The organism is Burkholderia sp. Bp9099, assembly GCF_003857805.1.
GTDB lineage: Bacteria > Pseudomonadota > Gammaproteobacteria > Burkholderiales > Burkholderiaceae > Burkholderia.
The window spans coordinates 1-56158 of sequence record NZ_QTPU01000032.1; the positions used below are offsets into that span (position 1 = coordinate 1).

The following is a 56158-nucleotide window of genomic DNA, read 5'->3' on the forward strand; positions in this document are numbered from 1 at the left end:
AACAGTCAGATTGCAACACTCGTCGAACGCCAGACCCGGTTCGTGATGTTGGTGAAGATTGCCAGCAAGGACTCTGAGGCTGTCGTCAATGCTCTGATAAGACACGCCGGCAAGCTTCCACAGGAATTGTATAAATCGCTGACATGGGATCGGGGCACGGAGATGGCTGGCCACAAGCGCTTCACTGTTGCGACGGACATCAAGGTCTACTTCTGCGATCCCCAGCATCCCTGGCAACGCGGCACGAACGAAAACTCGAATGGGTTTCTGAGACAGTACCTCCCAAAAGGAACGGACCTCTCTACCTACTCGCAGGCCAAGCTTAACGCCATTGCCCGACGGCTCAACGAACGTCCCCGCAAGACACTAAACTTCGATACACCGGCTGAACGATTCCATCAAGCTGTTGCATCGACCGGTTGAATCCACCGCGGCAATTCGTCGTTCATCTCTCTGCCCGACGAACGCTTCGATTGCCAGCGCTCCAGTGCGGAAGTTACTTGCCGTGCTCCTCCCATACCTTCGACCATGAACGAATCGCCTCGAGATTCGTACGGATATCACACAGTACGCCGTCGGCACCCTGGGGATGAAATTGATGTCTGCGAACGCTGTAGAAGTCCTGGGCGAGGATCCTGATGTTACCTACCCTGTCGGCGCAGTAACCGCAGCGAGCGCGAATGCGACCATGCAGAAGCTCAAGTTGTTCCAGGGCCGAAGGGTTTGGAGCAGCGAGATCGTTTTCGCGAAAAATTTCTTCTATCTCGGCTGCGACGTCGCGAATGATTTCAGATGTCTTCATGGAAAACTTTATCCATAACACCGTGGGCGTTAGCTAGGTAAGATTGGTGCAAATGGGATTTAACAAAGTATAACGTTTCGATCGCGCCATTTTCTTTTTTTCAAAAAATAAGTCGCTGGTAGCCCGGATTTTCGTGGGCACCCCTATTGGCGTCTAATGCGAGTTATTTGGCGCATTTCGATAATGATTAAATGCAATGCAAATCCCATAATGAAGTAACGCGAATTTATGAAAACCGCGCCATGGGGAATTTCGTCGGCAAGCGAGTCGTCATTGCCGGTGGTCCCGGTGGCTTCAGCGTCGGCGCGGCCAGGTGTCGTAATGAACCTGACGATGGGAGAGAAGGGTGATGGACCCGATAACCGCATTGCGCTTTTCGCGACGCAGCACCGCGGAGCAGGTCACCGAGGGCCTGGATCTTTCCGGCCGGACGATCCTGATCACGGGCTGTAATTCTGGTATCGGTCTTGAAACGACGCGGGTTTTGGCAATGCGCGGCGCCCGCATCATTGCCGTCGCGAGGGATGAAGACAAGGCGCGTGCCGCCCTGGCGATCGCCGACGCCGCAGATGGCATGGCCGTTGGAGCCGAACTGACCGATCTCGCTTCCGTTGCCCGCGCCGCCGACCGCATTCTCGCGTGCGGCATCACCCTCGATGCCGTCGTCACCAATGCCGCGATAATGGCGCTGCCAAAGCTGGAGACGGTGAACGGCGTGGAAAAGCAGTTCTTCGTCAACCATGTCGCCCATCATCTGCTGGTGACGCGGTTGCTGCCTTCAATCAACCGCTCGCGCCCGGGCCGGATCGTCATTGTGGGCAGTCATTCCCATCGCTTTGCTCCAGGCGGGAAAGGCATTGATTTCGACAATCTCGACGGTAGCAACGGCTATCGCGGTTTTCCGTTCTATGGCCAGGCGAAGCTCGCCAACATCCTGTTCGCGAACGAGCTTTCACGCAGAGTGGGTCATGTCGGAATCACTGCAAACGCACTCCATCCGGGACTGATTGGCGCCACGGGCCTGCATCGGCATATGCGCGGGCCGTTCAACTGGATCGTCTCGGCTGCGATGCTGTTCGGCAAAACGGTGCCGCAGGGCGCCGCGACAACGTGCCTGCTGGCCGCGCATCCTGCGCTGAACGGCGTCACCGGCCGTTATTTCGCGGATTGCCGCCCTGCCGAATCCTCGGCCTTCGCCCGGGACGCCGATCTCGCCCGGCGCCTCTGGGACCGCACCGAGGAAATCATCGCATCCCACGGGATGACCTGATCCCGAACGCTTCGGTTGCCTGCAGGTGTGTGCAAGGGGCAATCGCATCCGCTAGCCGCGTACGCGCGCCTTCTCCGGATCGTAAAAGATCGGGGCGGTCACCCGCGCGTCGATGCGCTTCTGCTGGCCGTCGAGCTTGCCGACGTGGAGCACGTTGCCCGGCTCCGTGTGGTGAACGTCGATTCGCGCAAGCGCGATGCTCCTGCCGAGGATCGGCGAGCGCATGCCGCTCGTGACGACGCCGACCTGTGCCCGCCCGTTGTGCACGCAATCGCCGTGACGGGCCGGTTCGTTGCCGGCGAGTTCGAGCCCGACGAGCCGGCGGTGCGGATGCGCGCTGCGGCGAAGCAGCGCGTCGCGCCCGACGAAGTCGTCGGTCTTCGTCGCGAGCGGAACGCTGAAGCCGATGCCGGCCTCGAACGGATCGGTTTCGTCGGAGAATTCGTAGCCGGCAAACACGAGCCCGGCTTCGATCCGCAACAGGTCGAGCGCGTCGAGACCGAGCGGCACGAGTCCGTGCGGCTGGCCCGCCGCCCAGATCGCGTCCCATACGGCGTGCGCGTCGCGCGGATGGCACCAGACCTCATAGCCGAGCTCGCCGGTGTAGCCGGTCCGGCTGACGATGACGGGGCAGCCGTCGTCGCCGCCGAGGCGGCCGATCAGGAAGCGGAACCAGCCGAGGCTGTCGAGCGACGGCTGGGTCGCGGGCGTGCGGATCAGCGCGCGCAGGATCTCGCGGCTGCGCGGCCCTTGCAGCGCGACATTGTGGATCTGGTCGGACGACGACTTGACCCACGCCTTCATGCCGAGCCTGTTCGCCTGCTCCCGCAGCCAGATACCCGCGAAATCGTCGCCGCAGATCCAGCGGAACGTATCGGGGCCGAGCCGCATCAGCGTGCCGTCGTCGAGCATTCCGCCGTGCGGATGGCACATCGCCGAGTAGACGACCTGTCCGACCGCGAGCCTGCGCACGTCGCGCGTCAGGCAGTATTGCAACAGGGCCTCGGCGTCGGGGCCGGTGACGTCGAACTTGCGCAACGCGGACAGATCGACGATCGCCGCGCGCTCGCGGCAGCCGTAGTATTCGTCGATCGCGCCGTAGCCGTCGAACCGCGCCGGCAGGTGCCAGCCGCGGTAGTCGGCAAAGTGGCGCGTGAGCGCCGACGTGCGGGCGTGGAAGCCCGACTGGCGCGTCAGCACGGGCGGGGCGTCGGGGGTGGGTCTGATGGCGGTGGACATGGTGAAGCGCGCCTCGCTCGAATAGGTTCGGATCCGGATGTCGGTCGGTTGCCACGCGTTCGCGGGGTCGATGTCGTCGGGGCACGACGTGCTGACGCACAGCAGCGGCTTCAGCGCGCGCAGCAGCACGTAGTCGCCCGGGCGCGACCACGGCTCGTCGATCGTCATCTGGCCGTGCGCGTCGATCGAGGTGTTGAAGAAGAAATTGATCGCCGGCCAGCCGGGACGCGCGGCGATGCCGTATTCGGCGAGCACCGCACTGATGTTGTCGCTGCAGTTCGCATGGCCCGGGTAACCCTGCGTGTCGTAATAGCGCGCGGTGCACGCGAGCGCGAACGTGTCGTGCCGGCCGACGGTATCGTGCACGACTTCGAGCATCGGCTGCATGAGCTGATCGAAGAACCGCGAGTACAGACCGGGCATGGGATACGCATGACCGTTCAGCGTGCGGGTGACGGTCGGATCGAGACCGACTTCCCGGTGCCCACCGAGCGCGTCGAGATCGAATGCGACGAAATCGGAGCATTGCCTGCCGTCGACGTCGACGATCTGCAGGTACTCGCCGGCCGCGACCGTGTACGCGACGGCCGTTCCCGGACGGATGACGAAATCCGCGAGCGGATCGGCGAGCGGCACGCTCGTCTGCGTGGCAGCGGGCGCGCCCGCGCGCACGACGGACAGCTGAAGCTCCGTCGCCGGCTGGCCGGCCCGGTCCACGGGCACGGGGCCGCCGGGCGCCGCGACGATCGCGACGATCGGCTCCGTCGCGACGAACGTGCGCATGGTGCCGGCGCGGGTGTCGCCGGACCAGAGGACGGCGCCGTCGGGCAACGGCTTGCCCGTCAGCCCGTGCCGTTCGAGCAGGATGGCGAGATCCGCTTGTGCTGCGGAAGCGCCGTTCAGGCATTCGGCGATGAAGCGTGCGCTGTCGTCGGGCGTCAGGGCGAGCGCGGCCAGCGCACTGCCGCCGTCGCGCACGCGCAATGCGAGCAGCTCCGCGCGCTGCCGGCCTTCGACGTCGATCACCTGCAGCGTATCGCCGGCATCGAGCTTGACGGCGGCGAGCCCCGCACCGGCGACACGATGGCGTTCGCGGCCGGCCGCATGCGCGGACAACGCAGGTTCGTGCGGCCGCGACACGGTCGGTGGTCGAATGAGCATGGACGTTCCTTGAATGAGTGGACGGGCGCGGCCCGCGATGCGCGCGGCCGCGAACGGCACGTCGGGCGTCGCGGCACCCGGGGCCCGGTCGGGTGACGCGACAGCGCAGTGCCGCGACAGTCAGCCGGCGCGAACGCGCGGCTCGGGCGCACGCTCGCCGAGGTACGCGTCCATCGAATCGTCGAGCGCGTCGAGCCACGGCGTGTGATGCGGCGGCGACTGGGTGCCGGTCATCAGCGAGCGATACGATTTGTCGCGATAGCCCATGATGTTCTCGTGCTTGTCGTGTTTCCACGCGAGGAACGTGCGATTGACGCCGGCGATGTCGAAGCTCGGATAGTCGGTCGCATCGATCAGGTCCTGGATATAGCTGCCCTGATACTCGAACATCTGCTGGTTGGTGACCAGCGTTTCCTCGCGCGCGCGCCACGCGAGACTGTCGGCGTGCATCGCGTCGAAACCGGGCAGCGCGATGCGGCCGAGGATGACGTCGCGTGCGTACCAGGCTTGCGCGTCGAACATGTTGAACGAGTACCAGAGGTCCTGCATGCCGAGATAGATCAGTTTCGGGTTGCGTTCCCAGAAGATGCCTTTGTACAGGTCGAGCGGCCAAAGCCGGTTGTTCGTCTTCAGGCGCAGGCTGTCGGGCAGAAACGGGAAATGGTGCTGGTATCCGGTGCAGAGGATGATCGCGTCGATCTTCTTGCTGCTGCCGTCGGCGAAAAACGCGACGTTGCCGCGCACGCGCTCGAGCAACGGCTTTTCCTCCCAGTTCGCCGGCCAGTGATAACCCATCGGCGCCGTGCGATAGCAGCTCGTGATGCTGCGCGCGCCATACTTGTAGCATTGCGACCCGATGTCCTCGGCCGAATAGCTGCTGCCGACGAGCAGGATGTCCTTGTCCTTGAATTCGAGCGCGTCGCGAAAGTCGTGCGCATGCAGGATGCGTCCGCCGAAGCTGTCGAAGCCGGGAAAGCTCGGCATGTTCGGGGTCGAGAAATGGCCGCACGCATTCACGACGTAGTCGAAGTCTTCCGCGTACACGACGTCCTTGTCGAGATCGTGCGCGGTCACCGTGAAGCGGCCGCTCGCGTCGTCGAACGCAACCTGGCGCACGACGGTGCTGAAGCGGATGTCCTTGCGCACGCCGGCCTTCTCGACGCGTCCCTTGATGTAGTCCCACAGCACTTCGCGCGGCGGATACGACGCGATCGGCTTGCCGAAGTGTTCCTCGAACGTGTAGTCGGCGAACTCCAGGCATTCCTTCGGGCCGTTCGACCACAGATAGCGGTACATGCTGCCGTGGACCGGCTCGCCATGTTCGTCGGTGCCGGTGCGCCACGTGTAGTTCCACATGCCGCCCCAGTCGCGCTGCTTCTCGAAGCAGACGAGCTGGGGGATGTCCGCGCCCTTCGCCTGGGCCGACTGGAAGGCGCGAAGCTGGGCCATGCCGGATGGGCCCGCACCGATGATTGCAACACGTTGTGTCATCGCGTTCTACCTCGTTGGAAGTGGTTAGCCGTGGTTCGGCGAACGGCGCGTGCCGTTCGTGCGCGGACGCGGGTCACGTCGCGCGCTGCCGCCGCGCCGCGAGCGCGGTGTTCTTCATCAGGAAGGCGATCGTCAGCGGACCGACGCCGCCCGGAACCGGCGTCAACGCGGCGGCGACGCGCGCCACGCTGTCGTGGTCGACATCGCCGACGAGCCGCGTCGCGCCGCCGGATTCGATGCGGTTGATGCCGACATCCACGACGACCGCGCCCGGCTTGATCCAGTCCGCATCGACGAGCCCCGGCTTGCCGGCTGCCGCGACGACGATGTCCGCCTGGCGGCACAGTTCGGCGGCGTTCGCGCTGCGCGAGTGGACGGTCGTCACCGAGCAGTCGGACTGGAGCAGCAGCGCGGCCATCGGCTTGCCGACGATGTTCGAGCGCCCGACGACGACTGCATGCTTGCCGCGCAAGTCGCCGACGATCTCCCGCAGCAGATGCATGCAGCCCGACGGCGTGCACGGCACGAGCGCGTCCTGGCCGAGCGCGAGCCCGCCGACGTTGTCGCGATGGAAGCCGTCGACGTCCTTGCGCGGATCGATCGCGTCGATCACGGCCGCGGCGTCGAGTGGCGCGGGCAACGGCATCTGCACGAGAATCCCGTGGACGTCGGGGTCGGCGTTGAGTTCGGCGACGAGCGCGAGCAAGTCGGACGCGACGGTGTCGGCGGGCAGCCGATGCTCGATCGAACGGATGCCGACCTGCTGCGCGCGCAGCATCTTGTTGCGCACATAGACGTGGCTCGCCGGGTCGTCGCCGACGAGTACGACCGCGAGGCCGGGCAGCACGCCGTCGCCGCGCAGCCGCGCGACGTCGTGCCGGACGGATTCCAGCAGCGCGTCGGCGATCGCCTTGCCGTCGATGATCGTCGCGCCGCTCATCGGAAGATCACCGTGCGGTTCTGGTTCAGAAACACGCGGTGCTCGGTGTGATACTTGACCGCACGCGACAGTGCGACCGTCTCGGTGTCGCGTCCGATCGCGACGAGATCGGACGGCTGCAGCACGTGGTCGACGCGCTGCACCTCCTGCTCGATGATCGGCCCTTCGTCGAGGTCGGACGTCACGTAGTGGGCGGTCGCGCCGATCAGCTTCACGCCGCGCTCGAACGCCTGGTGGTACGGCTTCGCGCCCTTGAACCCCGGCAGGAACGAGTGGTGGATATTGATCGCGCGGCCGGCGAGCCGCTCGCACAGGTCGTTCGACAGGATCTGCATGTAGCGGGCCAGCACGACGAGTTCGGTGCCGGTTTCGTCGACGATGCGCATCAGCTCCGCCTCCTGCCGCGTTCGGGTGTCCGGCGTGATCGGCAGGTAGATGAAGCGGATGCCCTCGCGCTCGGCCATCGGCCGCAGATCCAGATGGTTCGACACGACCGCGGTGATCTGCATGCGCAGCTCGCCCTTGCGGAAGCGGTACAGCAGGTCGGACAGGCAGTGGTCGAACTTGCTGACCATCAGCAGCACCTTCATCGGTTCGCCGGCGCTTTTCAGTTGCCACTGCATCGAGAAATCCCGGGCGACGCCCGCGAAATCGCGCTGCAGCTGCTCGACGTTGCCGTTCGCACCGGTGTTGAAGCGGAACACGGCGCGCATGAAGAACGTGCCGCTGACCTCGTCGTCGTATTGCGCCAGCTCGCCGATGTAGCAGTTCGACGCGGCGAGATGGGCGGAGACGGCAGCCACGATGCCGGACGTGGCCGGGCAGCTGATCGTCAGGATGTAGTTCGGATTCACGTCGTGTGTCCTCGAAACGGATCGGAATGCGGGAAAGGCCGGCCGTCGCCGGTCATGCATGGTCGTCAACGCGTCAGCCGACGGCGGTGCGCTTTTTCTTGTCGGGATCGTCGAACGGCAACAGCGCGGTGGTCGCGCGCGTCTCGACGCTGCCCTTCACCACGAGCGGCACGCCCGCACGGGCATGCCGGACGTCGAGGCGGGCGAGCGCGAGCGAGCGCCCCGTCAGCCGCGAATACATCGCGCACGTGATCACGCCGGCCGCCTTGCCGTCGTGCCAGAGCGTGTCGCCGGCCTGCGCGGCCTTCGCGGCCTCGAGCTCGACGCCGAAGATCCGGAACCGCTCCTTGCCGGCGAGCCGGAAGTGCTCGGCCGCGCCGCAGAATTCGGTCTTGCCGGGCGACACTGTGAAATCGAGGCCGAGTTCCCACAGCGTGTCGCCGGCGCGCTCGTCGGCAAACGGGTACATCTCGGAGTTGTCGTACGGATAGAACAGCAGGTAGCTCTCGACGCGCAGCCAGTCGAGCGCGGTGAATGCGCAGGGGACGATGCCCATCGCCCGGCCCTTGTCGAGGATCGTGTCCCAGATGAACGGCGCGTCGGCGGCCTTGCAGAAGATCTCGTAGCCGCGCTCGCCGGTGTAGCCGGTGCGCGAGATCATCGCCGGCCGGCCGAACAGGCGCGTCTGCACATGGTGGAAGTACGGCAGGTTGCGGATGTCCGGCACGTATTCGGCAAGGAAGTCGACCGCGACCGGCCCTTGCAGCGACAGGTCGTGCAGGTCGTCGTCGAACAGCACGGCGACCTGCCGGCCATACGCGGAGCGCACGAGGCGCTCGTACCCCGCGCCCGCGCCATGGACGACCATGAACGCATTGGGGCCGGTGCGGTAGACGATGCAGTCGTCGATGAACTTGCCGCTCTCGTCGAGCAGCGTCGCGTACACCGACTTGCCGGGATACAGCTTGCCGATGTCGCGCGTCGTCGCCCAGTTCAGCAGGCTTTCGGCGTGCGGGCCGACATAGTGCACCTTCTTCAGCCCCGATACGTCCATCAGGCCTGCGCGGGTGCGAATGGCCTCGTGGTGGTCGGCGAGATCGGTCGCATAGGTCCATGCGGTGCCCATGCCGTTCCAGTCCTCGAGATTCGAGCCGAGTGCGCGATGCCGGTCCGCGAGGGCGGAGATGCGCCAGGAGTTCGCCATCTTGAATTCTCCAAACGAAAGTGAAGGTCGATTACGGAAAACGCCGGGTCAGGCGTCGACGTCGAACCGGCTGAGCCATTCGACGAGCGTGTGCCGGTAGCGGGTCATGCCCTTGTATTCGGCGATCGGGTCGGGCAGGTCGCGCAGCACGCGGTGCAGCCGGCGCGCCCACACCGGGTTGCCGACGAGGTCGGCCATGCTGCACAGGTAGGTGCGGATGCCGAACATCAGCGCATTGCTGCGCGCAAGCCGCGCCATCAATTGCAGCTCGACGCGCAGGTGCACGGCTTCGCCGACGTTGTCGGGCGTCACGCGCCCGCGGTCCGCGCCCCACTGGTGATAGGTCTCGGGCGACGTGTCGAGGCGCGGATGAATGGTCAGCGTCCAGTTCAGGCGGCGCACGGGGTGGCCTGCCTGCACGCCGAGCAGGTATTTCAGCGCGCGGTCGAATACGCCCGCCTGGTGCGCGAGCGGCACCGGCGCGTGCCATTGTTTGAAGCTCATGCCCGCATCGAACGCGAGCGACCAGTCGGCCGGGCCGGTGACGACGCCGGCGTCCATGTACAGGTCGCCGTCGCGCTGGTCGAGCAGCGCGATGTCGCCTTGCGTCTGCCGCATGACGTATTCGAGCGGGCCGTACGGCAGCGTGCGCGCGTCGCCGAACACGAAGGCCTGGTCGAGGTCGAGCGCGTGGTTCCGCCAGTGCCAGCGATCGCCGTCGCGCTCGAGCGCGAACCACGCCGGATAGTCGTGCGCGAGATGCGTCATGATCATCTCCAGCGTGTCCCAGCACGCGGTCTCCATGTGCGGCATCACGATCGCGCGGCGCGGATCGGCGTCGAGCACGCGTGCGCGTTCGGCGATCTCGGAACGGTAGTGCTCGTCGATGTCGAAGTGGTGCGCGAAGACCGAGCCGGGATCGCGCGGCGTCGCGGGCTCGAGGTTGACCGAATACATGTACCGGTCCTCGGGGAACGGAAACGGAAAGCGCGCGATCGCCGCCGGGCTGTTGCGGAACGAGAAGTCGTCGCGATAGGTTTGCGCGGGCTTGATGAATACGCTCATGGCTCGGATCTCACAGGTCGAGGGTCAATGCGGCGCCGCACGCGCGCGATACGCAGGGCATCAGATGGGTGGCGCGCGCGTCGGCGTCCAGGAACGCATCGCGATGCTCGACCGTGCCGTCGAGATAGCGCGTCGCGCACTGGCCGCATGCGCCGCCGCGGCACAGGTTCGGCACGTCGATGCCCGCCGATTCGAGCGCCTCGAGCAGGCTCTGCTCGGCGCCGACCGCGATGCGACGGCCGCTGCGGCGCAGGTCGACCGCGAACGGCTGGCCCGGCGCCGGCGCCACGAAGGCTTCCCAGTGCACGCGGCCGGCCGGCCAGCCGAGCGCGGCGGCCGCGGCGCGCACCGCGTCCAGCAGGCTTGCGGGGCCGCACACGTAGACGTGCGTGCCGAGCGGCTGCCTTTGTAGCATCGCGATCGCGTCGAAGCGTGCGTGCACGCCGTCATAGCCGTGAAAGCGCGCGCCGAGCCGCGCATCGAGCGATGCGCGATAGGCATCCGTCAGGCCCGCGCGGTACGCATGGTGCAACTCGTGGCTCGCTTGCCGGCGCTCGAGTTCCGCGAGATGCGCGATGAACGGCGTGATGCCGATGCCGCCCGCGACGAGAACGTGATGGCGCGCGGTGGTGTTCAACGCGAACAGGTTCGCCGGTGCGGTGATGCGCAGGCGCGCGCCGGGTTCCAGACGGTCGTGCACGAACGCGGAGCCGCCGCGTGACGACGCGTGACGGCGCACGGCGATCCGGTAGAGGTTTCGTTCGGCCGGATCGCCCGCCAGCGAATAGGCATTGCGATAGGTGCGGCCGCCGTCGTTCAGCACGACTTGCACATGGCTGCCCGACGAGAACGCCGGAAGGGGGCCGTCGAGCGCCGTCAGCACCAGTTCGCGCACGACGGGTGTGAGCATGCGGGCTTCGGCCACGCGAACGTCGAGCAGGTTCATGCGCGGTCTCCCGCGCAGGGCCGGTCGGCGTCCGCGCAGACGCCGAGATAGGCGCCGAGCCGCGCGGAGAAATGCTGGCGGACACTCAGGCGGACGTCGCATGACGGGCAGGTGACCTCATCGGGCTCGTCATGCCCGTCGTGCGCATGCGCGGTCCCGCAATGCACGCAGTACACGGTGCGCCGCGTGCCGGACACGGCCGCGGCCACCTCCTCCGGCAGCAGGCCGGCCGCCTGCGCGATACGCCGAATGTGCCAGACGAACGTCTCGTCGCCGCACACGTAAAGACGCACGCCGACCGTGCTTTCATCCAGCCGGTGCCGCACCTCGTCTTCTAGCGTGTCGAGCGACGCGTGAAACACGGTCGGCAGGCCGATTGCCTGCAGCTTGCCGAGCGTGACGAGCAGCGCGCTGCCCGGCAGCCCGGCGAGCGCGTTGATGAACGCCGGCAGCGCGTGGAGCGCGTCGCCTTGCGCGACCACGAGATGCGAGCGGGCCTCGGCGCAGGGCTGCAGCGGCGCATAGTGCGGCAAACTCGGCGGCACGAACGGCGTGTGCGCCGGTTGCGGTTGCCGGTTGCGGGCTGCGAACGGTTCAATTGAGTGCATCGATCGGCTCCCAAAATGGGGCGTTTGCATCATGAATGGGCGTACGCTCGGCGACGGTCGTGGCGTCACGTTTGCGTTCCTGTTGTTCAACATAGTTTCTTGCCAGTAATTGCCGTTCAATCCTGAAGAGGAGGTACGCCCTAAGAGGTAGCGCGCCGGAACGGCGCCAAAAGGCATGGAACTTGCGTCGTGATTCGATCCTGGTTTGTCCGTGCCGAACGACCGTGACTCCTGACGACAGCCTGACCGACCGATGCATGCGGCCCGCCGGCGGCGCGTCGTTGCCGACGCGCATGCGTGACGCGCTGCTCGCGTTTCTGGCCGGATACGTCAATGGCGCGCCGCGCCACGTGGCGTTTCACGCGTTCTTCACGGGACTCGCGCGCGAATTGCCGGACGCGCGGATCGTGCTCGCGCTCGATGGCGGCGCGGGCTACGAATCCGCGCCGGACACGCTGGTGCGATGCACGCAGGGGCATCGCTGCAAGTTGCGGCATGGGGCAAGCGACGGCGCATGCGAACTGTGTCCGGACTGCGTCGGGCAGGGGCACGGGCGCGCGGTGCGCGCGCTCGGCGACGCGGTGCTGGTGCTGGACGTCGCGCTGCCGGCGGCGCCGACGCTGCTGATGGACCTCGAGATCGTCGCGGCCACGATCCGCGCGGCGCTGATGCGTCGGGCGCCCGCCGACGCGCACGGGCGCGACGCGACGAACCCGTCGGAGGCGCTGACACGCGAGTTGCACGACTCGGTCGCGCAGCAACTGGGCTTCATGTCGTTCCTGGTCGCTCGCCTGCAGCAACAGGACACGACCGGCAACCCGCTGTTGGCCGAACTGCGCACGATGACGACGCGCCTGCAGCGCCAGGTGCGCGAGCTCATCACCAGCGCGCGGCTGACGCTCGACGGGCGCTCGCTGCAGCAGGCGCTGGCCGAGTCGGTCGCGGAATTCTCGCGCCGCTGCGATGTGGTGTTCGAACTCGACAATCGCGTGCCCGACCTGCGGATCGATCCGCGCATCGCGCTGCATATCCTGCAGATCGTCCGTGAAGCGCTGTCGAACGTCGTGCGTCATGCGCAGGCCGGGCATGCGTGGATCACGCTGCGGACCGACGGCGATGGTTTGCAGGTATCCGTCGTCGACGACGGAATCGGGCTCAGCGAGGGATCGGCCGACCTGAACCACTACGGCCTCGACATCTTGCGCGAACGCGCGGCGGCGATCGGCGGACGCATCGCGATCGATGGCGGCGCCTGCCGCGGGACGCGCGTGATACTTGTCGTGCCGGACGGCGCGACATTCGGAGAGACATCCTGATGGAACCGACGACGCTGCTGTTGATCGACGATCACCCGCTGTTTCGCCGCGGCGTGGCCGAATTTTTTGGTGCGACCGGAGAATTTCGCGTGGTCGGCGAATCGTCGAACGGCGCGCAGGGGATTTCGCTCGCGGGCATGCTGCGCCCGGAGCTGGTGCTGATCGATCTGCACATGCCGGGGCTCGGCGGGCTGCAGGTGCTCGACGGGCTCAGGCGCAAGGAAGTCGATTGCGTGAAGGTGCTGCTGACGGCGTCGCTGGAGCGCGACGAGCTGCGCGCGGCCGTGCGGCTCGGCGCCGACGGCTACGTGCTGAAGGAGTCGGAGCCGCAAGCGCTGCTCGCCTACGTGCGTAGTTGCATGCGGGGGCTCGTGGTGCTCGACGACGAACTCGCCGACGAAGACGGCGTCGCCGGCGCGCATGCCGACGCGCGGCCGGCCGACCTGACCGCGCGCGAAACGCAGACGCTGACGCTGATCGCCGACGGCATGAGCAACAAGCAGATCGCGCGCGTGCTCGGCATCAGCGAGGGCACGGTGAAGGTCTACGTGAAGAACCTGCTGCGGAAACTGGACGCGCGAACGCGGCTCGAGCTGGCGGCATCGGTGCACCGGCGCGCGATCGGCGCATCGACGCGGGAACGGGGGGCGTGATGAAGGACGGCGCGCGCGTGACTCAGCCTGTTCAGCCGACGCAGCCGTCGAGCGGCGCGTTCGACGTGGACGATTGCCCGCTCGCGCTGCTGAAGCTGGACGGCGCGGGACGGATCGCCGGCTTCAACGTCGCGTGGAGCGACGCGATGGAACGGCCCGCGGCCGGTCGGCGCTTCGTCGATTACGTGCATCCGGAGGACCGGCGCATCTGGAGCGGCATGCTGCAGCGTGCGCGGGCGATCTCGCGCGGCGGGGTCCGCGAGCGTCTGCGCTGCGTGCGTCCGGACGGCGAACTGCGCTGGTTCGAGGTGTCGTTGAAGAGAAATGCCGGCGGCTCGTCCGTTGCGCTGTCCGACGTGACGCTCGACCGCCGTCGCGAGACTTCGACGCAGGCACACCTGAGAAGCGTCGCGGGGCTGCTCGACAGCATTCCGGGCCTCGTCTACCGCGGCCGCAACAACAGGCTGTGGACGATGGAGTACGTGAGCGCCGGATGCGAGGGCTTGACCGGCTATCCGCGGCAGTGGTTTCTCGACGGGCATGCGCATGCATTCGGGCAACTGATCGTGCCCGAGGATGCCGATTACGTGTGGACGGGTGTACAGCAGGCGCTGGCGGTGCGCGGCGTCTTCGATCTGCGGTATCGGATCAGGTGCGCCGACGGACGGATCAAGCCGGTGTGGGAGAACGGCGTCGGGATTTATTCGGCAAGCGGCGAGGTGTTGGGCGTCGAGGGCGCGATCTTCGAAGTGCGGCCGGGCGACCGGTCGGACGCCTGAGCGGCCGACGCATTCGCGCGGCCAGCCGCGCCCGCGCCGGATTGCCGGCGCTAAAGCGCGACGCCCGGTCGTGAACCGGGCGTCGTTTCGATTCGCGCGTAACCGCGACGGCGCGCTTATGGCGCGAACCAGTGCGTCGCAACGACGACCGCCACGCCGAGCAGCAGCGTCAGGTACGGCAGATAGCCGGCCTTGCGCGGCTGCATGCTGCCGGACAACGCCATGTCTTCCCGCATCTGGTCCGGGAAGCGGCCCTTGTCGGTCACGTAATGCCGCCAGGCGAACACCGGCAGGATCAGCGCGGCGAACATGAGGCCCGAGACCAGCGTGCCCTTGCCCCACACGTCGGCGCCGAACCCCATCAGCGCGAGGTTGATGAACGACAGCAGCGTGCCGAGCGCGAGCAGCCAGCGCGGCGCCCTGAAGGGGCGCGGCCAGTTCGCGCGGTCGAGGCGGTGGATCCATGCCGCGTTCAGGTTGAGGAAGTTGAAGATGATGTACCCGACGTTCGACATCGCGAGCACGACGGTGTAGTCGGACATCAGCAGCAGAAACAGGTTGAAGCCGAGATCGGTCCACATCGCGCGGGTCGGCGCGCCATTCTCGTTCACGTGCGACAGGTACTTCGGCAGCCAGCCGTCGACCGATGCCTGATACAGCGTGCGCGACGATCCGGCCATCGACGTCATGATCGCGAGCACCAGCGCGAATACCAGCATCGGTTTCAGGATGTACTCGCCCCGGTTGCCGACGTGCACGATCTGCGTCATGGCTTCGGCGACGCCCATGCCGCTGAAGATGCCCGGCGACAGCACGCCGTCGTAGACGGCCGCCTGCGTGACGTTGCCCGCCGCATCCTTCACTTCGGGCGTGACGAGCTGGCCGAGGCCCAGAGCGCCCTGGAACGCGAGCGGGACCATCGTGAAGAACACGATGCACAGCAGGCCGGAATAGACGATGGCCTTGACCGTGTCGCGGCGCGGATCGCGAAACTCGCGCGTGTAGCAGACCGCCGTCTCGAAGCCGTAGGTCGACCACGCGGCGATGAACAGGCCGCCCGCCATCAGCTGCAGGCCCGCCAGATTCCATGTTCCGTCGATGACGCGGCCGGCCGCATCCTTAGCGAGCGGGTAGAGCGGCAGCAGGTGCGACTTGGGCAGGTCGCCGCTCAGGATCGGATAGACGCCGACGAGCAGCAGCGGCAGCAGCGCGGCGATCGCGAGAATCATCTGGAGTTTTGCGGCCTGCAGGATGCCGCGATGCTGGACCGCGAAGGTCGTGAGCAGGATGATCGCGCCGATCACGAAGGTCGCGTTGATGCGCAGCGACAGGCCGCTCGCGAGCCAGCCGAGATCGAGCAGCGTGATTTGCCAGGTGTTGATCGCAGCCGTGGCCGGGAACAGCATGTTCAGCACATAGCCCGCGCCCATGCCCGAGCCGATCGCCAGCACCGGCGACCACGCGAACCAGTTGCACCACACGGACAGCGGCGCGAGCAGCTTGCTGTAGCGCACCCACGCGATCGCACCGTACACCGACGCGCCGCCCGACTTGTGCGGAAAGAGTCCTGCAATCTCCGCGTAAGAAAACGCCTGGATGAAGCCGAACAGGATCGAGATCATCCATACGATCCACGACGGCTTGCCGACGGTGGCCGCGATGGAGCCGATCGAGAAGAGCACGAGCGCGGGCACGCCGCTCGCGACCCAGAATGCGCCGGTCCAGCTTATCTTGCGCTGAAGTCCGGCCGTCTCGCCATGCGCGGCGGGGAAATCCGCCGGTGCGCTGTCAGGGAGGGAACTCATGGGGGTCTCCGTCAAGTCGGGTTGGGTACGATGCGATCAACGATCGTTGGCCAATAACGCGCAAACAACTCTCTTGAAGAGGTACTCCTTCCGAGAGAGAACCGGCGTCGCACGGCGACGGAGGGGCGATGCCGGCACGCGCTCGGGCGCGCATGTGCGCAAATCGCGCAGGCGAAGCGGGGCGCGCTTCGTTAGGTTGACGAAGAAAATGGAACGAAGGGGTGGTGTCCGGTGAGTGGTGCGCCGCGACCCGAGCATGGGCGGATCATTCGAAACGTTCGTTGCCCACGCGTCGTCGCCTGTCCGGGTAGTTCCGCCCGCCGCCGCGCTCCGGCGTGACCCGCACGCTGTTGCGCGTTGTAAGCAATCGCGGCGGCACGGCGCCACGCGAGCCGGCACCCGGGACCCGCCGGGCCTTTCATCGCGCCCCACAAAAAAGTCTTGACTATCTATCTACGAGTAGATAAAGTTCGATCCATGGAAACGAAGACGACCGTCCGCGAACAGATTCTCGACCACGCGATCACGCTGATGATGCTGCGCGGTTACAACGGCTTCAGCTATCGAGACCTGTCCGATCTGGTTGGCGTGAAGACGTCGAGCATCCACTACTACTTCCCGTCGAAAGACGATCTCGTGCTGGAAGCGGTGGCGGCGTACAGCGACGAAGTGCTTGCGGCGATGCGTGCGATCGATCCGGCGTTGCCGGCCGACGTCAAGCTGAGCCTCTACACGAAGCTGTTCGGCAGAACGCTCGGCGACGGCAATCAGATCTGTCTGTGCGGCATGCTCGCGGCGGACATCGAATCGTTGCCGGAGCGCGTGCGGCAGGCGGTTCAGGCCTTTTTCAAGGCCAACGAGAACTGGCTCGCCGAGTTGCTGGCGCAGGGCGCGAAGGAGCGCACGCTGCAGTTCAGCGGCACGCCGGAAACGGCGGCGCGCACGTTGTACGCGGCGTTCCAGGGCAGCGTGCTGGCCAGTCGGCTGTTTCATACGCGGGCGCGTCTCGAGGATGTCGAGGCGGTCTGGAAAACCCGGTCCTGACGGACGGGGCAGGCAGTCAGGCGGTTCGCCGCCTTTTGTTGGGGTTAGTTATCTATCTTGTAGTAGATAGATAATCGGGCGGATGGATTCGATCATCCGCATTTTTTGGGGATACGTGTCTATCTATGAGTAGATAAACAAGCGTGATGCCGGCGGCCAGGCCGTCGGCGCGCGATCCCGGGTTGGAAGGCTGTTTCACTCACTCATCATTGAAAAGGAGTCTGTCATGTCGATCGAAAAAGTGCTGTACCGCGCTCATGCAAAAGCCACCGGCGGCCGTGACGGCCGTGCCACGGTGCCCGAAAGCGGTCTCGACCTGAAGCTGACCACGCCGCGCGAACTCGGCGGTGCGGGCGGCGCCGGCGCGAACCCCGAGCAACTTTTCGCGGCCGGCTACAGCGCGTGCTTCATCGGTGCGATGAAGTTCGTCGCGGCCCGCGACAAGATCGCGATCCCCGCGGACGCCGCGATCGAAGGCAGCGTCGGCATCGGCGCGATCCCGAACGGCTTCGGCATCGAAGTCGAACTGAAGATCTCGCTGCCGGGCCTCGACCGTGAAACCGCGCAAACGCTGATCGACCGTGCGCACATCGTCTGCCCGTACTCGAACGCGACGCGCGGCAACATCGACGTCACGCTGACGCTCGTCTGATCGCACGTACTACGAAGTAATCCGTCGTCATTCATTGCATACACCGGTTGAGCCAAGGAGTCTCATCATGAAGATCGTCAAGCCGCTGCTTGTCGCCGCTGCCGTTGCGGCCGCGTTGTTCAGCGCCCCCACCGCCTTTGCCGCCGGCACCGACGGCGTCCGTCCCGATACGGCGACCAGCGGGTTGCTCGCCGTGCTGAACGGCCAGAAGGGGCCGGGCCTCGAAACGCTGAGCCCCGCGAAGGCGCGTCAGGTGCTGGTCGACGCCCAGCGCGGCGCGAAGGTCGACCTGTCCGGCATCGACGTATCGAACCGCACGATCGAGCAGGACGGCCTGTCGGTGCCGATCACGATCGTGCGTCCGCAAGGAGTGGCGGGCACGCCGCCGGTGTTTATGTTCTTCCATGGAGGCGGCTGGATTCTCGGCGACTTCCCGACGCATGAGCGCCTGGTGCGCGATCTGGTGGTGCAATCGGGCGCCGTCGCGGTGTTCGTGAACTACACGCCGTCGCCGGAAGCGCATTACCCGGTCGCGATCAACCAGGCGTATGCGGCGACGAAGTGGGTCGCCGCGCATGGCGCGGAAATCGGCGTCGACGGCAGCCGCCTCGCGGTGGTCGGCAACAGCGTCGGCGGGAACATGGCGGCCGTCGTCGCGCTGATGGCGAAGGACAAGGGCGGCCCGGCGATCCGCTTCCAGGGCCTGTTGTGGCCCGTGACGGACCACGACTTCAATACCGGTTCGTACAACGCGTATCAGCAGGGGCACTTCCTGACCCGGCCGATGATGAAGTGGTTCTGGGATGCCTATACGAAGAACGAAGCGCAACGCAACGAGATCTACGCGTCGCCGCTGCGTGCGAGCACCGCGCAGTTGAAGGGATTGCCGCCCGCGCTGATCCAGGTCGCGCAGTTCGACGTGCTGCGCGACGAAGGCGAAGCGTACGGCCGCAAGCTCGATGCAGCTGGCGTCGATGCGACGACGACGCGCTACGACGGCACGATTCACGACTTCGGTTTGCTGAACGCGCTGGCCGAGGATGCGCCGACCAAGGCGGCGATGAAGGCGATGGCCAACGAAATCGCCACGCGCCTGAAGTAGGGCTGCGGGCGGCATTCGAACGGGTTCGAATGCGAACGGCGGAGCGGCGGGCTCGGGTCCGCCGCTTTCGCATGGGGAGCGGGGCGACAGGGCCGTCGAAACGCGACCCCGGCGGCCGGATCGAAGCAGCCCGATGCCGATCCCGATCGCGTGATGGCCCGCGGTGCCCGCCGCGCGCATTGTTGGTACGATCGCGCGTATCGTCCACGCCGGCGTCGCATGCCGCCGGCCCATCGGCTGCACGGTCACGCGGCCACGTTCGGGAGAAGCGGCTCATGCTGCAGGCGTTCGCGGTCTTGCTGACCTTCCAGTGTCTCGGGGAAGGGGTGTCCTACCTGTTCGGCGTGCCGGTGCCGGGCCCCGTGATCGGCATGCTGCTGCTGTTCGGTTTCGTGATGCTGCGCCCGCGGGTGGCCGACGCGATCGAGCCGACCGCGCTCGAGCTGCTGCGCCATCTGTCGCTGCTGTTCGTGCCGGCCGGCGTCGGCATCATGGTGTCGGCCGACCGCGTGCGCGGCGATGCGCTGGCGGTCGTCGTCGCGCTGGCGGCGAGCACGTCGCTTGCGATCGCCGTGACGGCGCTCGTCACGCGCGCGTTGCTGCGGCGCCAGCGGCGCGCGGACGGCGCGGCGGAGGGCACGCAATGACAGCCTTCCCGAAACTCGGCGCGATCTGGGTCTACCTCGCCGCGACCCCGCTGCTCGGCCTGACGATCACGCTGATTGCCTACCTGATTGCGCAGGCCGTCTATGCGCGGGCGCGCTTCAACCCGCTCGCGAACCCGGTGCTGATCGCGGTCGCGCTGATCGTCGTGCTGCTGACGATCACGCACACGCCGTATCCGACGTATTTCGAGGGCGCGCAGTTCGTTCACTTCCTGCTCGGCCCGGCGACCGTCGCGCTGGCGCTGCCGCTGTACCGCCAGTGGTCGAAGCTGCGGCGCGCCGCGGTGCCGCTGCTCGTCGGGCTGCTGGCGGGCTCGCTGACCGCGATCGTGTCGGCGGTCGGCATCGCCGCGCTGTTCGGCGCGTCGCACCAGACGATCGCGTCGCTCGCGCCGAAATCCGCGACCACGCCGATCGCGATGGCCGTCGCGCAGGAAATCGGCGGGATTCCGTCGCTGACCGCCGTGCTGGTGATCTCGACCGGCATCTTCGGTGCCGTGTGCGCCCGCGCGATCCTGAACGCGCTGCGCATCGAGGAGCCGGCCGTGCGCGGTTTCGCGCTCGGCGTCGCGTCGCACGGGATCGGCACCGCGCGCGCGTTCCAGGTCAGCGAGGAGGCCGGCGCGTTCGCGGGCCTCGGGATGGGGCTGAACGGCGTGCTGACCGCATTCGTCGTGCCGATCCTGCTGCCGGTGCTGTCGCGCTGGATCTGAGCGGCGCAGGGCAGCGGCGGCGCGCGATGCTATCGGTTTCCCTGATGGCCGCGCCCCCCCGCGCCGGCCCGCCGGGCGCCTGCCGCGGATGTATCGTGGCCGTTATCGGGAGAATTCAGGAACCGGCACGGACATTTGTGCGGCGATCGGCTAACGTTGCATCGGCGCCGTGGCGGCACGCCGACGTCCGTCGCGTGCGGGCCGGCGTTCGACCCACATCCAACAATCGACAAGGAGAACCGGTCATGACGAAGTCTCGCGTGGTTTCGGTGGCAGTGGCAGTAACGGCGTCGTTCGGTCTGCTGTTGACCGCCGCGCCGGCGGCATATGCGCAGGATCCGGCGTCCGCGCCCATTGAGAATCCGGCATCCGCACCGACGCAGAAGCAACTCGACAAGGCGCAGAAGAAAGCTGCCCGCAAGGCAGCGCGCGCGCGTCACGCGAAGGACCTGAAGGCGATCGGCACGGGCACCGGCTACCGGCTCACCAACGACCAGAGCAACTATCCGCAGAACGCGGTGGAGAAGGCGCCCGCGACGAAGGCGGCGCCGGCGCCGGCCGCGCCTGCATCGGGCCAGTAACGGCCGCAAACGGCTGCAAACGGCCGCAGGCGGCCGGCAAGGGCCGACGTTGGTTCAATGAAAAACGGCGCCGGGTTCGACCGGCGCCGTTCGCTCGTGTGTGTGCCGCGCAAGCGCCACGCGCCGCGGCCCGGGGGCTTCCCGGCACGCGCGGCATTCGTTCGCGTTACGACGCGAGCTTCGCGGCGAGTTCCGCGACGTGCTTGCCCTGGTAGCGGGCGATGTCGAGTTCGTTCGCGCTCGGCTGGCGGCTGCCGTCCGCGCCCGCGAGCGTGGTCGCGCCGTACGGCGTGCCGCCCGTGATCTCGTTCATGTTGACGAGCCCGCTGCACGCATAGGGCACGCCGACGATCACCATCCCGTGGTGCAGCAGCGTCGTATGGAACGACGTGATGGTGGTTTCCTGGCCGCCGTGCTGCGTGCCGGTCGACGCGAACACGCTGCCGATCTTGCCGACGAGCGCGCCCTTCATCCACAGGCCGCCGGTCTGGTCAAGGAACGTGCGCATCTGGCCGGCCATGTTGCCGAAGCGGGTCGGCGTGCCGAAGATGATCGCGTCGTAGCCCGCGAGTTCGTCCACGGTGGCGACGGGGGCGGCCTGGTCGACCTTGACGCCGATCGCCTTCGCCTGGTCGGCGGGAATGGTTTCCGGCACGCGCTTGAGCGTGACCTCGACGCCGGGCACCGATTGCGCGCCTTCCGCGACGTGCTGCGCCATCGTTTCGACGTGCCCGTAGGACGAGTAGTAAAGAACGAGTACCTTGGCCATGTTGCGAATCTCCGATTAAGAAGGCCCCGCTTTCAGCGGGGCCCGAGGTTCCAAGCAGGCGTCATGCCCACTCGGCCGTCACTTCGACCGGACGCAGGTCGAATACCAGCACTTCCGCATCCTTGCCGTCGGCGAACGTCAGCGCCTGTTCGTCGCGGATGCGCGCGCCGTCGCCTTCGCCGAGCGTCACGCCGTTGACCGTCACGCTGCCGCGTGCGACATGCACGTAGGCGAAGCGGCCCGGTGCCAGTTCGAGCGTGGCGCGCTCGTCGCCGTCGAACAGGCCCGCGTAGATCCGCGTGTCCTGGCGGATCTTCAGCGAACCGCCGCTGCCGTCGGGCGACACGATCGGCGTGAGCTTGCCGCGCTTGTCGGCTTCCGCGATGTTCGTCTGCTGATAGCGCGGCTCGGCACCCTTCTCGGACGGTCCGACCCAGATCTGCAGGAAGTGGACGGGCGTCTCGTGCGAGTGGTTGAACTCGCTGTGACGCACGCCGGTACCCGCGCTCATCAACTGGACGTCGCCCGGCACGATCACCGACCCGGTGCCCATCGAATCCTTGTGCTCCAGCGCACCGTCGAGCACGTACGACAGGATTTCCATGTCGCGGTGCGGGTGCGTGCCGAAGCCGCGGCCCGGCGCGACGCGGTCGTCGTTGATCACCAGCAGGTCGGAGAAGCCGACTTGCTTGGGATCGTAGTAGTTCGCGAAAGAAAACGTGTGACGGGAGCTGAGCCAGCCATGCTCGGCACGGCCACGTTGGTTTGCTGCACGAGTCTCGATCATGATTTTTTCCTGGATGTCGCCGGACCTCGGAAGTGGGCCCGGCCGTTCGTTGAGATGAATCTTAGGTCAATCTATTTGACAAATAAATGGCCGTAGAGATAATGACTGTCGCAACGGAGTGGACAATATGGAACTCAACGACCTCAGGATCTTCGTCGCGACCGTCGATGCCGGCAGCTTCACGGCGGCGGCCGACCAGCTGATGCTGTCCAAGCAGTTCGTGAGCCGGCGCACGATGGCGCTCGAGGCGTCGCTCGGCGTGCGTCTGCTGCATCGCAACACGCGCAATCTCGCGGTCACGGAATCGGGGCAGGAGTTCTATGCGCGCGCGCAGCGGATCCTCGCCGAGGTCGCCGACGCCGAGCAGGCGATGTCGGTGCGCAGCACCGAGCTGCACGGCTCGCTGAAGATCAGCGCGCCGCTGTCGTTCGGGATCACGCACGTGTCGCCGCTGATCGCGGAATTCCTGTCCGCGCATCCGGCCGTGCGGCTGAACGTCGACCTGACCGATCGGCGGGTCGACCTGATCGGCGAGGGCTTCGATCTCGTGCTGCGGATCGGCACGCTCGAGGATTCGACGCTGATCGCGCGAGCGCTCGGCGCGTGGCAGATGATCGCGTGCGCGAGCCCCGCTTACCTGAAGCGGCACGGCGCGCCCGCGACGCCGGCCGACCTCGGCGGCCATACGTGCCTGATGTACGGGCGCGAGCGGCGCGTCGGCTGGGAATTCCGGGTCGACGGGGTGGCGCGCACCTTCGACGTGCAGGGGCCGCTCGTCGCGAACAACGGCGAAGTCGTGCGCGACGCGGCGATCGCGGGGCTCGGCATCGCGCTGCTGCCGCATTTCATCGTCGGCGCGGCGCTCGACAGCGGCGCGCTCGTGCCGGTGCTCGACGCGTACGCGCCGCCGCCGATCACGCTGAACGCGGTGTTTCCGCAGCACCGTGAAGGATTCGTCACGCTGCGGACGTTCATCGGGTTTCTGGCCGAGCGGCTGGGGAAGGCCGTGCCGGCGGCGAACGGCGGCGCGGACCGGCGGCGGTAGAGGCGCGGGCGTGCGGCGCGTGCGGTGAATCGAAGCGTAATCTCCGCAGGATTTGCGGAGATTGTTGAGTCATGCGGTGAATCGGTGGGATAATCTCCGCATCATGAGCGGAGATTACACCTTCATCTGGCAGTCGTCCGACTGGCCCGCCTGGCGCTTCGACCTCCCGGCACTCGCGACGTCACTGGCCGATGTCAGCCGTGCGCAAGGTGCGCTGGCCGGAAGACTGGCGGATGTCGGCCTCGCACTGCGCGATGAGGCCAGCCTGGCCGCATTGACGGAGGATGTCGTCAAGACCAGCGCAATCGAGGGCGACAACCTGAACGTCGCATCGGTCCGATCATCGATTGCGCGCCGGCTCGGCGTCGATATTGGGGCGCTGGCGCCGGTTGATCGCCATGTCGAGGGCGTGGTCGACATGGTGCTGGACGCGACGGCCCGTTCGGCGGAGGCGGTGACCGAAGCCCGGCTGCGCGGGTGGCATGCGGCGCTTTTTCCGACCGGCTATTCCGGGATGTCGCGGATCACCGTCGGCGCGTGGCGTATGGATGCGAGCGGGCCGATGCAGGTGGTGTCCGGGCCGATCGGCCGGCAACGCGTGCATTTCGAAGCGCCGCCTGCCGCGCGCCTGCCGAACGAGATCGAGCGCTTCCTGCGGTGGTTCAATGCGACGCCGGTCGAGCCCTTGCTGATCCGGGCCGGCCTGGTCCACCTGTGGTTCGTCACGCTCCACCCGTTCGACGACGGCAACGGCCGTATCGCACGCGCGCTTGGGGATCTGGTTCTGGCGCGCGCTGATCGGAGCCCGCAGCGCTTCTATAGCCTGTCGGCGCAAATCCAGCGCGAGCGCAATGCGTATTACGACGTGCTGGAGCGCACGCAGCGCGGTTCGCTGGACGTCACGGCATGGCTCGCGTGGTTTCTGGATGCGCTGGGTCGGGCCGTCGATCACGCGCACACGACGCTCGATGCGGTCCTGGTCAAGGCGCGCTTCTGGCAGCGATGTGCGGGCGTCGCGATGAACGAACGTCAGGTCAAGGTGATGAATCGCCTGCTCGATGGTTTCGAAGGGAAGCTGACGACCAGCAAGTGGGCCGCCCTCGCGAAGTGCTCGCAAGACACGGCGCTGCGTGATATCGAGCAGCTCGTCGCGCGCGGTGTGCTGCATCGCTCGTCGTCCGGTGGCCGGAGCACGAGTTACGAACTGGTGCCATTCGACGGCTGACGGCTGACGGCTGACGCGTGCTTGCGCTGCCGGCCTTCGCGCGTGTCGCCATCACGGCGTGCACATGCAAGGCCGAGGCATCGTGCGCGTGATCGGTGTGGATGGCGCGCCCGGTTCGGGTTACGCTTCGGCGGGCGGGGCGAGTGCCGCATGCCGCGCCGGGCATTTTTACCTCGAACGTTGCGGGCATGGCGTTTCTACAGGCCCGCGAACCAGCGACGATCCAGGCCATGACAACCCAGAACCGATCGAGTGCTCGCGCCGGCGAGCGAGGGCAAGCCGCGCTTCGCGGCCGGCATGCGTGGAGCGTGAGCCCGCGAGCCGCCATGATGTTGGCAATACTGACGATCGCGCCGATGGCCGCGCAGGCGGCCGGCTTCGACTGCGCGAAAGCCGCTTCGCCGACCGAGAAGACGATCTGTGCGGACGCCGGGCTGTCGTCGCTCGACGGCCAGCTGGCGGCGGCGTGGAAGAAGACGCTCGCGAAAGGCGGCGATACCGCCGCGCTGAAGGCGGCGCAGTTGAAATGGCTCAAGCAGCGCGATCGCTGCGGCAACGATGCGTCGTGCCTCGGCGATCGCTATCGCGAGCGGCTCGCGAGCCTGAACGGCGCGCCGCTTGCGGCCGACCGCTGGCAACAGACGTGGTATCGCGACAGCGACAACCCGTCGTTCGGCGGCGTGCTGACGTTCACCGGCACGGCACCGCGTCTGCACTTCGAACTGAGCGGCAACAATGGCGCGAATACCGGCGGGCTCGGCGGCGATATCGACCTGCACGGCGAGCGCGGCACGTTTCGCCAGGATCGATGCCGGCTCGATTTCAGCCGCAAGGGCGGCCGCGTGCAGGTTGCGCAGCAGGGCGGCGATGTCGATTGCGGCGCCGGTGCGGGCGTCGTGTATTCGGGCGAGTACGTGACGGCGTCGAAGGCGCAGGCGAGCCAGGCGGCTGACCTCGTGACGCTGAAGGTGCTGGCCGACGCGCACCAGAACGCGATCGCGCACACGCTGCTCGGCGCCGACTATCAGGCGCTCGTCGATACGATCAACACCAGCGCGGACGAGCAGGATCTTGACGGCCTGAACGCCGACGTGAAGTCGTACTGGGTGCGCGGCATCGCGACGACGAACGCCGCGATCGTGATGCGCCGGGACACAGAATTGTGGATCGGGCTGCTCGTGTTCGATGCCCATGACAAGGTGCGCATGCGCTACTACTCGAACGTGCCGGCGTGGAAAAAGACCGTGCCGAAGACCATTCGCGCCTGGCACGACAATCTCGACAAGACGCTGCCGATCGATTTGATGTGATCCGGCGGGCGGATGCGCCGTGCGTGACGAGGCCCTGGTCTTGGGCCAACGCGCTTCGCGATCGACGGCCGGCCATCCTGGCGACTGTCTTCAAGCTCGGCCGTGATGCGAGCGGCATCCGGCAAGATGTCCGCACCGGAAGAGATCTACCTTTGCTGTCTCGGGGTGGGGCAAATTCGGCGGCGAACCGTGGGTTCACGATTCGCTGGTCGCCGACAGCTGCCCGTCATTCGAGCGTATACGTCAACGTGCCATATCCCAGTTGATCGAAGCCGCCGCTGTTGGGACCATAGTCGCCACCGCCGCCTTCCGGCGCGACCTTGCGGGCAAAGGCCTCCACGTCCGGCGCGGAGAGCCCTTTCAGCACGACGTAGTGGTTATAGACGAGTGCCCAGACAGGGCGCTCGTTACCGCGCGAATTCGGCGAGATGACGGGCTGCGTGACGTCGCTGTTCGTGTATTGCGTGTAAGGCACGTCCCTCCCGAGGTTGTATCGAGCGGCGTATTCCGCTGCGCGCAGGAACCGGTTGTCGTCATATCCGTAAAGATCGTCTCCCTGGCTCCAGGCCATCTGGCAGAACGCCCCGAGCAGCGCAATATCGAGCATGGCATGCCCCTGGTCGCGCCCGCTTTCCTGCAGCTGACCCAGCCCGTCCGGATACAACTTCCACACCACGTGTTCGATCGAGCCGTTGCCGGCGCCGTGCCTGAAATAGTCGACCGCTTCGGCGTAGATGTCGTGGCGATCGGTCAGGATCCCGATCGCCAGCATGGACGCCATGTTGGCGAGATCCCAGTTGGCCCAGTAGTGGTCGATCCTTGCGCCGTTGTGCCGAACCAGGAAGTCGTGGTTCATGGGATAGAACACGCCGAGCATCATCGACTGGAAACGCCGGAAGTCGTCGGCGCGCCACAGGGGAGACGTGCGCAGGATTTCGCCCGCGTTCGCCAACTGGTAGCCGTAAATACCGGAAGCCAGGAACTTGTCGGAACTGCCGCCGATCATCGTCAGCGTGCGCGACCACGCGTTCAGGATTCCTATCGCGTGTTGCGCGTAGGCGTCGTCGCCGGTGATCTTCCACCGAAGTGCCAGCGCGTAGGCCGCGGCAGCATCATTGAAGAGCGTCGCGTAATTTTCCGGGTGGTCGGGGTTTCGGCCGCGATAGATGGCCGGCTGCGGATTCGGCTTCCAGTCGAGCGAAGCATGCCGATTGGCAACCAGGCGTTGCCAGCCGTCGAACCACGGCTGCCGCCGCGCGGCGACGTTCTCGCGCATGCGCGTGAAATCGCGCTCCGTATGCAGCAGGCCGGGGTGGACAAAAGGCGCGCCGGCCGTCCGGGCGCCGGGCACGGTCTTCAGTTGCGTGCCGGTGGGCGACCGAGATGAAACGGTCGCGTCGGCAGGGTGCTGCGCCACGGCGGCGCACGCGCCCAGCATCACCACGCAAAGAACGGGAATGGTGGCTGCTGTTCGCAAGGACGGACGAAATGCCATATGGCTCCGATAATGGTCGCGCGGTCTTGCCGAAAAAGAACCGGCATGGATTCGAACCGGGACCGTCGCACGATGAACGGGCCGCCGGGAGAAAGCCGCCTTGCCGAGTATGAACGGTCATCGCGACGCGACGGTTGACAGTAAGCATGCCGTAAGGAATCGTTTGGATTCTTCGCATGCCTTGCGCCCGCCCGCTATCTCTTGTGCAACTGCCGCCTCCCTCGAATGTCACATCCTGCGATCGATTTGGCGCGCATTGCATGTATCCGATCGCGGTTCAACAGCTAAGCTGTTACCGCACACCGGACCAGGTCCGGCCATCATCGACTTTTGGTGCACACCCATGGCACGCAATCTCACTTTCTCTCTGGATATCGCATGGCGCACGCTGCTCAAGGACTTCGGCGTGCAGCCCGAGCACGTGCTGCGCAGGGCGCGTCTGCCTGAAGACCTGTTTCATCGCGCAGATCGCGGGCTCGACACGGACGAGTACTTCCGCTTCTGGCGCGCGCTGGAGCTGGAAGCGAACGACCCCATGTTTCCGTTGCGCCTCGTCGAGATGGTCTCGGCCGAGGTATTCGATCCGCCGCTGTTCGCCGCCCTGTGCAGTGCCAACCTGATGCAGGCGGTGCAGCGCCTGGCCAAATACAAGCAACTTGTGGCGCCCATGAGGCTCGAGGTCGACGTGGATGAGGCCGGATCGCTGACGGTGTCGCCGCGCTGGTTGTCGGTGCAGACCGAGTTGCCCTGTTCGCTGCAGGTGGCCGAGGTCGCGTTCTTCCTGCGGCTGGCTCGCCTGGCCACACGCGAGCCCGTGCAGGCATTGCGGGTGGCCCTGCCCCAGCTTCCGCCCGCCAGCTGTGCGCCGCGCTACCAGCGCTTCTTCGGCGTGCCCGTTCAACGTGGCGAGCGTCCGGCCATTACCTTTGGCGCCGCCGATGCCCTGCGCCCGTTCCTGACCGTGAACGAAGGCATGTGGCGCGTGTTCGAGCCCGAACTGCGCCGTCGGCTCAGCGAACTGGACGCCACAGCCACGATGGCCGAGCGCGTGCGTGCGGTGCTGCTGGAGCTGCTGCCCGGCAACACGGCCACCATCGAGAAAGCCGCCGAGCGCCTGGGGCTGAGCAAGCGCACGCTACAGCGCCGCCTCGAAGACGAAGGGGAGAATTTCCGCTCGCTGGTGAACACCACCCGGGAAAGTCTTGCCCGCCACTACCTCGGGAGCACGACGATGACTGCCGGCGAAATCGCCTTCCTGCTTGGTTTCGAGGATCCCAACTCCTTTTACCGCGCCTTCCTGGAATGGACCGGGCAGACGCCGGATACCGCGCGCAATGCGATGCGCCTGAACTGAGAACGACACTCATGACCCTGGAAGAGAAACAACGCAAAGTGCTGCTGGCAGGTGCCACCGGACTCGTGGGCGGCCTGATGCTGAAGGCCCTGCTGGCCGACCGGACGGTCTCGGAGGTCCATGCGCTGAGCCGCCGCCCACTGGCTGTGCGCGACCCCAGGCTCCAGGTCCACCAGGTGGATTTCGGCTGCTTGCCCGCGCTTGCGCAGGTCGACGAGGTGTACCTGTCCATGGGCACCACGATCAAGGTGGCCGGCAGCAAGGCGGCCTTCCGCGCGGTGGACTTCGATGCCAACCTGGCCGTGGCACAGGCCGCATTTGCGGCGGGCGCGCGGCGCGTGGGGCTGGTCAGCGCCGCAGGGGCGAATGCCCGGTCGTCCATGTTCTATACCCGCGTCAAGGGCGAACTGGAAGATGCGCTCAAGGCCATGCCCTTCACGGCGCTGGTCATCGCGCAACCTTCGCTGCTGCTGGACTACCGGGACGGCCTGGGCCAGGCCACGCGGTACGGCGAGATCATCGCGATCCCCGTCGCCAGACTGCTCGCGCCGATCCTGCCCGGCGCCTACAAACCCGTACACGCCGAGGCCGTTGCCCGGGCGCTGGTACGAACCGTTCCCACGTCCCGGGGCGTGGTGATTCTGCCTTCTGCCGAGCTGGCCCGGCTCGGCGCCGCGCAGAATTGAGCGAGATGGGAACGCGTCGGCTGCGCGCAGGCCTGCCTTTGATGCTGGCGATCGACGTGCTGATCGCTCCGCCGATCGCGCCCGCGGGCATGGACGATGCCGAGGGCCGGGAAACGGCACGGCACCTGGGCTGCGAGGCTGTCGTCGCGCAATTGCCTGCCATTCGGTCGGTCTTGCAGCGCCACGGCCTTGCAGCCCAGGTTGCACAGGCGCGAACGAAATCGCCCTGAGCCACGTTCAGGCTGGCGCCGATCGCCATCCCTCTGGCGCGCGTGGCGAGTTCGCTGCGCAGCGTGGCCCTCTATGGTGAAGGCATCTTCACTCCATGAGGTTTCGCGATGATCGCCCGACGCAATCTTCTTTCCGCCGCCCTGCTGATTGGGCTGCTGGCCAGCCAGACGACCTTCGCGCAGGACGGCTGGTCGCTCGCCAGGCAGGCCGATGGCATCAGGGTCTACGTGCGCAACGTCGACGGATCGCCGCTGCGCGAATTCCGCGGCGAGGTGCAGATCCGGGCTACCCCCGATGACGTCGTCAAGGTGCTGCGTGACGCCGATGCCTACCGTCAATGGATGCCCGACGTGGCCGCTTCCGAACTGCTCAAGGCCACCGACACCGAGCAGTTCCATTACCTCGACAACAAGGCGCCCTGGCCGGTTTCCAACCGCGACGGTATCTACCACTTCACCTACACGAAGGCCGGCGACGGCGCGGTCACCGTGCGCGTGGAGGCGGTCCCCGACTACCTGCCGTTGCGCGAGGGCAAGGTGCGGATTCCGCAGGCCAAAGGTCAGTGGAAGCTGGTGCCCGACGCAGAGGGTGTGAAAGTCACCTATCAGATGCATGCATCCCCCGGCGGCGCCATTCCCGACTGGCTGGCCAACCGGACAGTGGTGGACACGCCGTACGGGACGCTCAAGGCACTGCGCAGCCGTGTGCAGGAGGCCGGCCGATGACCATCGCGCCCCGTGCGGCGGCGCGGATCGCAAGCCGTTTGGCGCATGACGCGAGGCAAGCGGCCTGCTTTTCCTGAAAAGCTAGCGGCAATTCAACAAAACGAGGTGCGACATGTCCACCACAGGAAAGAGAAAAACGGCCTTGGTCACCGGCGCATCGTCAGGCATGGGCAAGGCCATTGCCCAGCGTCTGATCAAGGACGGCTATCAGGTCTATGTCGCTGCACGCAGTGTCGACAAGATGGACGACCTGGCGCGACTCGGCGCCGAGCCGCTGCGCATGGACCTCTCCAGGGACGACGAGATCGTCGATGGCGTCAAGTTCATCCTGTCCCGGACGGGCGGGGTGGACGTGCTGGTCAACAACGCGGGCTTCGGCCTGTATGGGCCGGTCGAGGAAATCGGCATCGACGAGGCGCGCTACCAGTTCGAGGTCAATCTGTTCGGCGCCGCGCGGCTCACGCAACTCCTGCTGCCTGCCATGCGGGCCAGGCGCTCGGGATACATCGTCAACATCACCTCGATGGGCGGCAAGATGTACAGCATCCTGGGGGCCTGGTACCACGCGACCAAACACGCACTGGAAGGCTGGTCGGACTGCCTGCGCCTGGAAGTGGCCGAGTTTGGCATCAAGGTCGTGATCGTCGAACCCGGCGTGATCGAGACGGGCTTCGGTGATGCCGCCACCGACAGCATCGTCAAGCGCTCGGCCAGCGGCCCGTACGGCCGCCTGGTGCAGATGGTGGCCAAGTCGATCAAGAACACATACGGACACGGCACCGGTAGCGATCCGCGCGTGATCGCGGACGTGGTCTCCAAGGCCGTCTCCAGTCGCAAGCCGCGCACGCGCTATGCGGCCGGCAAGTTCGCCAAGATGCTGATCCGCATGCGCGTCTGGCTAGGCGACCGCATGTTCGACCGCATCATCCTCAGCCAGACGCGCTGACAGACCGTACGGCTTTTTTCCCCAACATGGAGGTATGCGATATGACATCGAAAGTCTGGTTCATCACGGGCGCCGCACGCGGATTCGGGCGCATCTGGGCAGAAGCCGCGCTGGCGCGCGGCGACAGGGTGGCTGCAACGGCCCGCAACGCCGGCTCACTGGACGTGCTTGCGGAGCGCCATGGCGACCGCGTACTTCCCTTGGCCCTGGACGTGACCGATGCGCAGCAGGTTGCGGACGCAGTCACGCAGGCGCACCAGCATTTCGGGCGGCTCGACGTGGTGCTGAACAACGCCGGCTACGCGTTGGTTGCCGCCATCGAAGAAGCCACGGTCGACGACGTGAAAGCCGAATTCGAGACGAATTTCTTCGGTGCGCTGCGCGTCATCCAGGCTGCGCTGCCTGTCCTGCGCAGCCAGCGCAGCGGGCATATCCTGGGCGTCTCCAGCGTGGCGGGCATCGTGGCCGGTCCCATTTCCGGCTTCTACAACGCCTCCAAGTGGGCGCTGGAAGCCCTGCACGACAGCCTGGCGCAGGAAGTCGCCAACTTCGGCATCAAAGTGACGCTGATCGAGCCCGGTGCCTACGCGACCGACTTCGCGAGTCCCGCGTCCCTGAAGATCTCCGAGGGGCTGGAGGCCTACGCAGCGCTGCGTCAGCAAGCGTTCGCGCGGGGTGCGGCCATGGAATTCGGCGAGCCGCAGGCCACGGCGCAGGCCGTGCTGCAGGTCGTCGATACGGACAAGCCGCCGTTGCGTTTGTTCCTGGGCACCGAGGGCATGCCCGTCGTGCGCGCGGCCTATGCGGCGCGACTGGCCGAGTGGGAGCAATGGGAGGCCGTATCGAATGCGGCCCAGGGCGTCTCGATCCGCCAGGCCATCGTCACCTGAGGTCATGCCGTGGCCGGTGCCATCGGCATGTCCGGCGGGTGCCGTCCGGCGTATTCGCGGGCCGAGGGGGCCTCGACGCTGCGCTGGCCGGCCCACCGCCGATCGCCGGCTGCCTTTGCATGGAAGGGAAAGCCGCGATAGCCCTTTCGTGTGCGATGCCCCGCCGGCCGCCTATGACGCGTTTGTTACGTGACAATTGTCCACTAAATTGAGACAGCCAATCTTGTTGTGACGGATTGATGATTTCCGGTGAGACAGTAGACTGCACCCGTGCTTCGCCAGAACCGTTCGGCAGCGCGCCACGACGGTGCGACCGGACGGATTCTTCGGCAGCGGGCCGGCCGGCCCGCGGTTCGATCGTGCGAGGCGGGTTCGTTGTCGATCCGTGGGTTCGCCGTTGCGGCGGACGTCGGCACCGAATGCGTCAAACCGTCAAATCAAGGTGATTGCTATGCGTTACGTTTCGCTGGAGTCGAAGAAGGACGAGCTGCTGCTGGCGGCTCGCGTGCTGCTGATGATCCTGTTCGTGCTGTTCGGCTGGCAGAAGCTGAGCGGCTTCTCGAGCACGGTCGCGTACATGGCGTCGACGGGTGCGCCGTCGCCGGAGCTGTCGGCGGTGATCGCGGTGGCGGTCGAGCTGGTCGGCGGCGCGCTGATCGCGGTCGGCTTCTATACGCGTCCGCTCGCGCTGGTATTCGCGGTCTATACGCTCGCGACCGCGTTGATCGGGCATCGCTACTGGGCGCTGCAGGGCATGGACCAGTACCTCGCGATGATCAACTTCTACAAGAACATCAGCATCATCGGCGGGCTGCTGTTGCTCGCGGTGAGCGGGCCGGGGCGGTATTCGTTCGACCGGAAGTAAGCGGGCGCGAGAATTCGCGCTGCACGACGGGCCCGGTGCGTGGAAGCGCACCGGGCCCGTGTTTCATCATCCGCCCGTTGTCGAGGTGCGCGCGAAATCGACATCGGTTGCCGGTTCTCGTATAGATTGGGGCCCCTCGTCCCCTTTCATCGTTGGCTACCGTGTCGCACCCGACCATCCTTCTCATCGGCGCGTCCGGCCTGCTCGGCCGTGCGGTCGCCGCATCGTTGTCCCGCGCAGCGTCGCTGACGCTCGTCGCAACCATCCGGAACCCGGACGCCGCGGGCGCACGGCGCCTCGCATTGCCGCCGGAAAACATCGTCCGACTCGACGTGCTCGATCAGCCGGCACTCGAACGTCTGTTCGACACGCGCCGCCCGGCCGCCGTGATCATCTGCGCGGCCGAGCGCCGCCCGGACGTCTGCGAACGCGACCCCGCGGCCGCGCGCGCGATCAACGTCGACGCGCCGGCCCGCATCGGCGCGCTCGCCGCGCGCTACGGCGCGTGGACGCTCGGCATCTCCACCGACTACGTGTTCGACGGCAAGGCCGCGCCGTACCGCGAAGATGCCGTGCCGAACCCGCTGAACATCTACGGCCGCACCAAGCTGGAAGGCGAGGCCGCGTTGCTCGCCGCGTCGCCGCTTGCCTGCGTGCTGCGCCTGCCGTTGCTCTACGGCCCGATCGTCGACTGGCGCGAGTCGGCCGTCACGAGCCTCGTGCCGGCGATCGTCGCGTCCGCGCGAGCGGGCGCGGATGCGGTCGGCATGGACGCGTGGGCGATCCGCTATCCGACCTACACGCCGGACGTGGCGGACGTGATCCGCGACCTGACGCTGCGCCAGCTCGCGGGTTCGCCGGTCACGGGCATCCGTCATTGGTCGGGTGAGGAACCGATGACGAAGTACGACATCGCGCAACGCATCGCGGCCGCGCTCGGCATCGACGCCGCGCTCGCGCGGATCGACACGCCGGCCGATGCGACGCCGCGTCCGTACGACTGCCATCTGGATGCATCGCGCGTGCGCGCACTCGGGATCGATCATGTGACACCGTTCGCGACGGGGCTGCAAGCCGTGTTGCGCGACGCGCCGCCGCTGCCGTAAGCGCGGCGCGCCGCAATGCCGCAACGTGTGGCAGCGGTCGGCGCCGGGGCGCGGCTGGACGTTACACCGCGCAACATTCCCGTTTGGGGGAAGCGTCCGGGCCGCAAGGCGGCCCGTCCGGTTCGCCGATACCCTGGCGCATTCGAAAAATCACGCGAGCAAGCGAGAGCCGATCGTGGCGTGTCTTCGTATCGGATGCGATCGCGCGCGCGACCTCGTGCGTGCCCGTTCCCGACCGACTGCTTTCTGGCCGAGTTGCCGGACGAAGCGGAACGTTACGTCATCCATATCGATGTCGACACGTTCCATGCGCCGTGGCTCGGGACGAGCCCGGCTGAATCGGGGGCGATCGTGTCAGCTGTCACCGTGGTTGCATCCGCAATCGTGGATCGATTCAGCAGTGCCGGCGACGTGCGGAGGATTTCGCGCTTACGACCCTACTGCGATTCGAGCCATGTGGCGACCGCATTGGCGTCGTCGGCATCCAGCGTATGAGCAACGGCTGTCATGACGGGGGAATTGGCACGTGTCTCGTTCTTGAAGAACTCGATCTGCCGAAGCAGATAGTTCACGTGTTGTCCGGCAAGCCGCGGGAACGCGCCGGCACCCTGGCCCTGCGGGCCATGGCACGACGCGCATGCCGGGGTCCCCCGGTCCGGTACGCCATGCTCGAAAATATCCTTCCCCCTGGCCATCAGCGCGGCGTTGCCTGCCTTGCCATGCACCGGTTCCTGATGCGAGTAATAGGCTGCAAGCGATGCAATCGTCGCATCGTCGAGCCGCGACGCAATACCCCACATATACTCGCGCGCATGCGTCTCGCCCCGCGTGTGCTCGCGGAAGCCCTTGAGCTGCACAGTGAGATATTCCGGTGTCTGGGCGCTTAGGCGCGGGAACATGGGTGATTCGCTGTGTCCCCGTGCACCGTGGCAAGTGGCACAGACCTGCCGAGCCAGTTGCTCCCCGTCCTCGGCGCGTGCGTGCGACGGGACGCCGCCGATCGCGATGACGATCGGTAGCAGTGACATTGGCAAGAAAAACATCTTGTTCATCTTTCTTTGCTTCCAGTCGAACCGCGGTACAGCCAAACAGCCGGTATCGGTCGCTTGCGTTGGTATCGATGTCTTCCCTGGCGGCCTCATGCTTGCGTAGCGATACTGAATACAGTGTGAGAGCGCCGGAGACGGATATCTTGATTGAAGTCAAATGCGAGTGTATTTTGCCGCTCGCCGCGGGTGCTTTGCCGGTCCATCGCAGTCGCCCGTCTTTCACACGATCGCGCTGACGGCGGAGCGCATCCGGACCTCGAAAACCAGGTGCCGGATCGATGACAAGCACGAGCGATTCAGTCGGCAGGGCACCTGTTCGAATCGGCCGACGCATGCCGACTTCGCGCGTTGCCGGGCCGGCACACTCTTTGATCTCCCTCAAGGCCGTCGCGTCGGCACACTTTGATGTCGAGCCGCAGCCGACCAAGATGGAAATTGTGGGCACTGGCTGACGGGCTCGCCGCGCAAGCGAGTCGATCGAGCGATCGCCAGTGCATTCCGCCTGTTTCCGTGAGGTCTGGTATGTCGTCGTTGGGGCCGCGGGCCGCGATCACCGTCATCCTCCGTGAGCACGAGCGGCTGTCTGCCGTCGTCGAGGGCATGCGGCGCTATGTCCATCTGCTTGCGGCTGGCAAGCCCGTTCCGGGTCTCATGGTGTTCCGGGCGATGCTCTATTACATTCGAGAGTACCCCGAGCAGATACATCATCCGAAAGAGGAGCGCTACCTGTTTGCACCATTGCGGGATGTGGCTTCCGAATTCGACGGCGTGATCGACGAACTGGAGACTCAGCACGCGCGAGGTGACGGGATGTTGACCAATCTCGAACACGCGCTGACCCGGTACGAGTTGAAGGGGGCGCCCGCATTAGCGGCACTGGTGGCGCTGGTGGATGAATATGCCGAGTTCTATTCGGATCACCGGTTTACCGAGGAGACGCTGATTTTGCCGGCCGCGAGACGTTTGCTGTCAAACGAGGACTGGGCGGAACTTGATCTCGCCTTCGGAGCCAATCGCGATCCATTCGACGGGGTCAAGCTCGAAGCCGATCTCGGCAAGCTGTTCTCGATGATCGTCAATGCGATTCCGGAAACGGAAGATTAGCGGTTCGCGCGTGGGTGTCGGCCGAGGCTCTCTACCGAGCCAGGATGCCGGCTCCGTGTGTGCGACGCGCTCAGCGTGCGTCGTCTGCAAACAGCCGGTGCTCGGGTTCGGCCTGCTCGGTATCGAGACATTGCACGCGCCAGCGACCGGCATCCGGCGCGTGATGGGCATGCGGGTACCAGCGTGCCATGCCGGATGCGCCGACACTTGGCGCTTCGGCATTGCCGGACGCGAAGCCGTCAAGGACGACGAGCGGACGGCTGGCGTCGGGCACGGCAAGCCGGATGCCGTCGCCGGTCCGGGCAAGCGTCCCCCATGAGGGCATTGCCATCGCGTAGTGGCCTTCACACGACCACTTTTGCTCGTCGAAATCAAGCCAGACGATCGCATACGCCGACGGGCCGGCATGCGCGAACGTGTCGAGATGAACGGTGATGCGCATGGCGGATTCCTGTGATGAGTGACTGCGACATCCGGTGAGAGGGCATGGGTCCAGTCTAGGTTTGGCCGTGCGCCCGGCCTTGACGCACGTCAACCGGTCAAGCGGCATGACGGCCATCGACGATCGCTGGCTCGACGACTTCGGTCGTGGTTTTCTCGTGACGCTGACGACAAGCGTCGCGGCGGCTGCCGCCTGATCCTGACCAACTGCATCCGCCACGGGCCGGCGTCGCGGAACCCGCGCCGCGCATCCGGATTTCCGCGGACATCTGGCCGGACGCGTCGGCCATGCAAGCGCGCTGAACGCCGCGCGCGGTCCGAAGCTGCATGCGCGGATCGCGCGGGACGGGTGCCGCTTCGGCACGTGAAACGCCGCGCCGGCGTCGAGGCTCGCGGGCCAAGGCCGGCGAGTGTGCGCCGGACCGCAAAAGTCCTCGAACATGACGGATGCGCACTGCTATCATTCGCGCCATGCCGCGCCTGTGCCAGGGTGCGGCGCCAGGCGGCGAGGAGGTCGCCGCCGAAGGCTCGCCGCGCGTTCGAACGCGGCGCGCCAGGTGTTGCGTGCCGATGTCATGCGGTTTTCGACGATGGTGTTGCGTTCGGCACACTTCGAAACCCTTACAGATGCCGGCAAACGATTCACACATCGCAACACAGATTGGCGGAACTTCGTGATAGGTTCTGCCATCGGAGGTTTTTTGAATAAAAACATGCCCAAAGAGGATGAATACATGACCCAGGCTCTGCAGGAACTCGAAGCACAACTTCGGGACCTGAACATCAAGCTGTCGGAAGCCAAGCAGAAGGAGAAGCAAGCCGCACTGGCGGCATTCAGGGAGCAGGTCCAGCTGTTGGGCATCTCGCAGCAGGAAGTGCTGAGCGCCCTCGGCTACATCGTCCAGCGAAAACGCAAGGCGCCTGCCAAGTATTACGATCCGACGACCGGCCGCTCGTGGTCGGGCCGCGGCCCGCGACCCAAATGGCTCGAAGGCCGGGATCTCGATACGCTGCTCGTCGACCGCGAGGCCAAAACCTGGTGGCCCGGGGACGATCAGGGCTGAGTCAGCACCGCGCCGGCCTCACCACTCCCGTTTCATCCCGTTCTTTCGGTGTCCCAGCCTGCTGCGGGATCGCCGGCTTCAACATCTTTCAAATTCATTACCGCCGCTGCCCGCTTCCGTTCCCGGAAGCGGGCAGCGCGGCGCTTTCTGCGTGCGCCCGTGCACGGGCCCGTCATGCGCGGGAACAGGCTTTAGAATGTCGCCCGGACATTTCCGGCGGGACACCATGGCAGCAAACATGAAATCTTCGGCGCTCGACGAGCCGGCGGCGCCGCGCGGCGGGCAGGGCGGAGCGTACGCGTGGAAGGCGCTGGCCGGCTCGGCGATCGGCTACGCGATGGACGGCTTCGACCTGCTGATCCTCGGCTTCATGCTGCCGGCGATCACCGCGGCTTTGCAGCTGACGCCCGGGCAGGGCGGCGCGCTCGTCACGTGGACGCTGATCGGCGCCGTCGCGGGCGGCATTTTGTTCGGTGCCCTGAGCGACCGCTACGGCCGCGTGCGCGTGCTGACCTGGACGATCATGCTGTTCGCGGTCTTCACCGGCCTGTGCGCGTTCGCGCAGGGCTTCCGGGACCTGCTCGTGTATCGCACCATCGCGGGCATCGGCCTCGGCGGCGAATTCGGCATCGGCATGGCGCTCGCGGCCGAAGCGTGGCCGGCGAGCAAGCGGGCGCGCGTGTCGTGCTACGTCGCGCTCGGCTGGCAGGCCGGCGTGCTGCTGGCCGCGCTGCTGACGCCGCTGCTGCTGCTCCATATCGGCTGGCGCGGGATGTTCGTGGTCGGCGTGTTGCCCGCACTGCTCGCATGGGTGCTGCGCAACCGGCTGCACGAGCCGGAAGTCTTCGTGCGGCGCGCGACGCAGCCGCGGGCCAACGCGTTCCGGATGCTCGTCGCCGACGCGCGCACCGCGCGCACGAGCCTCGGCATCGTGATCCTGTGCTCGGTCCAGAACTTCGGCTACTACGGGATCATGATCTGGCTGCCGACCTTCCTGTCGAAACAGATGGGCTTCTCGCTGACGAAGTCGGGGCTGTGGACCGCGGCGACCGTCGTCGGGATGATGATCGGCGTCTGGACCTTCGGGCAGCTCGCCGATCGCATCGGCCGCAAGCCGACGTTCCTGCTGTACCAGCTCGGCTCGGTCGTGACGGTCATCGCCTACGCGCGCCTGTCGGACCCGACGGCGATGCTGTGGGCCGGCGCGCTGATGGGCATGTTCGTCAACGGGATGGTCGGCGGCTACGGCACGCTGATGTCCGAGGGCTATCCGACCGCCGCGCGCGCGACCGCGCAGAACGTGCTGTGGAATATCGGCCGTGCGGTCGGCGGCTTCGGGCCGGTGGCGGTCGGCGCGCTGGCCGCGCGCTACTCGTTCCAGACGGCGATCGCGCTGCTCGCCGGCCTCTACGTGCTCGACATGGTCGCGACGCTGTTCCTGATCCCCGAGCTCAAGGGCGTCGAACTCGAATGACGATGCGCGATGCGTGGCCGGGTTTCGCAGCCAGGTGCCGCGCCGCGGTTCAATTCAACGATTCATCACATCACCGGAATACATGATGCAACGCAACCACCGAACGATCGGCGTGATGGGCTCGGGCAAGGAACCGTGGCTCGCGTTTTCCGAGCCGCTCGGCGCATGGCTCGCGCAGGCCGGCTTCAACCTGCTGACGGGCGGCGGCCAGGGCGTGATGCTGGCGGTCGCGCGCGCGTTCGCCGGCGTGCCGGGGCGGGCCGGCCGGTCGATCGGCATCCTGCCGACGCAGGCCGATCCGCACGCGGGCTTCGTGCCGCTCGACGGCTACCCGCATCCGTTCGTCGAGATCCCGATCCTCACGCCGCTGCCGCGCCGCGAACCGGGCGCCGATCCGCACACCATCAACCGGAACTACGTGAACGTGCTGAGCAGCGACCTGATCGTCGCGCTGCCCGGCGGGCACGGGACCGCCGAGGAGATCGCGCTGGCGCAGCGCTGGCGCAAGCCGCTCATCTGCCTCGGGCCCGACGGCGCGTTTCGCGAGCTCGCCGCGGGCGCGACGTGCACGTCGTCGCTCGACGACGTGATCCGCTTCATCGACGCAGCGTTCGCGGCGGCGTTGCCGCATGTGGAGCCGGCGCAGCGATAGTGCGGCGCGGCCGGGCGTCAGTCGCCGGGGGGGCGGGTGCCGACGGCGGCTGGTCGTGCAGCCGGTCGGGCACGGCCCGTTCGGATTGGCGGTCGTGCATCCGCGGGCGTTTCCCGAACAGCGGGCGATCGTCGCGGGAGCGCGTCGGCGCGTGCTGGCGATCCGTCGGGGCGGCACGACTGGCCGCCCCCGTACCGGTCAGCGCCCCGTCTTCAGTTGCGCCCACAACCGGTTCTGAAGCCGGCGAATCTCGGGCGGCATCGGCTTGAGCAGCGTCATCTTGCTCAGCACCTCGTCGGCCGGATAGACCGACGGATCGCGCGCGATCGCGGGCTTCACGTACTGGCGCGCGGCCTTGTTCGCGGTCGGGTAGAACACCGCGTTGGTGATCCCCGCGTTGACCTTCGGGTCCTGCAGGTAGTTGATCCATTTCAGCGCGGCATCGCGGTTCGGCGCATCCTTCGGGATCACCATCATGTCGAACCACAGCAGCCCGCCTTCCCGCGGATTCGCGAAGCGGACCTCGTACGGACGCTTCGCTTCCGCCGCACGGCGATGCGCGATGCCGACGTCGCCGGAATAGCCGAACGACACGCACAGGTCGTTGTTCGCGAGATCGTTGATGTAACCCGACGAGTTGAACTGCGTGATGTACGGGCGCACCTTCTTGAGCACCTCGTATGCGGCGCGGTAATCGGCCGGATTCGTGCTGTTCGGATCCTTGCCCATGTACTGCAGCGTCGCGGCGAACACGTCGACGGCCTGGTCGAGGAACGATACGCCGCAGCTCTTCAGCTTCGCCATGTTGGCCGGGTCGAATACCAGCGCCCAGCTGTCGACCGGCGCCTTGTCGCCGAGCGCCTTCTTCACCGCCTGCACGTTGTAGCCGATGCCGTCGGTGCCATACGCCCACGGCACGCCGTACTGGTTGCCCGGATCGGCATCGGCGACCATCTTCATCAGCAGCGGATCGAGGTTCGACAGGTTCGGCAGCTTCGTCTTGTCCAGCGGCTGGTAGACGTTTGCCTGGATCTGCTTGGCCATGTAGTTCGACGTCGGCACGACGATGTCGTAGCCGGAGTTGCCCGACAGCAGTTTCGCCTGCAGCGTGTCGTCGCTGTCGTAGTTGTCGTAGCGCACGTGCAGGCCGGTCTGCTTCTGGAAATTCGGAATCGTGTCCGGCGCGATGTAGTCGGACCAGTTGTAGATGTTCAGCTCGCCGGCGGCCTGGGCGTGCGTAGTGACGAAGGAGGCGATGCCCGCGACGGACATCATGGCGGCGGTTGCGATGGTGCGGCGAAGGGTGCGGAGTTGCATGGCTTGTCGTTCGTATCGGGAGGCTCGGCGGTTGGCTGCTCGCCGCGCCACGGTTCAAGGGATGGACGTGTGCAACCGGCCGGCGCTCGAAACGAACGCCGGCGGTGCATGATGATCAGGAGTCCGTTAGGTCTACGCAGCGAATCGTGCCGACACGCAACGCGAGCCGATCCTGTCGCGAGTCACGCGACACGATGTGCAGGTCGAACGGAACGGAGGGGGCGCGCTAAGGCAGCAGCGACGCCACGTCGTCGGTGTGGATCGCGACGTATGCGCGCGCGGCGACGGCGTTGTGACGGCGGACGGAACGGCGGGACAGGATGGTGTAGATCGACAGATGCAGGCGAGGACTTTGCCGGCGGTCACTGTCGCCGGTGGACGAGATCGATGCACGCACGTTGCGCGCATCGCCTCGTCTCCACCGCACCAGCGGGCCACGGATTCTCACGATTGCTCTCGACCGGGTTGTTGAAAGTATTGAACACCTGGCGACTCGCGGACGCTGGCCGTTTCACATGTCGATCGCCGCATTTGCCGCGCGGCGGCAGCGGGATCGTCAAGCAAAACGAAAGCATGATGCAAAGCGAAATCGCCGAAATATCGCGTTCCTGTGAATCATCAGGTAAATCGCTGTAAGGATGTCTCCGGATTTTCCCTAGTGATTCGCGCGTCGACGGATCGGGTCGTCGAGCGTGAGCGCAAGGGCGTGCGTGACGTGTGCCGTTCGGGATGCGGTCGAAGTGATGAGAATATTCGACAGATTGCCGGCAGCACATGCGACATGCGCGGTTCGCGGCCGGCGTCGCGCATGTCGGCCGCGGGGCGAAGCAACGCGCGTGCGGTCGTCAGGCGACCCGGATCCCCAGATTCTCGATCAGCATCGTGGCCTGGTCATACGAGATGGTCGCGCCGCGCAGCACGCCCGACGCGAGCAGCTTCGGCGTGCCGCCGAGCTCCACGTCGCGCAGGTCGGCCCCCTCGAACCGGGCGTCGTTCAGATGCGCGTTGCGCAGGCTGCCGCCTTCGAACACGGCGTCGCGAAAGTCCGTGCCGGCGAGATCGGCATCCGAGAAGTCGAGCGCCACGAGCCGCGTTTTCCGGAACGAGAAGCGGCGCAGGCTCGCGCCGACCAGCAACGTGTTCGCGAATTCGATGCCGAGCGACTTGCATTCCTCGAAGTCGGCGCCGGTCAGCCTGCATTCGTCGAAGCGCGCCGAGCCGAGCTTGCTGCGGCGCCAGTTCGTGTTGTTGAGATCGCAGGACTGAAACTGCGCGTCCTCGAGGTCGGCCGACGCGAAGCTCGTCTGGCGCGCGCGGCAGCGAATCCACGCGGTCTGCGCGAGCGTCGCGCCGACGAACGACGCTTCCGCGAGCGCGCAGCGCTCGAATCGCACGCCGCGCAAATCGAGCCGCGACAGGTCCGCACCTTCGAGATCGCAGTCTTCGAGACGAAGCGGCGCAGGCGAGCCTTCGACGAGAAGCAGCAGGTCGGCGCGATCGAGCGTTCGGCCGGAGACGGAAACTCCGCAGGTCGTCATGGGGTAGTCCGGTGTGAGTTGAAATGTTCGAGGCCGGTATCGGATGGTATCGGCCGGGCTGCGCGACATCGCGCGGGCGCCGCCGCTCAGCGCGCGGCCTTCATCCGGGCCGCGACCGGCTTGCCGGCCGGCTCGCGCTGGAACGTCCACAGGATGCGCATCTGCGCGCGCATCGCCTGCTCGTCAGTCGGAACCAGGCAGTACGCGAGCCCGATACGGCCGATCAGCGCGATGATGTCGTCGAGCGCGGGCACCCGCGCGCCGTGCACGGCGACGTATTCACGGTACGGCTTTTCGAGCACGCGCTGCCACATCGGCGCGATGTTCTCGACGATGTAGCCGAACACGTCGGTGGACAGGCTCGTGGCCAGATAGTTGTGGTGAAAGCCGCCGTGATGACGGTCGCGATAGCGCACCGCGAAGCACACGCTCTCTTCGCAGTAGGCCTCGAAGTCGTGCTCGAAGGCGGTGAGCGCGCGCTGCATCTCGTCGAAGAACTCGGCGTTCTGGATGCCGATCACGCCCTGGATCAGCTCTTTCTTCGTGCCGAAGTAGCGGTACAGCGTGCGCCGCGAAATGTTCGCGCGGCGTGCGACGTCGTCGATCGACAAACGGTCGATCCCGTGCTCGATCATCGCGTCGAGCGTGGCGCGCAGGATCGCGCTTCGCCCGTCGTTGACGCTGTCCATCCTGCTGGCGTCGCCCCAGCGCAGTTGCCGATCCATACCTTTCCTCGTTGCCGTGCGTTGCGCGGCGTGTGCCGATGAGCCGACCGAATGCGTCGGTTCGGAATTTTCGCATACGTTGTCACAAAAATGGAATTTGTGCCATTATGCGTCACAAAATAAATGCTTTGTGACATAGCGCCGGGTGCATCGACCCGCCCGGCATATTCCCGGCAAGGTCCGCCACGCAGGTGCAGGGCTGCGCCTTTCGACTGGAAGGAGACGATCCATGACCGAATCATCCGCGCCGGCCAGCCGGCATCCCGTTCACCGGATTCATGCCGCCCCCATCGACGCGCGCTACGCGCGCGGCTGGCATTGCCTCGGGCTCGCCGACGACTACCGCGACGGCCGCGCGCACGGCCTGTCGATCTTCGGCACGCGCGTGGCGGTGTTCCAGGGCGAGGACGGGCAGTTGCGAATCCTCGACGGCTACTGCCCGCACATGGGCGCCGACCTCGGGCGCGGCCACGTCGACGGCAACGCGCTCGTGTGTCCGTTTCACGGCTGGTCGTGGGCCGGCGACGGCACCTGCACTGCGATTCCGTATTCGCAGCGCATCCCGCCGAAGGCGCGCATCAAGTCGTGGCCGGTGATGGAGCAGAACCGCCTGCTGTTCGTGTGGAACGATCCGGAGGGCAATGGGCCCGATCCGGCGGTCGAGATTCCGCGCATCGACGCGTGCTTCTCCGATGCGTGGAGCGACTGGGCGATCGTCAAGTGGGTGATCGACACGAACTGCCGCGAGCTGATCGACAACCAGTCCGACATGGCGCACTTCGGCCCCGTGCATGGCGCGCCGATCGACTACTTCTGCAACACGTTCGCGGGCCCGGTGGCCTACCAGAAGCTGCGCGGCGGCAGCACGCGGCTGGCCGGCAGCGGCGGGTTGACGGCCGACTCGGCCTACTTCGGCCCGGCATACCACGTCACGCTGATGACGGGCGAAGCGCACGGGCAGCCGCTCAGGTCGATCCTGCTCAACAGCCACGTGCCGATCGATACGAACAGCTTCGAGCTGCGCTTCGGCGTGATGGTCGAGAAGAATCCGGCGCTGACGGACGAACAGAATCGCGCGATGGTCGACGGCTACGTGCTGGCCGCGCAGTCGGCATTTCGCGAGGACGTCGCGATCTGGGACCACAAGACGCGCGTCGACAATCCGCTGCTGTGCGAAGGCGACGGCCCGATCTATCGGCTGCGCCAGTGGTACCAGCAGTTCTACACGGACGTGGGCGAGCTGCCCGCGCGGCACGCGAGCGTCGAGGTGCACGAATACCGCGGCGAGCACGGCGCCTGGCGCCAGCTCGCCGACGTGCCGGCCGATGCGGCAAGCTGCCTTGCCACGATCTGAGCGGAGGCGATCATGTACGACGATCGACACGATTCGTTCGGCGACGCCACGTACGACGTGGTGGTGGTCGGTTCCGGGGCGGGCGCGATGACGGCGGCGCTGCGCGCGCATGACCAGGGGCTGTCGGTACTGGTGGTCGAGAAGAGCACCGTCTATGGCGGCACCACGGCGGTGTCCGGCGGCGGCATCTGGATTCCGTGCAACGACCAGATCGCCGCGCTTGGCGGAAGCGATTCGTATAACGAAGCAATCATGTATTTGCGCGACGTGGTCGGCGAGGATTTCGACGCGCAGCGCATCGATGCGTATCTCGACAACGGCCCGAAGATGGTCGCGTATCTCGCGAAGCACGCGCACACGCGGTTCAATGCGGTGCCGCGTTATCCCGACTACTACCCGGACCGCAAGGGCGGCAAGCCCGGCTACCGGACGATGGAGCCGGCGGCGTTCGATGCCGCGCGTCTCGGCGCGCATTTCGACACGTTGCGCGCGCCTTCGCCGGCGACGCTGATCGGCGGGCGCATCGCGATGACGCAGATCGAGGCGCACACGATCCTCGCGAAGGAGCGCGGCTGGCTGCGGCTCGCCGTGCGCCTGATGCTGCGCTATGCCACCGATTTCAAATGGCGGCGCCGCACGCCGCGCGACCGGCGCCTGACGCTCGGCAATGCGCTCGTCGCGAGCCTGCGCGCAGCGCTCGAGCAGCGCGGCATCGCGCTGTGGCTCGCAACGCCGATGCGCTCGCTGCACACCGACGGCGCACGCGTGAACGGTGTGGTCGTCGAGCGCGACGGCCGGCCGTTCGGCATCCGTGCGACGCATGGCGTCGTGCTCGCGTGCGGCGGATTCGAGGCGAACCAGGCGATGCGCGACCAATACCTGCCGAAGCCGACGCGCGCCGAGTGGAGCGCGGCGCCGCCGATCAACACCGGCGACGGCATCCGCGCGGGGCTCGCGCTCGGGGCCGACGTCGCGCTGATGGGCTTCGTCTGGGGCGTGCCGACGGTGCGCGTGCCGGGCGAGGAGAAGCAGCGCGGGCTGTTCGTCGAGCGCTCGGCGCCGCGCTGCGTGATGGTCAACCGGCTCGGGCGGCGCTTCGTCAACGAATCGGCGCCGTATCCGGACGTGATCCACGCGATGTATGCGGACCATGCGAACACGCAGGCCAACGTGCCCGCGTGGCTGATCTTCGATGCCGAATATCGCAAGCGTTATCCGTGCGGCGTGCTGCTGCCGGGCAGCGTGCAGCCGGACAGCAGAATCCCGCCCGGCTGGCTCGACTCGGTCATCTATCGCGCGGGCTCGCTGGCCGAGCTGGCCGCGAAGATCGGCGTGGATGCGCGGGGGCTCGCGCAGACGGTCGAGCGGATGAACGGTTACGCGCTCACCGGCATCGATACCGAATTCGGCAAGGGCGGCAACCTGTTCGATCGCTACTACGGCGATGCGTCGTCGAAGCCGAATCCATGCCTCGGGCCGATCGAGCGTGCGCCGTTCTATGCGCTGCGGGTCGACCCGGGCGAGATCGGCACGAAGGGCGGCTTGCGTACCGATGCGCATGCGCGCGTGCTGCGTTCCGACGGTTCGGTGATCGACGGCCTCTATGCGCTCGGCAACACGTCGGCGGCCGTGATGGGCAAGACCTACCCAGGCCCCGGCTCGACGATCGGGCCCGCGATGACGTTCGGCTATGTCGCGGCCGATCACATCGCGGCCGCGCGTTCCGACCGCTTCCTCTAGTCGAGGCCTTGACCTTGAAGTCGAGTTGAATCTTAGAGTGCCTGCTGACGGCAGTGAATCGGCAGGCCCGCACGTTGCCTGCGACGATCAATCTTCGACGAGAGGCAACGCAGATGGACAGGCGCTTTACACAGGTCGAATTCGGGCCCCACAAGGTCGATGTGCCCGAAGGCGGGTACTACGACCGGTTCCGGATGAATCCGGATCTCGACGCGGTCGCGTGCGATCCCGCCGCCGGGAACATCGATTTTTTCTGTCGGATCCCGAAGCGTCAGGTTGCGTCGCGCGTCGGTCCGACCTGGGCGCCAAATTTCTACTATCGCTCCAGCAGCATCCAGGTGCTGTTTCTCGCGCCGCTCGAGCGCCTGCGTACCACGCTGCCGGTGCCGCTCGAACCGCTGCGCGCATTTCCCGGTTACGGGCTGGTCGCGCTGACGTTCTTTTCGTATTCGGTCTGCGACAACGATCCGTATGACGAGGTGTCCGTCGCGGTCGTGATTCGCCGGCCGGGTGCGCGCGGCTCGCATGCGCTCGAGCTGCTCGACGCGATGCGGCGCCGGAGCTTCTTCGCGCATGTGCTGGCGCTGCCCGTTACCACGGAAATCGCGCGGGTGCGCGGCGTGCACGGCTATCAGCTGCCCAAATGGCTCGCCGATATCGACATGAACATCGGCGCACGCGTGAGCGCGCGGATCGCCGGGATGGACGGCCGGCCGGACCTGACGCTGAACGCACCGTCGCCCGCGCTGATCGACGTGCCGTCGCAGTCGCGGATGGGCACGAATACCATGGTCAATCTCGTCGACGGCGTGTGGCACCAGAGTTCGGTGCAGACCAACACGCTATCGTTCGCACAGCGCGTGTTGCCGCGCGGCATCGAGCTGGTGCGGCACGGCGGGCCGCTGAGCCAGCTGCTCGACGGGCTCGGTGTATCCACCATCGTGCGGTTCGACGTGGTCAAGGATGCCCAGCTGGTGCTGAATCTGCCGACGCCATTGGGGAGCGTTCGATGAACCCGTTCGATGAATCCGGCTGCTCGTAACCAACCCGTTTCGGAGGAAACATCGATGACCCAGCCGACCCGTGATCTGGATCTCGTCGTATTCGGTGCCACCAGCTTCGTCGGGCAGATCCTGACGCGCTACCTGTCCGAATACCTGTCGGCCAGCGGAGAATCGCTGCGCTGGGCGATTGCCGGCCGCTCCGAGGCGAAGCTCCGGCAGGTCAGGGACGCGCTGGGCGCAGCGTGGCAGGCGCTGCCGATCATCGTGGCCGATGCCGCCGACGAAGCGCGGTTGCGTGCGTTGTGCGAGCGCACGCGCGTCGTCGTGTCGACCGTCGGGCCGTACGCACTGTATGGCGAGCCGCTGGTGCGGATCTGCGCGCAGACCGGCACGGACTACTGCGATCTCACCGGCGAGACGCAGTGGATCAAGCGGATGATCGAACGGTACGAACCGGCGGCCAGGCAATCGGGCGCGCGCATCGTGCATTGCTGCGGTTTCGATTCGGTGCCGTCGGACATCGGCGTCCTGTTCCTGCAGCAGCACGCGCGGCGGCAGTGGGGCCGGCCGGCCACGCAGGTGAAGATGCGCGTGAAGACGCTGAAGGGCGGCGCGTCGGGCGGAACGGTCGCGAGCGTGATCAACGTCGTGCGCGAAGCCGCGGCCGATCCCGCGTTGCGCCGCGAACTGCTCGATCCGTATGCGCTGTGTCCGAAGGATCATCGCTTTACGGTGCGGCAGCACGCGGTCCGGTCGGCGGAATTCGATCGCGACGGCGGCACGTGGATTGCGCCGTTCGTGATGGCGGCCATCAACGAGCGCGTCGTGCATCGCTCGAACGCGCTCGCGGACGACGCGTACGGCAGCCGGTTCGCGTATGACGAAGCGGTCATCACGGGCACGGGTTTCAAGGGCCGCCTCGCCGCGCTCGCGATGATGGCCGGCCTCGGCGCGTTCATGGCGGGCGTTCTCGTCAAGCCGGCGCGCAGCCTGATGGAGCGCTTCCTGCTGCCGAAGCCCGGCGAGGGGCCGAGCGTCGCCGCGCAGCTGGCCGGCCGTTTCGATCTGCGCTTCTTCGGGCGCGCCGACGACGGGCGGACGCTGCGCGTGAAAGTCACCGGCGATCGCGATCCGGGCTACGGTTCGACCGGGAAGATGCTGGGCCAGGCCGCGCTCAGCCTCGCGCTGGATTGCAGCCGCGACGGCGAGAAGACCGGGCGCGGCGGCGGCTTCTGGACGCCCGCGACGATGTTCGACGAGCGCTTCGTCGAGCGCCTCGTGCGTCATGCCGGGTTGCGTTTCGAGGTGCTTTGAGCGCGTGGCGCACGCGTCCGGGTCGATAGGAATCGACGCGCCGCCATTTTGTCGGATGGCAGGACACATACCCATGGCCTCGATACGCTTGCCGAGGCAAACCGTAACCTTTAAGTGAAGTTCAAGGGCAGGCGTTTTTCGCCTTGCCTTTGCACGGGCGCGCGTTGCCCATGACGAGGCCGGGAAGTGCCGGTACGGCGCGGAGTGGCTGACGTTCGCGCGCCGCGCGATTTCAGTCGTTCGCGCCCGCGCGCGGCGTCTTGCCGGTCCAGCGCCGGTACGCATGGCGGAAGCTGCGCGGCTCGCTGTAGCCGAGCCGCTCCGCGATCGCGGCCACGCTCAGCGCCGGTTCTTCGAGCAGCCGCACCGCCTCCTGGCGACGCACGTCGTCGAGCAGCGACTGAAACGTGATGCCGTCCTTGTCGAGCCGGCGTCGCAAGGTGCGCTCGGTCAGGTGCAGCGCGTTCGCGAGCGACGTCATCGACTTGAAGCGCGCGAGGTCGCGCGCCATCAACTCCTTCGCGCGATCGGCGAAACGCGTGCCGACCGACGCGGCCCACTGCCGTTCGAGCGCTTCGCATTGCCCGTGCAGCGCATTGAAGCTGACTTCGTTCGCGAGCCGCGGGGCTTCCGTGCCGTTCACGCTCGTGAACACGAGCCGGTTCTCGCCCGCATTGAACGTGACCGGGCAGTCGAAGTGGCGTGCGTAGTCCGCGCCGTTGCGCGGCGTGCGGCGGGCGAGATGCAGCTGCGCGGGCCATACCGGCTTGCCGACCAGATCGGACACGATCAGGCGCAGGCTCGACAGGCACATGTCGGTCTGGAACACCTCGAGGTCGGGTTCGCCGTTGTAGCGGCCGATCGTCACGCTCATCCCGTCCGCGTGCGCGTGCACGCGCACGTCGAAATACAGCCCCATGAACAGCGGAAACTGGCTCATGCACCGGAACGCCTGCATCACGGAGCCGCTGATCAGCATCGCGTAACCGGCGAGGCCGAGCGTCGACACATGGAGCCGCGCGCCGATCGACAGGCCGATCGACGGTACGCCGCTGCAGCGCAGCAGGTTGCGGAAGCAACGCTGCTCCTGGCCGCGATTCACGTGCAGGTTCGGCGACGCGACTTCGGCCGCGCCGAGGCCGGTGCCCGCGAGCAGCGCGGCGCCGTCGATGTGCCGGACGCGGCATTCGTCGAGCGCGACCGCGATCGCGTGCACGGTGGCGGGAATGTCTTCCTGGCGTCCGGCCGGACGCGCGAGGCCGAGCGCCGAACGCAGGCTGCGTTCGGCGCGGCTTTGGGGTCGATGGGACTTGCTGTCCATGGCGAGGGGCGGCAACGGGTTCGCGTAGAACATAGCCGGAATGTCCGCGAAACGCCAGAGGGCCCGCATCAGCGGGGGGCGGCCGCCCGCCACGCGTCCGGAAATATCCCCCGATTACGTCCGCTTTTCTCATTCGTCGTCGATTTTTTGGCGCACCACACTCGTTTCCGGATCGCGCAATGCCTGCAGTGCCTGCACTGCCCGCATTGCCGACGAGACGAGTGTTGATGTCATGGACCACGCCACGTGAGGACAGCATGAAAGACACCAGGCCGGAGCAGCGCACGCCCAGCGCCGCGACAGACGACGTGCGGGCACGCACGGACGGGTACGCCGACGCGGAGCCACGCGCCGCGCATTCGCTCGGGCTGTTCACGCTGGTGATCTTCGGCCTCGCATACATGCTGCCGATGACGGTGTTCACGACCTACGGGATCGTCACGCGCGAAACCAACGGACACCTGACGATCGCGTATGCGGTCACGCTGGTCGCGATGCTGCTGACCGCGCGCAGCTACGGCCACATGGCGCGGCTGATGCCGAGTGCCGGTTCCGCCTATACGTTCGCGAGCCGCAACTTCGGCACCTCGGCCGGCTTCATGGTCGGCTGGGCGCTGCTGATGGACTACCTGTTCATCCCGATGATCAGCTACCTCGCGATCGGCATCTACATGAAACAGCTGTTCCCGGCCGTGCCGGCCAGCGTGTGGATCGTCGCGAGCATCGCGCTGGTCACCGGGCTGAACATCGTCGGCATCCGGCTCGTCAACCGCGTGAACCTGATCCTGATCGCGAGCCAGCTCGTGTTCATCGCGGTCTTCGTCGCGGCGGCCGCGCATGTCGCGAGCGGCGAGGGGCTGGCGCCGACGCTCGCGCTGCCGTCGTCGGACGACGCACGGGCGATCTTCGCCGGGTCCGCGATCCTGTGCCTGTCGTTCCTCGGTTTCGATGCGGTGTCGACGCTGTCGGAGGAAACGCGCGAGCCGCGCCGCACGGTGCCGCGCGCGATCCTGCTCTGCACGCTCGCGAGCGGCCTGCTGTTCATGCTGATCGCGTATGCGGGACAGGTGGTGTTCCCCGACTGGCATGCGTTCAAGGATCTCGATTCGGCCAGCCTCGAACTGATGCGGCGCATCGGCGGCGGCACGCTGTCGGCGCTGTTCGTCGCGGTCTACGTGGCCGGCTGTTTCGCGAGCGCGATGGCCGGCCAGGCGAGCGTCACGCGCGTGCTGTTCGCGATGGGCCGCGACCGGGTGCTGCCCGAGCGCGTGTTCGGCCACCTGCATGCACGGTTGCGCACGCCGGTGCGCGCGACGCTCGCGGTCGGTGTCGTGTCGCTGTCCGCGCTGTTCATCTCGCTCGATCTCGCGTCGACGATGATCAGCTTCGGCGCGCTCGTCGCGTTCGCGGTCGTGAACCTGTGCGTGATGCGCAGCTATCTCGGCCGCCCGGAACATCGCCGCTTCGCGGGCTGGATCAGGTTCGGCGCGGTGCCGGCGCTCGGCTTCGCGATGAACGTCTGGCTGTGGTCGGGCCTGTCGCGCCAGACCTTCTACGTCGGCATCGGCTGGCTCGTGATCGGGCTGTGCCAGCTGCTGTGGCTCACGCGCGGCTTCACGCGCCCGGCGCCGACGCTGTCGATGAACTGAATGACCGGCCGGCGGCTTCCGGCTGCGGGCCGCCGGTCTCGGATCCCTGAAGGAGGAATGACCCATGAACGGTATTGACGTCAATCTCGATGCGGACCTGCAGGCGCTCGGCAAGCGCCATCTGCTGATGCACTTCACGCATGCCGATGCGTATCGCGACCACGCGCTGACGGTGTTCGACCGCGGCGAAGGCTGCTGGCTCGTCGATCGCAACGGCAAGCGCTACTTCGACGGGCTCGCCGGGCTGTACTGCGTGCAGGTCGGCTACAGCCACGGCGCGGAGATCGGCGACGCGATCCGCGAGCAGATGGTGCGGCTGCCGTTCGCGACCAACTGGGGCTACGGCCACGAACCGGCGATCCGCCTCGCGCACAAGCTCGCGGCGCTCGCGCCGGACGGCCTGAACCGCGTGTTCTTCACGTCGAGCGGCTCGGAGTCGAACGAATCGGCGATCAAGCTGGTGCGCCAGTATCACCAGGCGCGCGGCGAGCCGCAGCGGCGCAAGTTCATCGCGCGGCGCGTCGCGTATCACGGCACGTCGTTCGGCGCGCTCGCGCTGAACGGGATGACCAACTTCCGCAAGCATTTCGAGCCGCTGATGGCGGGCGTGCGGCACGTGAGCAACACGAAGCGCTACGGGCGGCCGGAAGGCGAGACCGAAGCGCAGTTCACGCGCCATCTGCTCGACGAGATCGAAGCATTGATCGTCCAGGAAGGGCCGGACACCGTCGCCGCGCTCGTCGTCGAGCCGCTGCAGAACGCGGGCGGCAGCCTGACGCCGCCGGCCGGTTATGCGCAGGGGCTGCGCGCGCTGTGCGACCGGCACGGCATGCTGCTCGTGGCCGACGAAGTGATCTGCGGGTTCGGCCGGCTCGGCGAATATTTCGGGTCGACGCGTTACGGGCTGAAACCGGACCTCATCACGTTCGCGAAGGGGATAGCGTCGGGCTACGTGCCGCTCGGCGGCGTGATCGCGAGCGACACGGTGGTCGACACCGTGCTCGCCGGCCCGCAGCAGATGTTCCTGCACGGCGCGACCTACGGCGGCCATCCGGTCGCGTGCACGGCAGCGCTCGCGAACCTGACGATCATGGAGCGCGAAGGCGTGCTCGCGAACGTCCGCGCCAACGAGGCGGTGTTCCGCGAGACGCTCGACGGCCTGCTCGAGCTGCCGTGTGTCGGCGACGTGCGCGGCGACGGCTACCACTACTCGCTCGAACTCGTGACCGACAAGGCCGCGCGCCGCTGGGCGGCCGGCATCAGCGCGCAGACGTTCGTGTCGACGCTGCTCGCGCCCGCGATCTTCGAAGCCGGGCTGTTGTGCCGCGCGGGCGTCGACCACGAAGGCACGCCGATCGTGCAGTTCTCGCCGCCGCTCGTGATGTCGCGCGACGAGATCGTGTGGTTCGTCGCGAAGATCCGCGACATTCTCGCCGACACTTACGCGCGGGCGACGCGCTGAGCGCGGCAGCACCGTTCGTCATTCCAGGAGCCTTCGATGCGAACCTCACAACAGAGCTATATCGTCGGACAGTGGTGCGATCCGGCCGATGCGCGCGCGATCGACGTGATCGATCCGGCGACCGCGAAGCCGTATGCGCGGCTCGCGATCGGCGGGTCGGCCGACGTCGACCGCGCGGTCGGCGCGGCGAAGCGGGCATTCGACGCGTATTCGCGCTGGACGGTCGACGCGCGCGTCGCGCTGCTGCAGCGCGTGCTCGAGATCTACCGGCGCCGCTACGACGAAGTCGCGCGCACGATCAGCCAGGAGATGGGCGCGCCGATCGCGTTCGCGCGCGCGATGCAGGCCGCGGTCGGCACCGCGCATCTCGAACAGACGATCCGCGCGCTGCAGTCATTCCGGTTCAGCACGCAGACCGATTCGCTGCTGGTGTCGCACGAGCCGATCGGTGTGTGCGCGCTGATCACGCCTTGGAACTGGCCGATCAACCAGATCGTCTGCAAGGTCGCGCCGGCGCTCGCGGCGGGCTGCACGATGGTGCTCAAGCCGAGCGAGATCGCGCCGTTCAGCGCGATCCTGTTCGCGGAGATCCTGCACGAAGCCGGCGTGCCGCCGGGCGTGTTCAACCTCGTGCACGGCTACGGGCATGAGGTCGGCGATGCGCTGTCGCGGCATCCGGACGTCGACATGGTGTCGTTTACGGGCTCGACGCGTGCCGGTGTCGAAGTCGCGAAGGCCGCGGCCGATACCGTGAAGCGCGTGCATCAGGAACTCGGCAGCAAGAGTCCGAACCTGATCCTGCCCGATGCCGACATCGAGGATGCCGTCACGCGCGGCGCGCGCAGCTGCTTCAGCAACAGCGGACAGTCGTGCAACGCGCCGACGCGGATGTTCGTGCACGTCGATCAGCTGGCCGCGGCCGAGGCGGCGGCGCGCGATGAGGCTGCGCGCACCGTCGTCGGCGATCCGCGTTCGCCGGAAACGGGCATCGGGCCGGTCGTCAGCCGCACGCAGTTCGACCGCATCCAGCAGCTGATCCGGAGCGGCATCGACGAGGGCGCGACGCTCGTCGCGGGCGGGCCCGGCCGTCCGGACGGGCTCCGCGACGGCTTCTACGTGAAGCCGACGGTGTTCTCGAACGTCACGCCGGACATGACGATCGCGCGCGAGGAGATCTTCGGGCCGGTGCTGTCGATCCTGACCTACCGGACCGAGGATGAAGCCGTGGCGCTCGCGAACGATTCGGTCTACGGGCTCGCGGCTTACGTGCAGACGAAGGATCTCGAGCGCGCCCGCCGCATCGCGGCGCGCTTGCGCGTCGGCAACGTGCACATCAACTATCCGGCGTGGAACCCGGCCGCGCCGTTCGGCGGCTACAAGCGTTCGGGCAACGGCCGCGAGTATGCGGAGTTCGGCCTCGTCGAATATCTGGAGACGAAAGGCACGACGGGGTACGCGTGAGCGGCGCTGGCCGACCGTCGCCGGACGGTCGGCTTTTGTCGCGAGCCGGCTTCGCGTGTGCCGACAGTCAGTTGTCCTCGCCATCCGCCGCGGCCGCGTCGGCGCCCGGAACGGGCGCGGCGGCCCGCCTGCGGATTTCGGAGTCGAGGATCAAGCGCCCGCGCAGCTTCCCTTTCATCCGTTTCACGTGCTTTGGCGCCTCGGTCATGTGCTCGACCATCAGCGCACGTACGCGCTCGGCATCGCGCGCTCGCGCGGCCAGCAGGATTTCCTTGTGGATCGACACGTTCGCTTCGCCGAAGCGCTTGTGCTCCGCGAGCGGCGTATCGTTCCTGAACTCGATCAGCTGCCGGATCATCTCGTTGATCAGCTCGCAGCTGAAGCGCAGGAAGGGGTTCGGGTTCGCGGCCGCGAGGATGTCGTGGAACGTCGTGTCCTCCTGCCGCTGGCGCAGCATGTGGCCGCGGTCGTGCACGCCCGACGCGCCGTCGCAGCACGCGATGTTCGCCTCCAGCGCCGCGAAGTCGCGCTCGGTCAGGTGCGGCACGGCGCCCGCCGCCAGCTCGGGTTCGAGGAGCTTGCGCACCGTGTAGATGTCGTCGATCGTCACGTCCTTGAAGAACAGGTAGTTCTGCAGGAGTTGCAGCGTGCGGTCGAGCGGCACCTCGACGACCATCCCGCCGCCCGACGGCCCCGTCGTGACCTTGATGAGCCCCTGCACCTCGAGCGACTTCAGCGCCTCGCGGATCGTGCTCTTGCTCACCGCGTACAGCTGCTGCAGTTCCGCCTCGCGCGGCAGGCGGTCGCCCGGTTTCAGATCCTTCTCGGTGATCAGCCGCTTGATCTCCTCGGCGACGAGATCCGCCCGCTTCGGCTGCTTGATTTCGACCGCGAGGCCCGCCCTGGCTCGGTCCATGACCATCTTCAAGACTCCTTTGTCTGACTGCGCGCCACATCGTCGTCGACGATCCGTTCGGGCGCGGGGTACGGAATTTTGCCTGATTGACACCAATTTTGATCAACTCTAGCATCAGGTTGATCCTATTTATCATGATAAATAGGATCAACCGGCAACGCGCATCCTGCAGGGCGTGGATACGGTTTGGGTTTGGCAGTCGGTCGCATCGTGTGTCCCCCTTTATCAGGAGCGTCAACTTGAATCGCC

Annotated in this window: 55 protein-coding genes and 1 pseudogene (1 of these 56 cut by a window edge); 36 read left to right on the forward strand and 20 right to left on the reverse strand. The window is 66.7% G+C overall.

The window, feature by feature from the left end; all coding sequences use genetic code 11:
• Positions 1-423: IS30 family transposase (locus tag DIE17_RS30020; RefSeq protein ID WP_124921452.1), on the forward strand; the 423-nt coding region annotated here is incomplete at its 5' end.
• Between the two features lie 73 nt (positions 424-496).
• On the opposite strand, the gene DIE17_RS38080 is transcribed toward DIE17_RS30020, so the two are convergent.
• Positions 497-802 carry a hypothetical protein gene (locus DIE17_RS38080; RefSeq protein WP_260427320.1) on the reverse strand — a complete coding sequence of 102 codons (306 nt, stop codon included), beginning with the start codon at positions 800-802 and terminating at the stop codon, positions 497-499.
• Positions 803-1151: 349 nt separating this feature from the next.
• Here DIE17_RS38080 and DIE17_RS30030 point away from each other — a divergent pair, with 349 nt between their 5' ends.
• Complete coding sequence (locus DIE17_RS30030) at positions 1152-2072, forward strand: SDR family oxidoreductase (RefSeq protein ID WP_221622532.1); 921 nt, start codon at positions 1152-1154, stop codon at positions 2070-2072.
• Between the two features lie 51 nt (positions 2073-2123).
• Here DIE17_RS30030 and DIE17_RS30035 read toward each other — a convergent pair whose 3' ends face one another.
• The 8 genes from DIE17_RS30035 to DIE17_RS30070 all read right to left on the reverse strand — a co-directional run bounded on the left by DIE17_RS30035 (position 2124) and on the right by DIE17_RS30070 (position 11580).
• Entirely contained in the window at positions 2124-4472 is a 2349-nt protein-coding gene (locus DIE17_RS30035) for a DUF1989 domain-containing protein (protein ID WP_221624900.1), read from the reverse strand.
• 120 nt (positions 4473-4592) lie between these two features.
• Positions 4593-5963 (reverse strand): NAD(P)-binding domain-containing protein, encoded by a 1371-nt coding sequence (locus DIE17_RS30040; protein ID WP_124488092.1) that lies wholly within the window; start codon positions 5961-5963, stop codon positions 4593-4595.
• A gap of 73 nt (positions 5964-6036) precedes the next feature.
• Positions 6037-6903, reverse strand: coding sequence for a bifunctional 5,10-methylenetetrahydrofolate dehydrogenase/5,10-methenyltetrahydrofolate cyclohydrolase (locus DIE17_RS30045; protein ID WP_124488091.1), 867 nt, complete (start codon positions 6901-6903; stop codon positions 6037-6039).
• Entirely contained in the window at positions 6900-7757 is an 858-nt protein-coding gene (purU, locus tag DIE17_RS30050; protein WP_260427319.1) for a formyltetrahydrofolate deformylase, read from the reverse strand. Before purU ends, DIE17_RS30045 begins: the two co-directional genes overlap by 4 nt.
• Positions 7758-7830: 73 nt before the next feature.
• Positions 7831-8961, reverse strand: a complete 1131-nt coding sequence (locus DIE17_RS30055) for an aminomethyltransferase family protein (protein ID WP_124488090.1) — start codon at positions 8959-8961, stop codon at positions 7831-7833.
• Between the two features lie 48 nt (positions 8962-9009).
• On the reverse strand, positions 9010-10026 hold the full coding sequence (locus tag DIE17_RS30060) for a DUF3445 domain-containing protein (RefSeq protein ID WP_124521257.1): 1017 nt from the start codon (positions 10024-10026) through the stop codon (positions 9010-9012).
• Positions 10027-10036: 10 nt separating this feature from the next.
• Positions 10037-10972: a PDR/VanB family oxidoreductase gene (locus DIE17_RS30065; protein ID WP_124529656.1), complete on the reverse strand. Its 936-nt coding sequence runs from the start codon at positions 10970-10972 to the stop codon at positions 10037-10039.
• The gene (locus DIE17_RS30070) at positions 10969-11580 is read right to left on the reverse strand and encodes a dimethylamine monooxygenase subunit DmmA family protein (protein WP_124921453.1); all 612 of its coding nucleotides are present in this window, start codon (positions 11578-11580) and stop codon (positions 10969-10971) included. Before DIE17_RS30070 ends, DIE17_RS30065 begins: the two co-directional genes overlap by 4 nt.
• Positions 11581-11804: 224 nt before the next feature.
• Here DIE17_RS30070 and DIE17_RS30075 point away from each other — a divergent pair, with 224 nt between their 5' ends.
• Genes DIE17_RS30075 through DIE17_RS30085 form a run of 3 tightly spaced genes read left to right on the forward strand, consistent with a single transcriptional unit; the run spans position 11805 to position 14328 of the window.
• Entirely contained in the window at positions 11805-12896 is a 1092-nt protein-coding gene (locus DIE17_RS30075; RefSeq protein ID WP_221622530.1) for a sensor histidine kinase, read from the forward strand.
• Positions 12896-13549: a response regulator gene (locus DIE17_RS30080; protein ID WP_124921454.1), complete on the forward strand. Its 654-nt coding sequence runs from the start codon at positions 12896-12898 to the stop codon at positions 13547-13549. The genes DIE17_RS30075 and DIE17_RS30080 overlap by 1 nt, the downstream gene beginning before the upstream one ends.
• A 17-nt stretch (positions 13550-13566) precedes the next feature.
• On the forward strand, positions 13567-14328 hold the full coding sequence (locus DIE17_RS30085; RefSeq protein ID WP_260439272.1) for a PAS domain-containing protein: 762 nt from the start codon (positions 13567-13569) through the stop codon (positions 14326-14328).
• Between the two features lie 116 nt (positions 14329-14444).
• On the opposite strand, the gene DIE17_RS30090 is transcribed toward DIE17_RS30085, so the two are convergent.
• Positions 14445-16133, reverse strand: coding sequence for an APC family permease (locus DIE17_RS30090; protein ID WP_185735399.1), 1689 nt, complete (start codon positions 16131-16133; stop codon positions 14445-14447).
• Between the two features lie 477 nt (positions 16134-16610).
• On the opposite strand from DIE17_RS30090, the gene DIE17_RS30095 reads away from it, so the two are divergent.
• The 6 genes from DIE17_RS30095 (at position 16611) to DIE17_RS30120 (ending at position 20890) form a co-directional block, all read left to right on the forward strand.
• Positions 16611-17177, forward strand: a complete 567-nt coding sequence (locus DIE17_RS30095) for a TetR/AcrR family transcriptional regulator (RefSeq protein ID WP_124488085.1) — start codon at positions 16611-16613, stop codon at positions 17175-17177.
• Positions 17178-17403: 226 nt separating this feature from the next.
• Positions 17404-17829 (forward strand): organic hydroperoxide resistance protein, encoded by a 426-nt coding sequence (locus tag DIE17_RS30100; protein ID WP_011880657.1) that lies wholly within the window; start codon positions 17404-17406, stop codon positions 17827-17829.
• Between the two features lie 67 nt (positions 17830-17896).
• Positions 17897-18931, forward strand: coding sequence for an alpha/beta hydrolase (locus tag DIE17_RS30105; RefSeq protein WP_124521249.1), 1035 nt, complete (start codon positions 17897-17899; stop codon positions 18929-18931).
• Between the two features lie 275 nt (positions 18932-19206).
• A complete protein-coding gene (locus DIE17_RS30110) occupies positions 19207-19578 on the forward strand; it encodes a CidA/LrgA family protein (protein ID WP_124521247.1) in 372 nt (123 codons plus the stop codon).
• A complete protein-coding gene (locus tag DIE17_RS30115) occupies positions 19575-20309 on the forward strand; it encodes an LrgB family protein (RefSeq protein WP_059526012.1) in 735 nt (244 codons plus the stop codon). Before DIE17_RS30110 ends, DIE17_RS30115 begins: the two co-directional genes overlap by 4 nt.
• A gap of 245 nt (positions 20310-20554) precedes the next feature.
• Positions 20555-20890: a hypothetical protein gene (locus DIE17_RS30120; protein ID WP_044847701.1), complete on the forward strand. Its 336-nt coding sequence runs from the start codon at positions 20555-20557 to the stop codon at positions 20888-20890.
• 166 nt (positions 20891-21056) lie between these two features.
• Here the strand turns inward: DIE17_RS30120 and wrbA are convergent, their stop codons facing one another.
• Positions 21057-21659: an NAD(P)H:quinone oxidoreductase gene (gene wrbA / locus DIE17_RS30125; protein WP_044847700.1), complete on the reverse strand. Its 603-nt coding sequence runs from the start codon at positions 21657-21659 to the stop codon at positions 21057-21059.
• A 61-nt stretch (positions 21660-21720) separates the two neighbouring features.
• Positions 21721-22446: a pirin family protein gene (locus DIE17_RS30130; protein WP_124488081.1), complete on the reverse strand. Its 726-nt coding sequence runs from the start codon at positions 22444-22446 to the stop codon at positions 21721-21723.
• A gap of 127 nt (positions 22447-22573) precedes the next feature.
• Here DIE17_RS30130 and DIE17_RS30135 point away from each other — a divergent pair, with 127 nt between their 5' ends.
• The 3 genes from DIE17_RS30135 (at position 22574) to DIE17_RS30145 (ending at position 26026) form a co-directional block, all read left to right on the forward strand.
• Entirely contained in the window at positions 22574-23491 is a 918-nt protein-coding gene (locus tag DIE17_RS30135; RefSeq protein ID WP_124488080.1) for a LysR family transcriptional regulator, read from the forward strand.
• Between the two features lie 103 nt (positions 23492-23594).
• Positions 23595-24716: a Fic family protein gene (locus DIE17_RS30140; RefSeq protein ID WP_221624902.1), complete on the forward strand. Its 1122-nt coding sequence runs from the start codon at positions 23595-23597 to the stop codon at positions 24714-24716.
• A 326-nt stretch (positions 24717-25042) separates the two neighbouring features.
• Positions 25043-26026: a lysozyme inhibitor LprI family protein gene (locus DIE17_RS30145; protein ID WP_260439273.1), complete on the forward strand. Its 984-nt coding sequence runs from the start codon at positions 25043-25045 to the stop codon at positions 26024-26026.
• Positions 26027-26252: 226 nt separating this feature from the next.
• Here DIE17_RS30145 and DIE17_RS30150 read toward each other — a convergent pair whose 3' ends face one another.
• Entirely contained in the window at positions 26253-27521 is a 1269-nt protein-coding gene (locus tag DIE17_RS30150; protein ID WP_221624901.1) for an alginate lyase family protein, read from the reverse strand.
• 343 nt (positions 27522-27864) lie between these two features.
• On the opposite strand from DIE17_RS30150, the gene DIE17_RS30155 reads away from it, so the two are divergent.
• The 8 genes from DIE17_RS30155 to DIE17_RS30190 all read left to right on the forward strand — a co-directional run bounded on the left by DIE17_RS30155 (position 27865) and on the right by DIE17_RS30190 (position 34324).
• Positions 27865-28875, forward strand: a complete 1011-nt coding sequence (locus tag DIE17_RS30155; protein WP_124921456.1) for an AraC family transcriptional regulator — start codon at positions 27865-27867, stop codon at positions 28873-28875.
• An 11-nt stretch (positions 28876-28886) separates the two neighbouring features.
• Positions 28887-29561 carry an NAD(P)H-binding protein gene (locus DIE17_RS30160; protein ID WP_124921457.1) on the forward strand — a complete coding sequence of 225 codons (675 nt, stop codon included), beginning with the start codon at positions 28887-28889 and terminating at the stop codon, positions 29559-29561.
• 41 nt (positions 29562-29602) lie between these two features.
• Positions 29603-29791, forward strand: coding sequence for a hypothetical protein (locus tag DIE17_RS30165; RefSeq protein ID WP_124921458.1), 189 nt, complete (start codon positions 29603-29605; stop codon positions 29789-29791).
• Between the two features lie 108 nt (positions 29792-29899).
• The gene (locus DIE17_RS30170; RefSeq protein ID WP_044847693.1) at positions 29900-30517 is read left to right on the forward strand and encodes an START domain-containing protein; all 618 of its coding nucleotides are present in this window, start codon (positions 29900-29902) and stop codon (positions 30515-30517) included.
• Positions 30518-30629: 112 nt separating this feature from the next.
• On the forward strand, positions 30630-31463 hold the full coding sequence (locus DIE17_RS30175) for an oxidoreductase (protein ID WP_044847692.1): 834 nt from the start codon (positions 30630-30632) through the stop codon (positions 31461-31463).
• Positions 31464-31504: 41 nt separating this feature from the next.
• Positions 31505-32353 (forward strand): SDR family NAD(P)-dependent oxidoreductase, encoded by an 849-nt coding sequence (locus DIE17_RS30180; RefSeq protein WP_124921459.1) that lies wholly within the window; start codon positions 31505-31507, stop codon positions 32351-32353.
• Positions 32354-32804: 451 nt separating this feature from the next.
• Complete coding sequence (locus tag DIE17_RS30185) at positions 32805-33218, forward strand: DoxX family protein (RefSeq protein WP_124667150.1); 414 nt, start codon at positions 32805-32807, stop codon at positions 33216-33218.
• A 161-nt stretch (positions 33219-33379) separates the two neighbouring features.
• Entirely contained in the window at positions 33380-34324 is a 945-nt protein-coding gene (locus DIE17_RS30190; protein WP_124571242.1) for an SDR family oxidoreductase, read from the forward strand.
• A 437-nt stretch (positions 34325-34761) separates the two neighbouring features.
• On the opposite strand, the gene DIE17_RS30195 is transcribed toward DIE17_RS30190, so the two are convergent.
• Positions 34762-35376, reverse strand: a complete 615-nt coding sequence (locus DIE17_RS30195; RefSeq protein WP_124571241.1) for a c-type cytochrome — start codon at positions 35374-35376, stop codon at positions 34762-34764.
• Between the two features lie 519 nt (positions 35377-35895).
• Between DIE17_RS30195 and DIE17_RS30200 the strand changes: the two genes are divergently transcribed.
• Positions 35896-36477: a hemerythrin domain-containing protein gene (locus DIE17_RS30200; protein WP_124521235.1), complete on the forward strand. Its 582-nt coding sequence runs from the start codon at positions 35896-35898 to the stop codon at positions 36475-36477.
• 70 nt (positions 36478-36547) lie between these two features.
• On the opposite strand, the gene DIE17_RS30205 is transcribed toward DIE17_RS30200, so the two are convergent.
• Entirely contained in the window at positions 36548-36919 is a 372-nt protein-coding gene (locus tag DIE17_RS30205; RefSeq protein WP_124921460.1) for a DUF3564 family protein, read from the reverse strand.
• Positions 36920-37108: 189 nt separating this feature from the next.
• Between DIE17_RS30205 and DIE17_RS38085 the strand changes: the two are divergent.
• The 4 genes and pseudogenes from DIE17_RS38085 to DIE17_RS30225 all read left to right on the forward strand — a co-directional run.
• A pseudogene (locus tag DIE17_RS38085) lies at positions 37109-37286 on the forward strand (RNA-directed DNA polymerase); the annotation flags it as partial.
• A 366-nt stretch (positions 37287-37652) separates the two neighbouring features.
• Positions 37653-37982 (forward strand): H-NS family nucleoid-associated regulatory protein, encoded by a 330-nt coding sequence (locus DIE17_RS30215; RefSeq protein ID WP_044847685.1) that lies wholly within the window; start codon positions 37653-37655, stop codon positions 37980-37982.
• Between the two features lie 226 nt (positions 37983-38208).
• Positions 38209-39456, forward strand: a complete 1248-nt coding sequence (locus DIE17_RS30220; protein WP_124921461.1) for an MFS transporter — start codon at positions 38209-38211, stop codon at positions 39454-39456.
• A gap of 85 nt (positions 39457-39541) precedes the next feature.
• Entirely contained in the window at positions 39542-40108 is a 567-nt protein-coding gene (locus DIE17_RS30225; protein ID WP_124921462.1) for a DNA-binding protein, read from the forward strand.
• A 198-nt stretch (positions 40109-40306) separates the two neighbouring features.
• Here DIE17_RS30225 and DIE17_RS30230 read toward each other — a convergent pair whose 3' ends face one another.
• Positions 40307-41383 (reverse strand): polyamine ABC transporter substrate-binding protein, encoded by a 1077-nt coding sequence (locus DIE17_RS30230; RefSeq protein ID WP_409410399.1) that lies wholly within the window; start codon positions 41381-41383, stop codon positions 40307-40309.
• A gap of 416 nt (positions 41384-41799) precedes the next feature.
• Here DIE17_RS30230 and DIE17_RS37585 point away from each other — a divergent pair, with 416 nt between their 5' ends.
• Positions 41800-42039, forward strand: a complete 240-nt coding sequence (locus DIE17_RS37585) for a hypothetical protein (protein ID WP_185735400.1) — start codon at positions 41800-41802, stop codon at positions 42037-42039.
• A gap of 231 nt (positions 42040-42270) precedes the next feature.
• Here DIE17_RS37585 and DIE17_RS30240 read toward each other — a convergent pair whose 3' ends face one another.
• Both DIE17_RS30240 and DIE17_RS30245 read right to left on the reverse strand, forming a co-directional pair.
• On the reverse strand, positions 42271-42963 hold the full coding sequence (locus DIE17_RS30240; protein ID WP_124921464.1) for a pentapeptide repeat-containing protein: 693 nt from the start codon (positions 42961-42963) through the stop codon (positions 42271-42273).
• A gap of 86 nt (positions 42964-43049) precedes the next feature.
• A complete protein-coding gene (locus DIE17_RS30245; protein ID WP_124921465.1) occupies positions 43050-43688 on the reverse strand; it encodes a TetR/AcrR family transcriptional regulator in 639 nt (212 codons plus the stop codon).
• A 229-nt stretch (positions 43689-43917) separates the two neighbouring features.
• On the opposite strand from DIE17_RS30245, the gene DIE17_RS30250 reads away from it, so the two are divergent.
• From DIE17_RS30250 to DIE17_RS30265, 4 genes are all read left to right on the forward strand, one after another.
• Positions 43918-45042 (forward strand): Rieske 2Fe-2S domain-containing protein, encoded by a 1125-nt coding sequence (locus tag DIE17_RS30250; protein WP_124921466.1) that lies wholly within the window; start codon positions 43918-43920, stop codon positions 45040-45042.
• Between the two features lie 12 nt (positions 45043-45054).
• On the forward strand, positions 45055-46782 hold the full coding sequence (locus DIE17_RS30255) for an FAD-dependent oxidoreductase (RefSeq protein WP_124921467.1): 1728 nt from the start codon (positions 45055-45057) through the stop codon (positions 46780-46782).
• Positions 46783-46895: 113 nt separating this feature from the next.
• A complete protein-coding gene (locus DIE17_RS30260) occupies positions 46896-47795 on the forward strand; it encodes an acetoacetate decarboxylase family protein (RefSeq protein ID WP_124921468.1) in 900 nt (299 codons plus the stop codon).
• A gap of 54 nt (positions 47796-47849) precedes the next feature.
• Positions 47850-49100 (forward strand): trans-acting enoyl reductase family protein, encoded by a 1251-nt coding sequence (locus tag DIE17_RS30265; RefSeq protein ID WP_124921469.1) that lies wholly within the window; start codon positions 47850-47852, stop codon positions 49098-49100.
• Between the two features lie 232 nt (positions 49101-49332).
• On the opposite strand, the gene DIE17_RS30270 is transcribed toward DIE17_RS30265, so the two are convergent.
• Positions 49333-50421: an AraC family transcriptional regulator gene (locus tag DIE17_RS30270; RefSeq protein ID WP_124488108.1), complete on the reverse strand. Its 1089-nt coding sequence runs from the start codon at positions 50419-50421 to the stop codon at positions 49333-49335.
• Between the two features lie 257 nt (positions 50422-50678).
• On the opposite strand from DIE17_RS30270, the gene DIE17_RS30275 reads away from it, so the two are divergent.
• The 3 genes from DIE17_RS30275 to DIE17_RS30285 all read left to right on the forward strand — a co-directional run bounded on the left by DIE17_RS30275 (position 50679) and on the right by DIE17_RS30285 (position 54993).
• Complete coding sequence (locus tag DIE17_RS30275; protein ID WP_124921470.1) at positions 50679-52070, forward strand: APC family permease; 1392 nt, start codon at positions 50679-50681, stop codon at positions 52068-52070.
• 64 nt (positions 52071-52134) lie between these two features.
• Complete coding sequence (locus DIE17_RS30280; RefSeq protein ID WP_124921471.1) at positions 52135-53532, forward strand: aspartate aminotransferase family protein; 1398 nt, start codon at positions 52135-52137, stop codon at positions 53530-53532.
• A gap of 36 nt (positions 53533-53568) precedes the next feature.
• Positions 53569-54993 (forward strand): aldehyde dehydrogenase family protein, encoded by a 1425-nt coding sequence (locus tag DIE17_RS30285; RefSeq protein ID WP_124921472.1) that lies wholly within the window; start codon positions 53569-53571, stop codon positions 54991-54993.
• 67 nt (positions 54994-55060) lie between these two features.
• On the opposite strand, the gene DIE17_RS30290 is transcribed toward DIE17_RS30285, so the two are convergent.
• Positions 55061-55915, reverse strand: coding sequence for a FadR/GntR family transcriptional regulator (locus tag DIE17_RS30290; RefSeq protein WP_044847177.1), 855 nt, complete (start codon positions 55913-55915; stop codon positions 55061-55063).
• A gap of 233 nt (positions 55916-56148) precedes the next feature.
• On the opposite strand from DIE17_RS30290, the gene DIE17_RS30295 reads away from it, so the two are divergent.
• On the forward strand, positions 56149-56158 hold the 5' portion of the coding sequence (locus DIE17_RS30295; protein WP_124921473.1) for an ABC transporter substrate-binding protein. Its footprint extends 1199 nt past the window's final position; 10 of the gene's 1209 nt are visible here — the first part of the coding sequence; its start codon is at positions 56149-56151; its stop codon lies off the right edge, out of view.

Coding starts and splice junctions, on each gene's coding strand:
- DIE17_RS38080 (WP_260427320.1), bottom strand. CDS start 802: ATGAAGACATCTGAAATCATTCGCGACGTCGCAGCCGAGATAGAAGAA.
- DIE17_RS30030 (WP_221622532.1), top strand. CDS start 1,152: ATGGACCCGATAACCGCATTGCGCTTTTCGCGACGCAGCACCGCGGAG.
- DIE17_RS30035 (WP_221624900.1), bottom strand. CDS start 4,472: ATGCTCATTCGACCACCGACCGTGTCGCGGCCGCACGAACCTGCGTTG.
- DIE17_RS30040 (WP_124488092.1), bottom strand. CDS start 5,963: ATGACACAACGTGTTGCAATCATCGGTGCGGGCCCATCCGGCATGGCC.
- DIE17_RS30045 (WP_124488091.1), bottom strand. CDS start 6,903: ATGAGCGGCGCGACGATCATCGACGGCAAGGCGATCGCCGACGCGCTG.
- DIE17_RS30055 (WP_124488090.1), bottom strand. CDS start 8,961: ATGGCGAACTCCTGGCGCATCTCCGCCCTCGCGGACCGGCATCGCGCA.
- DIE17_RS30060 (WP_124521257.1), bottom strand. CDS start 10,026: ATGAGCGTATTCATCAAGCCCGCGCAAACCTATCGCGACGACTTCTCG.
- DIE17_RS30065 (WP_124529656.1), bottom strand. CDS start 10,972: ATGAACCTGCTCGACGTTCGCGTGGCCGAAGCCCGCATGCTCACACCC.
- DIE17_RS30070 (WP_124921453.1), bottom strand. CDS start 11,580: ATGCACTCAATTGAACCGTTCGCAGCCCGCAACCGGCAACCGCAACCG.
- DIE17_RS30080 (WP_124921454.1), top strand. CDS start 12,896: ATGGAACCGACGACGCTGCTGTTGATCGACGATCACCCGCTGTTTCGC.
- DIE17_RS30090 (WP_185735399.1), bottom strand. CDS start 16,133: ATGAGTTCCCTCCCTGACAGCGCACCGGCGGATTTCCCCGCCGCGCAT.
- DIE17_RS30095 (WP_124488085.1), top strand. CDS start 16,611: ATGGAAACGAAGACGACCGTCCGCGAACAGATTCTCGACCACGCGATC.
- DIE17_RS30100 (WP_011880657.1), top strand. CDS start 17,404: ATGTCGATCGAAAAAGTGCTGTACCGCGCTCATGCAAAAGCCACCGGC.
- DIE17_RS30105 (WP_124521249.1), top strand. CDS start 17,897: ATGAAGATCGTCAAGCCGCTGCTTGTCGCCGCTGCCGTTGCGGCCGCG.
- DIE17_RS30110 (WP_124521247.1), top strand. CDS start 19,207: ATGCTGCAGGCGTTCGCGGTCTTGCTGACCTTCCAGTGTCTCGGGGAA.
- DIE17_RS30115 (WP_059526012.1), top strand. CDS start 19,575: ATGACAGCCTTCCCGAAACTCGGCGCGATCTGGGTCTACCTCGCCGCG.
- DIE17_RS30120 (WP_044847701.1), top strand. CDS start 20,555: ATGACGAAGTCTCGCGTGGTTTCGGTGGCAGTGGCAGTAACGGCGTCG.
- wrbA (WP_044847700.1), bottom strand. CDS start 21,659: ATGGCCAAGGTACTCGTTCTTTACTACTCGTCCTACGGGCACGTCGAA.
- DIE17_RS30130 (WP_124488081.1), bottom strand. CDS start 22,446: ATGATCGAGACTCGTGCAGCAAACCAACGTGGCCGTGCCGAGCATGGC.
- DIE17_RS30135 (WP_124488080.1), top strand. CDS start 22,574: ATGGAACTCAACGACCTCAGGATCTTCGTCGCGACCGTCGATGCCGGC.
- DIE17_RS30140 (WP_221624902.1), top strand. CDS start 23,595: ATGAGCGGAGATTACACCTTCATCTGGCAGTCGTCCGACTGGCCCGCC.
- DIE17_RS30145 (WP_260439273.1), top strand. CDS start 25,043: ATGATGTTGGCAATACTGACGATCGCGCCGATGGCCGCGCAGGCGGCC.
- DIE17_RS30150 (WP_221624901.1), bottom strand. CDS start 27,521: ATGGCATTTCGTCCGTCCTTGCGAACAGCAGCCACCATTCCCGTTCTT.
- DIE17_RS30155 (WP_124921456.1), top strand. CDS start 27,865: ATGGCACGCAATCTCACTTTCTCTCTGGATATCGCATGGCGCACGCTG.
- DIE17_RS30160 (WP_124921457.1), top strand. CDS start 28,887: ATGACCCTGGAAGAGAAACAACGCAAAGTGCTGCTGGCAGGTGCCACC.
- DIE17_RS30165 (WP_124921458.1), top strand. CDS start 29,603: ATGCTGGCGATCGACGTGCTGATCGCTCCGCCGATCGCGCCCGCGGGC.
- DIE17_RS30170 (WP_044847693.1), top strand. CDS start 29,900: ATGATCGCCCGACGCAATCTTCTTTCCGCCGCCCTGCTGATTGGGCTG.
- DIE17_RS30175 (WP_044847692.1), top strand. CDS start 30,630: ATGTCCACCACAGGAAAGAGAAAAACGGCCTTGGTCACCGGCGCATCG.
- DIE17_RS30180 (WP_124921459.1), top strand. CDS start 31,505: ATGACATCGAAAGTCTGGTTCATCACGGGCGCCGCACGCGGATTCGGG.
- DIE17_RS30185 (WP_124667150.1), top strand. CDS start 32,805: ATGCGTTACGTTTCGCTGGAGTCGAAGAAGGACGAGCTGCTGCTGGCG.
- DIE17_RS30195 (WP_124571241.1), bottom strand. CDS start 35,376: ATGAACAAGATGTTTTTCTTGCCAATGTCACTGCTACCGATCGTCATC.
- DIE17_RS30200 (WP_124521235.1), top strand. CDS start 35,896: ATGTCGTCGTTGGGGCCGCGGGCCGCGATCACCGTCATCCTCCGTGAG.
- DIE17_RS30205 (WP_124921460.1), bottom strand. CDS start 36,919: ATGCGCATCACCGTTCATCTCGACACGTTCGCGCATGCCGGCCCGTCG.
- DIE17_RS30215 (WP_044847685.1), top strand. CDS start 37,653: ATGACCCAGGCTCTGCAGGAACTCGAAGCACAACTTCGGGACCTGAAC.
- DIE17_RS30220 (WP_124921461.1), top strand. CDS start 38,209: ATGGCAGCAAACATGAAATCTTCGGCGCTCGACGAGCCGGCGGCGCCG.
- DIE17_RS30225 (WP_124921462.1), top strand. CDS start 39,542: ATGCAACGCAACCACCGAACGATCGGCGTGATGGGCTCGGGCAAGGAA.
- DIE17_RS30230 (WP_409410399.1), bottom strand. CDS start 41,383: ATGATGTCCGTCGCGGGCATCGCCTCCTTCGTCACTACGCACGCCCAG.
- DIE17_RS30240 (WP_124921464.1), bottom strand. CDS start 42,963: ATGACGACCTGCGGAGTTTCCGTCTCCGGCCGAACGCTCGATCGCGCC.
- DIE17_RS30245 (WP_124921465.1), bottom strand. CDS start 43,688: ATGGATCGGCAACTGCGCTGGGGCGACGCCAGCAGGATGGACAGCGTC.
- DIE17_RS30250 (WP_124921466.1), top strand. CDS start 43,918: ATGACCGAATCATCCGCGCCGGCCAGCCGGCATCCCGTTCACCGGATT.
- DIE17_RS30255 (WP_124921467.1), top strand. CDS start 45,055: ATGTACGACGATCGACACGATTCGTTCGGCGACGCCACGTACGACGTG.
- DIE17_RS30260 (WP_124921468.1), top strand. CDS start 46,896: ATGGACAGGCGCTTTACACAGGTCGAATTCGGGCCCCACAAGGTCGAT.
- DIE17_RS30265 (WP_124921469.1), top strand. CDS start 47,850: ATGACCCAGCCGACCCGTGATCTGGATCTCGTCGTATTCGGTGCCACC.
- DIE17_RS30270 (WP_124488108.1), bottom strand. CDS start 50,421: ATGGACAGCAAGTCCCATCGACCCCAAAGCCGCGCCGAACGCAGCCTG.
- DIE17_RS30275 (WP_124921470.1), top strand. CDS start 50,679: ATGAAAGACACCAGGCCGGAGCAGCGCACGCCCAGCGCCGCGACAGAC.
- DIE17_RS30280 (WP_124921471.1), top strand. CDS start 52,135: ATGAACGGTATTGACGTCAATCTCGATGCGGACCTGCAGGCGCTCGGC.
- DIE17_RS30285 (WP_124921472.1), top strand. CDS start 53,569: ATGCGAACCTCACAACAGAGCTATATCGTCGGACAGTGGTGCGATCCG.
- DIE17_RS30290 (WP_044847177.1), bottom strand. CDS start 55,915: ATGGTCATGGACCGAGCCAGGGCGGGCCTCGCGGTCGAAATCAAGCAG.